This is a genomic window from Vibrio sp. 03_296 (genome assembly GCF_002265885.1).
This window is the reverse complement of record NZ_NPKW01000052.1, coordinates 1-57,671: the sequence shown is the minus strand read 5'-3', so window position 1 is coordinate 57,671 and position 57,671 is coordinate 1. Positions and strand designations below refer to the sequence as shown.

The 57,671-nt window shown below is 46.8% G+C and carries 51 protein-coding genes and 1 pseudogene (1 of these 52 running past the window's edge); 11 read left to right on the top strand and 41 right to left on the bottom strand.

Annotated elements, in window-relative coordinates; genetic code table 11:
• Positions 1 to 567 carry the end of an alpha-glucosidase gene (gene ygjK / locus CIK04_RS05205; RefSeq protein ID WP_097352116.1) on the top strand. Its footprint begins 1,797 nt before the window's first position, so the window shows 567 of its 2,364 coding nt (coding positions 1,798-2,364); the start codon falls outside the window, past its left edge; the stop codon is at positions 565 to 567.
• A gap of 145 nt (positions 568 to 712) precedes the next feature.
• Positions 713 to 2,104 carry an O-antigen ligase gene (locus CIK04_RS05200; protein WP_097352115.1) on the top strand — a complete coding sequence of 464 codons (1,392 nt, stop codon included), beginning with the start codon at positions 713 to 715 and terminating at the stop codon, positions 2,102 to 2,104.
• Here CIK04_RS05200 and CIK04_RS05195 read toward each other — a convergent pair.
• The gene (locus CIK04_RS05195) at positions 2,101 to 3,006 is read right to left on the bottom strand and encodes a LysR family transcriptional regulator (RefSeq protein ID WP_038941358.1); all 906 of its coding nucleotides are present in this window, start codon (positions 3,004 to 3,006) and stop codon (positions 2,101 to 2,103) included. The genes CIK04_RS05200 and CIK04_RS05195 overlap by 4 nt on opposite strands.
• A 101-nt stretch (positions 3,007 to 3,107) precedes the next feature.
• Here CIK04_RS05195 and chrA point away from each other — a divergent pair, with 101 nt between their 5' ends.
• Positions 3,108 to 4,250 (top strand): chromate efflux transporter, encoded by a 1,143-nt coding sequence (chrA, locus tag CIK04_RS05190; protein WP_128824597.1) that lies wholly within the window; start codon positions 3,108 to 3,110, stop codon positions 4,248 to 4,250.
• 174 nt (positions 4,251 to 4,424) lie between these two features.
• On the opposite strand, the gene CIK04_RS05185 is transcribed toward chrA, so the two are convergent.
• Genes CIK04_RS05185 through CIK04_RS05115 form a run of 15 tightly spaced genes read right to left on the bottom strand, consistent with a single transcriptional unit; the run spans position 4,425 to position 17,109 of the window.
• Complete coding sequence (locus tag CIK04_RS05185; protein WP_038964315.1) at positions 4,425 to 5,465, bottom strand: lipopolysaccharide assembly protein LapB; 1,041 nt, start codon at positions 5,463 to 5,465, stop codon at positions 4,425 to 4,427.
• A 10-nt stretch (positions 5,466 to 5,475) separates the two neighbouring features.
• A complete protein-coding gene (locus CIK04_RS05180; RefSeq protein WP_026050222.1) occupies positions 5,476 to 6,420 on the bottom strand; it encodes a type II secretion system F family protein in 945 nt (314 codons plus the stop codon).
• Between the two features lies 1 nt (position 6,421).
• Positions 6,422 to 7,387: a type II secretion system F family protein gene (locus CIK04_RS05175; RefSeq protein WP_017789957.1), complete on the bottom strand. Its 966-nt coding sequence runs from the start codon at positions 7,385 to 7,387 to the stop codon at positions 6,422 to 6,424.
• A 12-nt stretch (positions 7,388 to 7,399) separates the two neighbouring features.
• Positions 7,400 to 8,887, bottom strand: coding sequence for a CpaF family protein (locus CIK04_RS05170; RefSeq protein WP_039536234.1), 1,488 nt, complete (start codon positions 8,885 to 8,887; stop codon positions 7,400 to 7,402).
• 35 nt (positions 8,888 to 8,922) lie between these two features.
• Positions 8,923 to 10,173, bottom strand: coding sequence for a Flp pilus assembly protein, ATPase CpaE (locus CIK04_RS05165; protein WP_011151040.1), 1,251 nt, complete (start codon positions 10,171 to 10,173; stop codon positions 8,923 to 8,925).
• Positions 10,151 to 10,666 carry a TadE family protein gene (locus tag CIK04_RS05160; RefSeq protein WP_045627760.1) on the bottom strand — a complete coding sequence of 172 codons (516 nt, stop codon included), beginning with the start codon at positions 10,664 to 10,666 and terminating at the stop codon, positions 10,151 to 10,153. The genes CIK04_RS05165 and CIK04_RS05160 overlap by 23 nt, the downstream gene beginning before the upstream one ends.
• Positions 10,666 to 11,118, bottom strand: coding sequence for a TadE/TadG family type IV pilus assembly protein (locus tag CIK04_RS05155; RefSeq protein WP_017789954.1), 453 nt, complete (start codon positions 11,116 to 11,118; stop codon positions 10,666 to 10,668). Before CIK04_RS05155 ends, CIK04_RS05160 begins: the two co-directional genes overlap by 1 nt.
• Positions 11,105 to 12,325 carry a pilus assembly protein TadG-related protein gene (locus CIK04_RS05150; RefSeq protein WP_097352114.1) on the bottom strand — a complete coding sequence of 407 codons (1,221 nt, stop codon included), beginning with the start codon at positions 12,323 to 12,325 and terminating at the stop codon, positions 11,105 to 11,107. Before CIK04_RS05150 ends, CIK04_RS05155 begins: the two co-directional genes overlap by 14 nt.
• Before the next feature lie 19 nt (positions 12,326 to 12,344).
• Positions 12,345 to 12,599, bottom strand: coding sequence for a hypothetical protein (locus tag CIK04_RS05145; protein ID WP_039536222.1), 255 nt, complete (start codon positions 12,597 to 12,599; stop codon positions 12,345 to 12,347).
• Positions 12,600 to 12,609: 10 nt separating this feature from the next.
• Complete coding sequence (locus tag CIK04_RS05140; RefSeq protein ID WP_011079661.1) at positions 12,610 to 14,076, bottom strand: type II and III secretion system protein family protein; 1,467 nt, start codon at positions 14,074 to 14,076, stop codon at positions 12,610 to 12,612.
• Between the two features lie 10 nt (positions 14,077 to 14,086).
• Positions 14,087 to 14,833, bottom strand: coding sequence for a Flp pilus assembly protein CpaB (cpaB, locus tag CIK04_RS05135; protein WP_011151046.1), 747 nt, complete (start codon positions 14,831 to 14,833; stop codon positions 14,087 to 14,089).
• Positions 14,830 to 16,176 (bottom strand): ATPase AAA, encoded by a 1,347-nt coding sequence (locus tag CIK04_RS05130; RefSeq protein ID WP_039545663.1) that lies wholly within the window; start codon positions 16,174 to 16,176, stop codon positions 14,830 to 14,832. Before CIK04_RS05130 ends, cpaB begins: the two co-directional genes overlap by 4 nt.
• 27 nt (positions 16,177 to 16,203) lie before the next feature.
• Positions 16,204 to 16,722 carry a prepilin peptidase gene (locus CIK04_RS05125; RefSeq protein WP_097352113.1) on the bottom strand — a complete coding sequence of 173 codons (519 nt, stop codon included), beginning with the start codon at positions 16,720 to 16,722 and terminating at the stop codon, positions 16,204 to 16,206.
• A 34-nt stretch (positions 16,723 to 16,756) separates the two neighbouring features.
• Entirely contained in the window at positions 16,757 to 16,924 is a 168-nt protein-coding gene (locus CIK04_RS05120) for a Flp family type IVb pilin (protein ID WP_011151049.1), read from the bottom strand.
• Between the two features lie 11 nt (positions 16,925 to 16,935).
• The gene (locus CIK04_RS05115) at positions 16,936 to 17,109 is read right to left on the bottom strand and encodes a Flp family type IVb pilin (protein WP_011151050.1); all 174 of its coding nucleotides are present in this window, start codon (positions 17,107 to 17,109) and stop codon (positions 16,936 to 16,938) included.
• A 444-nt stretch (positions 17,110 to 17,553) separates the two neighbouring features.
• Here CIK04_RS05115 and CIK04_RS05110 point away from each other — a divergent pair, with 444 nt between their 5' ends.
• Positions 17,554 to 18,282 carry a helix-turn-helix transcriptional regulator gene (locus CIK04_RS05110; protein WP_038969688.1) on the top strand — a complete coding sequence of 243 codons (729 nt, stop codon included), beginning with the start codon at positions 17,554 to 17,556 and terminating at the stop codon, positions 18,280 to 18,282.
• Positions 18,283 to 18,401: 119 nt separating this feature from the next.
• Positions 18,402 to 20,087, top strand: coding sequence for an AMP-binding protein (locus CIK04_RS05105; protein WP_097352112.1), 1,686 nt, complete (start codon positions 18,402 to 18,404; stop codon positions 20,085 to 20,087).
• 142 nt (positions 20,088 to 20,229) lie between these two features.
• Here CIK04_RS05105 and fusA read toward each other — a convergent pair whose 3' ends face one another.
• The 5 genes from fusA to radA form a co-directional block, all read right to left on the bottom strand.
• Positions 20,230 to 22,317, bottom strand: coding sequence for an elongation factor G (fusA, locus tag CIK04_RS05100; protein ID WP_097352111.1), 2,088 nt, complete (start codon positions 22,315 to 22,317; stop codon positions 20,230 to 20,232).
• A gap of 124 nt (positions 22,318 to 22,441) precedes the next feature.
• Positions 22,442 to 23,365, bottom strand: a complete 924-nt coding sequence (locus CIK04_RS05095) for an HAD family hydrolase (RefSeq protein ID WP_097352110.1) — start codon at positions 23,363 to 23,365, stop codon at positions 22,442 to 22,444.
• The gene (locus CIK04_RS05090) at positions 23,366 to 24,577 is read right to left on the bottom strand and encodes a hypothetical protein (protein WP_045594035.1); all 1,212 of its coding nucleotides are present in this window, start codon (positions 24,575 to 24,577) and stop codon (positions 23,366 to 23,368) included. It abuts the gene before it with no gap.
• Entirely contained in the window at positions 24,567 to 26,102 is a 1,536-nt protein-coding gene (locus CIK04_RS05085) for a diguanylate cyclase (RefSeq protein ID WP_045594033.1), read from the bottom strand. Before CIK04_RS05085 ends, CIK04_RS05090 begins: the two co-directional genes overlap by 11 nt.
• Before the next feature lie 177 nt (positions 26,103 to 26,279).
• Positions 26,280 to 27,659 carry a DNA repair protein RadA gene (gene radA, locus CIK04_RS05080; protein WP_011151055.1) on the bottom strand — a complete coding sequence of 460 codons (1,380 nt, stop codon included), beginning with the start codon at positions 27,657 to 27,659 and terminating at the stop codon, positions 26,280 to 26,282.
• Positions 27,660 to 27,793: 134 nt separating this feature from the next.
• Between radA and CIK04_RS05075 the strand changes: the two genes are divergently transcribed.
• On the top strand, positions 27,794 to 30,142 hold the full coding sequence (locus tag CIK04_RS05075; RefSeq protein WP_097352109.1) for a PilZ domain-containing protein: 2,349 nt from the start codon (positions 27,794 to 27,796) through the stop codon (positions 30,140 to 30,142).
• A 92-nt stretch (positions 30,143 to 30,234) separates the two neighbouring features.
• On the opposite strand, the gene serB is transcribed toward CIK04_RS05075, so the two are convergent.
• On the bottom strand, positions 30,235 to 31,215 hold the full coding sequence (serB, locus tag CIK04_RS05070) for a phosphoserine phosphatase (RefSeq protein WP_039536194.1): 981 nt from the start codon (positions 31,213 to 31,215) through the stop codon (positions 30,235 to 30,237).
• A 106-nt stretch (positions 31,216 to 31,321) separates the two neighbouring features.
• Between serB and CIK04_RS05065 the strand changes: the two genes are divergently transcribed.
• Positions 31,322 to 31,933, top strand: coding sequence for a YtjB family periplasmic protein (locus tag CIK04_RS05065; RefSeq protein WP_011079646.1), 612 nt, complete (start codon positions 31,322 to 31,324; stop codon positions 31,931 to 31,933).
• An 88-nt stretch (positions 31,934 to 32,021) separates the two neighbouring features.
• Here CIK04_RS05065 and deoD read toward each other — a convergent pair whose 3' ends face one another.
• The 9 genes from deoD to CIK04_RS05025 form a co-directional block, all read right to left on the bottom strand.
• Positions 32,022 to 32,741 (bottom strand): purine-nucleoside phosphorylase, encoded by a 720-nt coding sequence (gene deoD / locus CIK04_RS05060; RefSeq protein WP_011079645.1) that lies wholly within the window; start codon positions 32,739 to 32,741, stop codon positions 32,022 to 32,024.
• 80 nt (positions 32,742 to 32,821) lie between these two features.
• Complete coding sequence (locus tag CIK04_RS05055) at positions 32,822 to 34,042, bottom strand: phosphopentomutase (RefSeq protein ID WP_097352108.1); 1,221 nt, start codon at positions 34,040 to 34,042, stop codon at positions 32,822 to 32,824.
• A 54-nt stretch (positions 34,043 to 34,096) separates the two neighbouring features.
• The gene (deoA, locus tag CIK04_RS05050; RefSeq protein ID WP_097352107.1) at positions 34,097 to 35,425 is read right to left on the bottom strand and encodes a thymidine phosphorylase; all 1,329 of its coding nucleotides are present in this window, start codon (positions 35,423 to 35,425) and stop codon (positions 34,097 to 34,099) included.
• Between the two features lie 88 nt (positions 35,426 to 35,513).
• Positions 35,514 to 36,290: a deoxyribose-phosphate aldolase gene (gene deoC / locus CIK04_RS05045; RefSeq protein ID WP_011151059.1), complete on the bottom strand. Its 777-nt coding sequence runs from the start codon at positions 36,288 to 36,290 to the stop codon at positions 35,514 to 35,516.
• 558 nt (positions 36,291 to 36,848) lie between these two features.
• The gene (locus tag CIK04_RS05040) at positions 36,849 to 38,111 is read right to left on the bottom strand and encodes a NupC/NupG family nucleoside CNT transporter (protein WP_097352106.1); all 1,263 of its coding nucleotides are present in this window, start codon (positions 38,109 to 38,111) and stop codon (positions 36,849 to 36,851) included.
• A gap of 205 nt (positions 38,112 to 38,316) precedes the next feature.
• On the bottom strand, positions 38,317 to 39,114 hold the full coding sequence (locus CIK04_RS05035; RefSeq protein WP_176463286.1) for a TatD family hydrolase: 798 nt from the start codon (positions 39,112 to 39,114) through the stop codon (positions 38,317 to 38,319).
• Positions 39,101 to 39,238, bottom strand: coding sequence for a DUF5363 family protein (locus tag CIK04_RS32695; RefSeq protein WP_157839697.1), 138 nt, complete (start codon positions 39,236 to 39,238; stop codon positions 39,101 to 39,103). Before CIK04_RS32695 ends, CIK04_RS05035 begins: the two co-directional genes overlap by 14 nt.
• Before the next feature lie 130 nt (positions 39,239 to 39,368).
• Complete coding sequence (gene prfC / locus CIK04_RS05030) at positions 39,369 to 40,958, bottom strand: peptide chain release factor 3 (RefSeq protein ID WP_017419803.1); 1,590 nt, start codon at positions 40,956 to 40,958, stop codon at positions 39,369 to 39,371.
• Between the two features lie 132 nt (positions 40,959 to 41,090).
• Positions 41,091 to 42,179 (bottom strand): GGDEF domain-containing protein, encoded by a 1,089-nt coding sequence (locus CIK04_RS05025; protein WP_097352104.1) that lies wholly within the window; start codon positions 42,177 to 42,179, stop codon positions 41,091 to 41,093.
• Positions 42,180 to 42,465: 286 nt separating this feature from the next.
• Here CIK04_RS05025 and CIK04_RS05020 point away from each other — a divergent pair, with 286 nt between their 5' ends.
• A complete protein-coding gene (locus CIK04_RS05020; protein ID WP_097352103.1) occupies positions 42,466 to 44,529 on the top strand; it encodes a bifunctional diguanylate cyclase/phosphodiesterase in 2,064 nt (687 codons plus the stop codon).
• Here the strand turns inward: CIK04_RS05020 and rimI are convergent.
• From rimI to CIK04_RS05000, 4 genes are all read right to left on the bottom strand, one after another.
• The gene (gene rimI / locus CIK04_RS05015) at positions 44,501 to 44,953 is read right to left on the bottom strand and encodes a ribosomal protein S18-alanine N-acetyltransferase (protein ID WP_011079636.1); all 453 of its coding nucleotides are present in this window, start codon (positions 44,951 to 44,953) and stop codon (positions 44,501 to 44,503) included. The genes CIK04_RS05020 and rimI overlap by 29 nt on opposite strands.
• Positions 44,954 to 44,959: 6 nt before the next feature.
• Positions 44,960 to 45,361 (bottom strand): DNA polymerase III subunit psi, encoded by a 402-nt coding sequence (locus CIK04_RS05010; RefSeq protein WP_045613988.1) that lies wholly within the window; start codon positions 45,359 to 45,361, stop codon positions 44,960 to 44,962.
• A 141-nt stretch (positions 45,362 to 45,502) separates the two neighbouring features.
• Complete coding sequence (locus CIK04_RS05005; protein WP_011079634.1) at positions 45,503 to 46,006, bottom strand: GNAT family N-acetyltransferase; 504 nt, start codon at positions 46,004 to 46,006, stop codon at positions 45,503 to 45,505.
• Positions 45,990 to 46,517, bottom strand: coding sequence for an SCP2 domain-containing protein (locus CIK04_RS05000; RefSeq protein ID WP_011079633.1), 528 nt, complete (start codon positions 46,515 to 46,517; stop codon positions 45,990 to 45,992). Before CIK04_RS05000 ends, CIK04_RS05005 begins: the two co-directional genes overlap by 17 nt.
• Positions 46,518 to 46,784: 267 nt before the next feature.
• Here CIK04_RS05000 and CIK04_RS04995 point away from each other — a divergent pair, with 267 nt between their 5' ends.
• The 3 genes from CIK04_RS04995 (at position 46,785) to CIK04_RS04985 (ending at position 50,860) form a co-directional block, all read left to right on the top strand.
• The gene (locus CIK04_RS04995) at positions 46,785 to 48,824 is read left to right on the top strand and encodes a bifunctional diguanylate cyclase/phosphodiesterase (RefSeq protein ID WP_011151066.1); all 2,040 of its coding nucleotides are present in this window, start codon (positions 46,785 to 46,787) and stop codon (positions 48,822 to 48,824) included.
• 126 nt (positions 48,825 to 48,950) lie between these two features.
• Positions 48,951 to 49,964: a peptidase U32 family protein gene (locus CIK04_RS04990; RefSeq protein WP_011151067.1), complete on the top strand. Its 1,014-nt coding sequence runs from the start codon at positions 48,951 to 48,953 to the stop codon at positions 49,962 to 49,964.
• Positions 49,955 to 50,860: a U32 family peptidase gene (locus CIK04_RS04985; RefSeq protein ID WP_017789933.1), complete on the top strand. Its 906-nt coding sequence runs from the start codon at positions 49,955 to 49,957 to the stop codon at positions 50,858 to 50,860. Before CIK04_RS04990 ends, CIK04_RS04985 begins: the two co-directional genes overlap by 10 nt.
• A gap of 90 nt (positions 50,861 to 50,950) precedes the next feature.
• Here CIK04_RS04985 and CIK04_RS04980 read toward each other — a convergent pair whose 3' ends face one another.
• The 6 genes and pseudogenes from CIK04_RS04980 to CIK04_RS33170 all read right to left on the bottom strand — a co-directional run.
• Positions 50,951 to 52,282, bottom strand: coding sequence for an MATE family efflux transporter (locus tag CIK04_RS04980; protein ID WP_128824596.1), 1,332 nt, complete (start codon positions 52,280 to 52,282; stop codon positions 50,951 to 50,953).
• 30 nt (positions 52,283 to 52,312) lie between these two features.
• The gene (locus CIK04_RS04975) at positions 52,313 to 52,726 is read right to left on the bottom strand and encodes a MarR family winged helix-turn-helix transcriptional regulator (protein WP_038969157.1); all 414 of its coding nucleotides are present in this window, start codon (positions 52,724 to 52,726) and stop codon (positions 52,313 to 52,315) included.
• A 180-nt stretch (positions 52,727 to 52,906) separates the two neighbouring features.
• Positions 52,907 to 53,815: a lipoprotein NlpI gene (gene nlpI / locus CIK04_RS04970; RefSeq protein ID WP_017419795.1), complete on the bottom strand. Its 909-nt coding sequence runs from the start codon at positions 53,813 to 53,815 to the stop codon at positions 52,907 to 52,909.
• A 120-nt stretch (positions 53,816 to 53,935) separates the two neighbouring features.
• On the bottom strand, positions 53,936 to 56,062 hold the full coding sequence (pnp, locus tag CIK04_RS04965; protein ID WP_011079626.1) for a polyribonucleotide nucleotidyltransferase: 2,127 nt from the start codon (positions 56,060 to 56,062) through the stop codon (positions 53,936 to 53,938).
• Positions 56,063 to 56,602: 540 nt separating this feature from the next.
• Positions 56,603 to 57,343: a hypothetical protein gene (locus CIK04_RS04960; RefSeq protein WP_097352101.1), complete on the bottom strand. Its 741-nt coding sequence runs from the start codon at positions 57,341 to 57,343 to the stop codon at positions 56,603 to 56,605.
• 94 nt (positions 57,344 to 57,437) lie between these two features.
• Positions 57,438 to 57,671: pseudogene (locus CIK04_RS33170) on the bottom strand (hypothetical protein); the annotation flags it as partial.

Sequence of the window (57,671 nt, the reverse complement as noted above, 5' to 3'; positions counted from 1 at the left end):
AAGCCAGAGCAAGCAAAAACGTTTCGCGCTAAAGCAGACAAGCTCGCTGCCTACATCAACACTTGTATGTTTGATGAGAGCACGGGATTCTTTTACGACATTCGCATTGAAGACCAACCGCTGGCTAACGGCTGTGCGGGCAAACCCATTATCGAGCGTGGCAAAGGGCCGGAAGGTTGGTCCCCCCTCTTTAATGGCGCAGCAACCCAAACGCACGCCGATGCGGTGGTGAAAGTGATGAAAGATCCGCAAGAGTTCAACAGCTATGTGCCATTAGGCACGGCAGCACTTTCCAGCCCGGCATTTGGCCCAGACATATACTGGCGTGGACGCGTTTGGGTCGACCAATTCTACTTTGGCTTAAAAGGCATGGAACGATACGGCTATCGCCAAGATGCGGTGGAGATGGCCAGCGCCTTCTTCAACCATGCTGACGGCTTAGTGCAAGACGGCCCAATTCGTGAGAACTACAACCCACTCACGGGAGAACAACAAGGCGCACCAAACTTCTCTTGGAGTGCGGCGCACTTATACATGCTGTACAACGATTTCTTTACTGCTGAATAAGCCTTACTGCTCAGTTAAAACCAACCAGCGACAATGCCCTTGATTGCCAAAATTAAGGGCGTTTTTGTATAAAAAACCAAGCAAAACCAGTCACTAAGACTAGACTCTAAATATCGCTGACCGTTTTAAAGGGCTCTATGAAGTGATGCCACCTTCGCCATTTTACACGCGCGCCTTATTGACACTGATCCTGTTAGGATTGGTGGTGTTTAGTTTTAATCCATTTCTCGATCGCAACGATCTGCTGCCACTTTACGACAGCAAACGCCTGTTTGTGCTGTTTCTGTTGCAAATCACCGCGCTCATCGTGCTGTTCTCCACTCAACAGCGGCAGCGTATCATCGATCATTGGTGCTCTCTCACGCTCCTCCACCGAGGTTTACTGAGCCTTTTTATTGCTTCGAGCTTACTGGCTACGTGGCTTGCTCGCTATCCACTGGCCGCTGTTTTGCAATGGTTTTATTTGGCAGGATTGGTTTTGATGCTGTTTGTACTGCGTGATGTGGTGAAGAAGCAGCAAGCCCGATGGTTTGAATACACTCTTTGGCTCAGTGCGTTTCTGTTTTTGAGCATTGCGCTGGCGTTTTGGATCCGCATTGTGCACCAGTTGAACGTCAACAACTTCACCCTGTTTGGCTTTGCCAACCCTCGTTTTCTCAACCAGATCCATATTTGGCTCATCTTCCCTGTCGTTTATCTTGCCGCTCTAGCGATGAAACGCGGCAAACCTGGCGTTATGCCAAGAGCGATCCTCGCGATCGATTTCGCCATTTGTTTTGCCACCGATGCGCGAGGACCACTGGTGGCCATATTGGGTGGATTCACGCTGCTGATGTTTTGCGCCAGAGATCTGCGCTCTATTTGGTGGAAACTGTTGTGGCAAAGCGCTGTGGCCGGTGCACTGGTGAAACTCGCGCTGCTTTCCCCACTTCCCAGCATGATTTTTGGTGGGCCGATTGAGTGGCTCAACATTCGAACAGAGAGCTCCGGACGCTTGGCGCTGTGGCGACACTCTTGGCAAATCTTCACCTTTACCGGATTGGGCGGGGATGCGTTTGTCTGCGAAGAGGTCAACCACGGCCGGCCACACAACTCTCTTCTCAACGTGTTGGTGCATTGGGGCGTGGTGGCCGCTCTGTGCTACCTAGCGTTGATCGTCTCACTGTTGCGCCTCACCATCAGGCAGCGTTCGTTACGCACTAAGTTGCTTGGCGTCAGCCTGCTCTGCGGCATCGCGTACAGCTTGGTGTCTGGGGTGCTCGATTCACCTTTAAGTCAACTGATGGCGGTTGTCGCCTGCGCACTGTTTTGGTCACGTTGCTCGCTTGCGTCTGCCTCATTACCATTGCCAGCCAACAAACCTGGCCCATGGTGGGCGCACAGCGTGATACTGATTGTCGCTATCGGTTGTAGTGTGTCGGTCGGTTATCGCACCTTGGAGCGATTGGACAATTATCCGGTCTACCGCAGCGAGGTGATCATCAAAACGCAATTCTGGTTGGGGTATAACTGTTTAGCGAAACCTTGGCAACCTTAATGGATTTGCTGGCGAATCACCTCACGTAACCACATGCCCTTTTCGCTGTTGCCAGTGGCGCTATGCCACACCAACGAGATATCAAAATCCGCCACCTCAATCGGCGGTTCAAACGAGGTTAGACGATCATCAAAACCTTGTGCCAGCGCCATTCTCTCCGGCACGATGGCAATCAAAGCACGATGAGATAACAGGCTGCGGATGGTAAGAAAGTTGCGCGAGGCCACCGTCACTCGGCGGCTTAAACCTTGGCTGGCGAGCAGCTTATCCACTTGAGTGGAGAGCTGACCATCTGGGCTCACTAACGCCTGCTCAATAGCGGCAAACTGTTCGATGTTCATCCGCGTCACATCCACTTGCTGGGGATCGCACAAACACACGTGCTTTTCGGTGTATAAGCGTTGCGCCTCAAATGGTTCTTCCAGTACAGGCATCGAGCCAATCACCACATCCAGCTTTTCCTGTTCAATCAAACTGACGTAGTTATTGCGATTGACATTGATAAAGCTGACCTGCGCTTTAGGGGCTTGCTGGCGAATCGCATCATACAGCTTAGGGGCGAAAATAAACTCTGCGTAGTCCGTCATCCCAATGCGGCACACGCCGTCAAACGCCTGAGGTGAAAAGGGCTGCTTTGCCAACAACTCGCCCGAAATCACGCTTAGCAGTTGATGAATCTGTGGCGCAACCTGATGCGCTCGCTCACTGGGCTCCATCTTGTGGCCCTTACGGACAAACAGCACATCATCAAACAAACCGCGCAGACGATTGAGACTGTGGCTCATCGCCGATTGGCTGACAAAGCTTTTTTCCGCCGCCACGCTGACACTGCGATAACGGTATAGATAAGAGAACACCACCAGCAAATTGAGGTCGATATTCTTCCAATTAATCTCGTCCACACTTCATCCCATACGATTCATATAAATCATGAACACTATCAATTTGAATCATTATAGGTTCTTTCGTAGAGTGAGCTCACCTTTTTGTTGAGATGTACAACATGCTGCAAATTTTTAAGACTTTTTTCTGGCTCGGCTGGATCAGCTTTGGCGGTCCTGCTGCGCACATTGGCTATTTCCGCCACACCTTTGTTGAAAAATTGAAATGGATTAGCGACGAAGAATACGCTCAGTTGGTTGCTCTAAGCCAGTTTCTGCCGGGCCCAGGCTCAAGCCAAGTCGGCTTTGGTTTAGGCTACAAAAAAGGCGGTCTGCCCGGCGCTTGCGCGGCATTCTTAGGCTTTACCCTACCTTCAGTGGTGATCATGTTGCTACTGGCGCTGGTGAGTAGCCAAGTGACCGACACCGCACTGTTTCAAAATGTCGTACACGGCTTAAAACTGCTCGCCGTGGTGGTCGTGGCCGATGCCGCTTGGGGCATGTACAAAAACTTTTGTAAAACACCGCTGACCGTTGGCATCAGCGTTGCCACTGCTGTCGCCTTGTTGGTGTTCTCAGGCATCGCCACACAAATGGTCGTGCTGATCATAGCGGCGCTGATTGGAGTGATTGCGCTCAAAGGTGAAAACACAGCCACTGAGCACAGCTTTAAACCATCACTAACCCCACTACTGACCTTTGCTGCCCTGTTGCTGCTGTTACCGCTACTCGCCACTGCTCAGCCGTTGGTTCAACTGTTCAACGAGTTCTACCAAGCGGGCAGCTTGGTGTTTGGCGGCGGGCATGTGGTGCTGCCGTTGCTGCAAAACATCGTGGGAGAGCAAATCAGCCAAGATGCGTTTCTAACTGGTTACGCTGCTGCCCAAGCAGTTCCAGGGCCGATGTTTACCTTCGCCACTTATATTGGTTATGTACTGCATCCAAGTTCGCCCATTCTTGGCGCAGTTGTCGCCACTTTGGCGGTGTTTTTGCCTGGATTCTTGTTGATGCTTGGCGTGCTGAAAAACTGGCAGCTGCTAGCCGCCAATCCTCGCGTTTCGGGAGCGTTGCAAGGCGTGAATGCCTCGGTGGTTGGCTTGCTGGTTGCCGCGTTGTATCAACCAGTGTTTACCAGCGCCGTGAGCAGCGGGCTGGATGTGGGTTTGATTCTGATTGGTTTCTATCTGCAAAAGCAGATCAAAGTGCCAATCTTGGCTCTGGTGCTGTTTTTCATGCTCTCAGGAGCCACGCTGGGCATGCTGTAATTGCTGCATGCACCACTTCGAATGCCACGTTTTTAGAGACTACTGTTTCTAAATGCTACTGTTTCTAAATACTGCTGTTTCTCGGTACAAGCATTCTAGATAAAACAAAGCGAGCCTGAGCTCGCTTTGTTGCTTGACGATGACCATTATGGCACGAAATCTCAACGCTTCTTGCTAAGGTTTCACCATGGTCGTCGAGACCTCACCTTGCGTTTTTTCTTGCTCTTCACGAACCATCGCCAGAGCACGCTCTAAGTTTTCATTCGCCAACTTGTAATAGGACGGTTTTTTATCAATCGCTTGTTGCAAGTAGGGAATCGCTTTGTCCGGCTTGCCTTGCAGAATCAAAAAATAACCAACATTATTCAGCGCTTCTGGAGCCCCCATGCTGCGCATGAAAATGTTGATCGCTTTCTTCACTTCGTTCTTGCCAAGATAGATCAGAGCTAAGTTGTTTTGCCCTTTTTGGTTATTGGGATCTTTTTCCAGCGCCGCTAAGGTGTAGCGCTCTGCTTTGCCATACTCGCCACTCATGTAATAGGAATAACCGAGATTCATCATCCCTTTCATCGAGTTGGGTTTGATCTCTAGCGCTTTGAGATAATAGGCTTCTGCGAGCTTGTGTTGTGAATCAACGTCGGAGAGCACGCCAAGCCCCATGTAAGCCATGGCGGGCGAGGCTTTGTCCACCTTCAATTGATTGATGTCTTGCACCATGATCAAACCACCCGCCAAAGTCTTGCTGTTTTTCAAGCGTACTTGGTCAGCATTCAAGGCTCGTAAGAAATAGCTTTTTCCTTCATCCACTCGCCCCTGTTTGCTGTAAATTGCCCCCAATTGCTCCAGCGCTTTCACATTGTCTGGGTTGTATTCCACCGCCATGGTGTAGGCTTTTTCCGCCAAGGCGATATTGCCGCGCGATTCATGAATACGGCCGATGTTGTACAAGGTTTTGTCTTGATATTGTGCATCGGGAAACGACAGCGCTCGAATGTATTCATACAGCGCTAAGTCGTTATTATTGTTGCGCAGAGCCACATCACCTCGTGTGATCGCCTCTTTTTCAGACACTGGCATCACGTCAGAGCTCAACGTATCAATCGGTCGGCCATCGTACAAACTGAGATCATACTGTGGGCCTTGCGGCTCCTGGCTCGCACAACCATAAAGTGTTATGGCCACCAGCAAACCCAATAGCGTTTTTGTCATTTTCATTCCTTCCCCCTTACCCCAGCGCATCCGATAGCGATAGCAACGCAGGCCCAACGGCGACAATAAAGAAACAAGGCCATATAAATAACAGTAGTGGAAAAATCATTTTTGTCGGGATTTTTGCTGCAATTTCTTCCACTTCCTGATTGCGTTTATCGCGAAAATCTTCTGTGTAATCACGCAATGTTTGCGACAAACTGCCACCAATTTTGGAGGCATGAGAGAGCATATTAACCAAGCCGTTGATCTCCGACAGACCCGTTCGCGTTACCAACTCTTCAAACGCCGTCGACATCTCAACCCCGGCTTTGATTTTGGCGCAAACCGTATCTAACTCATCGGCAAACTCCGGATGAGAAATGGCCAGCTCATCGGCCACCTTTCTCAGCGCAGCGTTAAAACCCAAACCAGATTCTGTACACACCACCAATAAATCCAGCGCATCTGGCACACCAGCCCGGATCATGCGTTGACGCTTTTTCACAAAATGATTCAAACCGATGTTGGGGATGTATAAGCCCCCCGCAACGGCAACCACCATCACCAACGTACTGTTATCCATATCTGGCAATAAAAAGAACACCGCCGCTGCACCGCCAAAACCCAGCACCGCAAAAAAGGTTTTGATTGCATAGAACACCGTCAACGCGTCACGGTTGTGAAAACCCGCATGCATTAACTGACTACGAATGCTCTCCCTCTCTTTCGAATCCTTGCCGACCACGATCGGCGCTAACGACTCCAACGTGTTTTCCACTTTGCGGCTTTTTTTCTTCAGCGCCTTACCCGACACTTCTTTGTGGATCTGTTCTAGTTTTTTCTTCACTGGCGCTCGGTTGCCAGAAAAGACCACAGCAACCGTGACCACCAACAAGCTGGTGGAGATCAGAATCAGTGCCAACAACACCCACTGTTCGTTCAACTGGATATCCCCAAAAGAAGCCAATAACTCGTCCATATCACACCTCGAAGTTGATGATATTGCGAATCCAAATAGCGCCAAAGAACAGGCTCACGATCCCCATGGTGACCAGCTCCATTCCCCGTTCATCTTGGTACAAAGGCTTCACGTATTCGGGGTTAATGAACATCAACCCCACAAACAGTACGAAGGGAGAGAGCACCAAAATCCATGCGGAAAGGCGACTTTCCGCGGAGATGGTTTTAATTTTTCGCGTCAATTTGAAGCGTTGACGCAGCACTTTCCCCACTTTTTCTAGGTTTTCAGAGAGATTACCACCCGTCTCTTTTTGCAATAACACCGCACTGGAAAACGCCAGCATCGATACGGTCGGCGTGCGTTCTGCCATCTGCATAATGGCCAAACGCATGTCGTAGCCGTAATTAAGCAGGTTGAAGGTGTTTTTGAACTCAATGCCGATCGGCGGGGCCATCTCGTTGCCCACTTCATTGAACGCTTGAGTCACAGGCTGACCGGCTTGCAACATACGGCGAATAATATCGAGCGCATCAGGCAATTGTTCTTCAAAACGATTGAGGCGATCGGTAATGCGTTTTTGCAGGAAGAATTGCAAGGCAAACCAAATTGCAGAGCCGCCCGCAACGGCGATATACCAAGGTTGAGCCAGAATCACCATAGTGACAATGGTGGTCAAACTGATGATTAAACAGACCATTAATGTATGCGCCAAAGACCAGTCGAGCCCTGAGAGTTCGATCGATTTTTTCAGCGAAGCAAAGGCCGCCACTTTGACCAAACTGCGATCTAACGGAGATAAGCTTTTTAAGTAATGCTCTTGGAGTAAAGAACGCGCCTCTTCATCCAAGTTCATCTGCGTCTCTTTCAAACGCTGAGAGAGCTCTTTATGTTTTGCCTTGCTGCCTGCCGCTGGCAGGATCAGGGCTTGCGAAATAAAGACAACAGCAAAAAAGAGCAGGACGAAGAAATAGGTAATGTCATCCATGCTTGCCTCCCGCTATGAAAAGCTTTCGTTAAACAGTTCGAAGGGCAAATCTAATCCACGCTTCGTTAATTGATCATGACACGCGGGCACCACTCCCGTTGCGGTGTAAAAACCAAGGATATTGCCATCGGCATCGAGCCCTTGACGTTTAAAGTGGAAAATCTCTGACATGGTGATGATTTCCCCCTCCATGCCGTTGATCTCTTGAATACTCACCATGCGGCGCTTACCGTCTTCTTGGCGCTCCATTTGCACCACTAAGTGAATCGCAGAGGCGATCTGCGCACGCAAGTTTTTGGTCGAGATATTCCAGCCTGCCATGGCAAACATGTTTTCCACCCGGCTCAACGCATCGCGCGGGGTATTGGCGTGGATGGTCGCCAGAGAGCCATCGTGACCGGTGTTCATCGCCGCTAACATATCCACCGCTTCGGCGCCACGCACCTCCCCCAGCACAATGCGATCGGGGCGCATCCGCAGCGCATTTTTCACCAAATCGCGCTGAGTAATTTCGCCTTTGCCTTCCAAGTTGGGCGGGCGCGTTTCCAATCTCACCACGTGCGGTTGTTGCAGTTGCAGCTCTGCCGAGTCTTCAATGGTGATAATGCGATCATCAGAAGGGATAAAACCGGAGAAGATATTGAGGGTGGTGGTTTTCCCAGAGCCCGTACCACCCGCAATCAGAATGTTCAGCTCCCCTGTTACCGCCGCTTCGACAAACTTAGCCATTTGTGGCGATAACGAGTTGTAGCCGAGCATGTTGTCCATGGTGAGCTTGTCAACCGCAAAACGACGAATCGACACCGAGGCTCCGTCGAGGGCCAAGGGTGGGATGATGGCATTGACTCGCGAACCATCCAGCAAACGCGCATCCACCATTGGCGAGGCTTCATCAATACGACGTCCTACCTGGCTAACAATGCGGTCGATGATGTTGCGTAAGTGGCGGTCATCCAAAAAGGTATAAGGGGTCTTTTCCAACTTACCGCGACGTTCCACAAAGATGTTTTTCGGACCATTGACCAAGATATCCGACACGGTTTTGTCATGCAGTAATGGCTCTAGTGGCCCCAGACCAAACACTTCATCTTCAATCTGCTTGATCACCCGCTTACGCCCTTCTGAGCTCATTGGGTGAGTTTGGTCTTCCGCCATGAGCTGGACGATGGCATCGTGCAAATCTTTCTTCGCGCGCTCTTTTTCCAAACTCGACAGCAAACCCAAATCCAATGTTTCCAACAAGCGTTGATGATAGTAGTGCTTAATCGCCAACTCTTGTTCGAGTTGTTTACGTGCCTCTTCAACCGCTTTGTCTTTCGCCTGACGCTCCAGCAGTTTTTTATCTTGTTGCATCGGCTCGATTCTGTTTGAGTCTATTGGCTGCACATTGGACTCAATGTCAGAAATAACCTCATCACTGATCGTTGAACTGGGTTGCGCTTCTAATGCCGCTGCTTTTTCCTGAAACTCTGGGTTGATATTTTTTCTTTTAAAAAACATAACCTTGTCCTTTCGTTTCTAAATTTTCGCACTCTCTAAGAAAATATTTTCTTGAGCCAACTTTTTTTCTCTTCCTCAGGTTTCGCGATGTGATGAGAAAACTCGACAATGGAACGGGTAATCGCACTGTTTTTTTTGTTCTCAACAAAAGGTCGCCCTAAATTGGCACTTTCAATCGCAACACGGTAATCATTCGGGATCATGAAAACCGGAATGCCTGTGATGGTGTGCTCAATGTCTTTTAATTTGATTGATGCTCGTTTCTCGTATCGATTAACAATCAACTCAATCTGCTCTCGGGTAACGCCATACTCAAAGGTCAACATGCGCAGAATGCGCGAGGTGTTCTTAATCGCGGCAAGGTTTTGCTGCGTAATCAAGAAAACCTTAGTCGCGGGCGCGACCACGGCCGAGAAAATACGATCCACCCCGCGGGACAGATCGATAATGACGTAAGGATAAATTTCGCGAAGAACAGGCAGTAAACGGCCAATTTCCTTCGCTTTATCAAAATCTTCTGCGGTGTTTTCGTGAAAAAAGCCCAACACATGCAAACCACTCTCCATCTTGGTCACCATGGCGGTGAGCGAATCGTGGTCAAGATCCTTAGAGTGCTCGATGACGTCCGTTAAGCTGTACTGCGGTGAAATGTTGAGGTATTCAGAGATGACGCCAAACGGAATGTCCACATCCAGCAGAAGTACTTTCCCCGGATGAGAACCGGCTATTTCTAAGGCGGTATTCAAGGCCAGTGTCGAGGCACCACAACCGCCTTTGGTGTTAATAAATAAGTGCAGTTCTCCAAGCTCTCGGCTGGAAAACTTCTCATCGGAAACATTTTTGAGTAAGTGGAAAAAGTCCCCCACTAAGGCTTTATCAGAAACAAAGTCTGCCGCCCCCAGACGCAAAGCAATTTTCAATGCGCCGTTGTCACTTTCGTCACCAAACACAATCAACGAGGCTTCGAAATCATCGCTGGGTGCTTCATATTCTTGCAACGACAGTACTTTTTGTGCCCAATTTGGCCCAGTTTCAACAAAAATAAGATCGGGTGGCGTCACGTGCGTCAGCCCAGAGACATTGAAGTTGTGCATTGAAATCAGATCAAAACTGAGGTTTTTGCACAACTTGAGTTGTGCCCCCATATGAAGCTGAAATCGGTCGCTACTGTACAACACCCAGATATGTAAACTGGTCTTTAAGCGAGCAAAACTTTCATCATTGTTCCTATTTAGCTTCACAGCTTCTCCCATATACCGTCCCCTAGCAGTCAGTTGTGGAACCATCCGAATCGTTTTTAGTTGGTCTCACCACCCCTAAACTCTCGACAGGTAGCGTGGTTTCAAATTGCGGAATGGTCACTAAGCCGTTGTTTCCTAAAAAATTAAGAACTGAAACAAATTGAAATTGATAGTTACTCACTCTAGCTCTAACGTATTTTATGGTTATAAAAACATCATTGTCGGTTACGTCCCCGCTGACCACATCGCCATTGGCATCGAGATACTCGATCACCAAATGCTGATCGCTGAAATTACCGGGCAAACTGCTATCAATGACGGCGTCTTTGATGTTTTGGTGCGCGCTCGAGGTGACATAGCAAACTGTCGCTAAGCGCGCCGCTTTACGTGTCGCCTCATTAATCATCTGCATCGAAAACATGTAGTAACCAACAGAGAAGATTGACAGCAGTATCAACATCAACACGGTTGAGACAATGGTCAGTTCAATCACGGCCAGCCCTTGGCTATTTCTTCTCTTCCCTTCCTTAACTCGCATCACAAGCCGCTCCTCATCACAGAAGACGCTGTGAAAGTGATGCCTAATTCCGTATTGGTGTACGGAATTTTGCTAAACGATGGGACGTAAGTGTAAGACGCCGTCACCGTGACATAACCGCTATTGTGGGTAACGGTAATATCGTCTGCGGTTAAGTTGTCTAAAATGGTGTAGCTGCCGCCCGAGACTTGGCCGTGTAACACCATGTTTTTAATGTCTGCTTCGTTGGCAATTTGGTCATAGCTAATGGTTCCATAGACATCATTGACGGCAAAACGAGCACCATTTTGTACTCCTTTGGCGAGGGTGTTGTACTGGGTAAACATATGCCCGACTTCCACCACGCCCACTAGAATCAACAAAATCACTGGCAGAGTGGCGACCATTTCGACCGCGGCAAACCCACGCACTTTTTGGCTGTTCATCTCTCTTTTCATCTCACGAATCTCCATTGTTTGGATCTTCATAAATGACGATCTTATAAGCGCCTTGGTTTCCCGGTGTGTTACCAATTGAACCGTTTTCCACCACACAAGAATCAACAAACTCACCAAACACGACTTGTCCGATACCTGAGTTGTTCGTTGGGACACGTTGTAAGAGGAAGAAGCAGCCAACTTCCACCACGGTATAGGTCGTGGTCCCACCACTCGAACCTGAGCAATCCACCATAGGAATCGGTAACACACGTCGCCAAGGCTGCCCCCCAGACTCGCAATCACCAGAGCTACTATCGGCAATACAAGCTTCGGTCTTTGCTTTGTATTCCGCATACGTGAGATCACCGGCGTAGTCGTAAACGACATTGCCATCGCTATCGAGCGTCGCTGGTGTGTCTGGGAGGTCAGTGATGTAATCTGGCGGGTAGTCACTACTGGATACACCGCCTTGATAGATGCCAAGGCGAGTATTCGCACCCTGCCCTACAGGACCTGCTGCGACCCCTGTCTGGGTATTTATGCTGCCACCAATTTGCACAGTACCATCGTAACCACCTCCTAACGCTTCGCGCACCGTGTCGGCACCCGAGCCAAAATCAAGTAGATGGTAGTTCCCCGCCCCCATGCTGGATAAGCTGGAATCGCCTACTTTCAGGACATACACCTCACCGGCGTTGTAACCGTAGATACCACCAGTTTCATCACCTTTGCACACTCCTATTGGCACGACATTGCTGATGGTATTGATGTCGGAGCTTGGGCCAGCCACTGCTGAGGCCGATACTTCTTTACTCATGCCCAACGCTTGCATAAAAAATTCGCTCAAACTGAGGTCATCAACCGACACGCGCACATAAATATCGCCCGTATCGTCAAAGCTGCTGTCAGGAAAAGTAAGAGGATCGTTGGAATAATCAATACTGAAGGTAGCCGAATCGATATCCAGCTCACTGTTGCCAGAGGCGCTATGCATGGAGGTAAGTGTTGTTTTGGCAGCAGACGTTGCCGTTGTGGTGTTATGGGTAGCATCGGCAACCATGGCGGCTGCTAAGGCCGCCGCATCGACGGCATTTTGCAACTTGGTGCGATTCACCACTTGATGAGTAACATCAATGGCCAAGGCCGCCATGATGACAAAACTCAACATGGCCACCGTCACCAAGACCAGCACTAAGCCTTGTTGCTTATGTTTTCCCTTGCAGTGTCTGGTCATGTCCATAATGCATCCTTAACGGCCGTTATTTAAAACCGTTGATAACTTGGCTACTACTGCTCGACATGCTTTCAGTTTTCTTACCGAGGTAAAGCTGATAAGCGCTGTCCATTTTATCGCCACTGCCGTAAGGAATAAGGTCCAGGTTTTCCTGGGTTGCGTCTGGATTATAGGTTTGCTCTGCTTTAAGTTTAGCCACATGTTGGCCCAAAGGCGCATCATTTGCGCAGCCACTTAAAAAAGAGATAGCCATAAAAAGTAGTGCAAAATAGGTTTTCATCTCTCTCTCCTTACAGGCTGTGGCCAAATTCGCCTTCAGTGCCACCCTGCCCATTTTGTAGAAACTCGGGCTCAGGTTGCGCAGCCGCATTCGCGTTAGTTGGCGATTCTGCGATATAAGCGCCGACACCAAGTAAGTAATATTTCAGGTCGCTCGGCTCGACAAAGGCATCGGTCGGCAGAGTAATTTTGCTACGGTCGATTGGCTTCGCGAGCCTTGGCGTCACCAAAATCACCAGCTCGGTTTCACCGGAAATATAATCTTGGCTACTAAAGAGTTGCCCCAACACTGGAATATCTCCAAAGCCGGGCATTTTGCTACTGACATCGCGTACATTTTCACTCAAGAGACCAGCAATACCGATGGTTTGGCCATCCGCAAGCTCTAAGGTTGAAGACGCTGAGCGACGTGTGATGGGGGGAATAAAATAGCTGGCATTGGTGCCACCTGGGCTCAAGGTCAGCGTATTGGAAGCCGCGATTTCACTCACGTCCACCGCCAAGTTCAGATTGATACGTTTGTCACTCAAGATGGTCGGAACAAACTTCAATCCCACCCCATACTCTTTGTATTCAATGGTGACGCCATCGCTGTCAGGTACAGGGATCGGGAACTCACCACCAGCAAGAAACTCCGCTTTTGCGCCACTTAACGCCGTCAAATTTGGTTCTGCCAATACTTTGGCCACGCCATTTTCTTTGGCAATGTCTAATGCAAAAGTAAACAGGGTGTCGCCATCTATGAAGGTGCTCAGTAGTCCGGTGCTGTCGATCCCTGGCACGTTAAAGATAGGACCAACACCACCACCAATGTCATCAATGATGCCGCCAGCGGAAGTTGCACCCCATGAGAAGCTGCCGTTGTTTTCGAAAAAATGGAAGTTAGAGTCAAAACGTCTGACCAAGCTGCGCTGCACTTCTGCAACAGTCACTTCTAGCATTACCTGCTGGGCACCGCCGATCGTCATTAAGTTGATCACACCACTTTTTTCCACCTGACTGTTTAACGAGGCAGTGGCTTCATCCGCTTGTTGCCCCGCCGCGTAGGTTTCTGCCACGCGCAGAGCGATGTTCATTTTTTCTTGAGTGCTGACCATGCCACTCAAAATTAAGCGATTTTGCGCACTGTGGACTTGAATCGGCTCCTCTGGCAAAAACTCATAAAGCTTTTGCTTGAGGCTATTGAGATCGTGTGTGACTTCAATATTGATCGATTCAATTAAGTTCCCGCGGCTGTCCCATGCCATTAGGTTCGTTGAGCCTAACTTACGGCCAATCAAGAACAGTTCATCGGATTTCAACATCACAATGTCTAACACTTCAGGATCGCCAAGCGAGACGCGTTTTGCTTTACCTGACAACGCAACAAACGTCGATTTGTGATGCGGTACCGTGACCACTTTCCCCGTTTGTGTCGCTCCGTAAGCGGTAAAGACACTCAGCACGCCTAACGTAAAGACTAAAATCAAAATTTTCATGCGTCACACCTTATTCTTTTACCTGAATCTTCGATGACTCCGTCCCTTTGATTATGGTGACACTAGGGGCGACATAACGACGAACCACTTTTTCCTCAGGCTCGTGTGGATTACGCAAGGTAAGTTGGATCTCACCTTTGCTCTTGGCACTCAACAGTTTTTCCGCCTGATCCGGTGTGACTTCCAACGTCACCGCTCGAACGATAATAGGCTTGTTCTCTTTGGTTCTGGCCGTTTGGTCCACTGCTAATACCTTGATGTCTTTCAGCACGGTTTTAGTGCTCGCCGAGCCTTTGCTATAAGAAACCGTATTGAGTACATCAACACGGTTTCCCGGCAGCAAGAAACCCGCCACGCCAATCACATCATTCACGCGAATGGTAATGGCTCGTTTGTTCTCTGGAATTAACGCAGCAAGCGTCGAGCCCTCACCAGGCACGGTTAAACGTTGCTCTATGATGATTTCACCAGGGTAAATCGCTCCTGCAACGATTTGCCCCACCAGCTCTTTAGGGTCGGTATATTGCGAGAGCTCACGCCACGACTTTTCCAACAGTTTCGTCGTGAGATGTTGTGGCTCAATCACACTACCAGCCGGAATTTCTATGGCCGCAATCACCACAGGTTCTCGCTCAACCACTTCGACATCTTGTTGAGGCGTCAGCTGCTTATCCATCCACTGCTTGGCAAAAAATACGGCCGCCAAACCAAATAAAATTGAGAGTAAAAACAGTAAAATAATTTGGCTACGACTCATCGTGCACCTCCGCCTTTACCATCCGCGGTAAAGTAAACTTCCCAAGCCCTTTCTAGTACTTGCCGAGTGATGACGGGCTCTGACTCTTCAAAAGCAACAATATCGCGGCTGATACCTGCAATGTCTTTTGGCAAACAAGGATAATAGCCAACACTATGTTGCTCATGCAGTTCGGTTAATCGGTCAAACAACCCCGGCTCAAGTGATAGCGATTTTCCGCGCGCCATGATTTGCCATAGCTCTTGGTACTCATCTTTCATAAGCGGCTGGAACTGGATCTTGTAACCTAAACGGCGCAAGAACGCGGGGTCACTGATTTTTTCTGGATCTAAGTTGGTTGAAAACGCCAACGTGAGAATAAAAGGAATGGTGATTTGTTGGCCATTCGGCAAAGAGAGGTAATCATAGAAATACTCCATCGGCACAATCCAGCGGTTGAGCAGTGTCGCCACCGGCATGGGTTGACGGCCCAAGTCATCGATAATGAAGATGCCATTATTGGCCATCATTTGCAGTGGTGCCATCCAGACTCGATTGTGTTGAGAGTGGTTCACTTCCAGCATTTCCATGGTGAGCTCCCCGCCCACCTGAATACTGGGTCGCTCACACAGCGCCCAGCGCTTATCAAATTGGTCTTTGAAAACAATGGATTGCTGCGCGTCTTCTTCTTCCACCTTTTTGTGATGCTGCGGGGTAAACACCTTGATAATGTTACCTGCGGCATAGACGGAGTAAGGAATAAACACGGATGTATTCAAAGAGTTAAGCAACCGAGTGGCCACAAAAGTTTTTCCTGTACCAGCATCACCATAGAGGAGCAATGCTCGACCTGAATTAATGGCAGGGCCTAATACCGCGACCATACGATGCGCACCAAGCACATCTTTAAACGCGTATTCCACATCGGCTCGATTGACGATTTTTGCCCGGACATCTTGCGCTTTAACCATCTCAGAGTATTCCACCACCGAAACAGGACACGGGCCTAAGTACGCATCTTTAATAAACGCATCGTCCGCTTCTTCCATACCCGATTCCGATAGAGCATAAAGAATTCTCGTGCCTTGGTTAGCCTCTCCAAATGCTGCGGGATCCGATTGAAACACTTCAACAAGGGATTTTTTTCGTAAAACAGCCAGCACTTCATCGACAATGTGACTGTTGAGCCCCATCAAACGCGTCAACGTCAGTAGGTCCGATTTGGGGTATGCCGCCAACTGCTTGATCAGCAAATTCTCAACCACGACAGGTGGAATTTTCAATTGATTTAATGAGGTCGGCACCTTCGGTGGAGCGGCTTGAGGCGTCAGTTTATCTCTGTGTTTCGCTGTGGGTTCTGCCATGAAAGCCCCCTACTTATTATGTTCATACTAAAAGTAATGAAACAGCGCTAACCCAATTACAACGGCGGGTGCAAACGGCATGGTGAGTTTTCCTTGGATAGCAACTTCTGATGGATAAACAGAAAGTAAAGGAACCTTACCTGACATTGCTTGAAACGAATATCGACCAACCAATTTCTGCAAAGAATCAGGATATCGGGCGTAGTGAAGCATCATGAAAAACAGCGCAACGAGCCCGGCTGAAAGTGTAATCCAGTAGGCAACTTCGCCCATGGCATCCCAGCCGATCACCATACCCACTACGCCAAGAAGCTTTACATCACCCGGCGACATCGCCTTAAGAAAAAAAAGGACCAAGCCACTGCCAAAATAGATTGCACCTGCACCTATCGCTAAAAACAGCTGACTGGAATCCCCCTTGAGCCCCCAATGTAAGCAAGCAAGAAGAGTCAGGGGCAAAAGCCATGCATTTGGTATTCGGTTATCTCTGGCATCGTAAACGGCAACCACCAGCAAACAAAACCATATCAAACTGTTTATAACCACCTGCCTCTCCTTCCATAGAGTGGAACGTCAGCGACTAGCTAAGAGCACCATCGATCTTGTTATTTAGCTTAGTGTCGTATCCGGAAAAGAGAGTCCCTATGGCTAACACCAATAGCGCCGCTCCGACGACGTATTCCACAACACTTAATCCTTCTTCATCGAGAAGAAAATCGACGCTAGCTTTCATATGTCTAAGCAACATCTTAAGCCTCTCTATGAACCGCTACCTACAGCTCCATCCAGTTTGCTCTGAAGGTTATCACCTAAATTGTTAAACACTAGCCCGAGTGCAACAACCAGTAGCGCGGCACCCACAACGTATTCAACAACCGACAAACCTTCTTCATCTTGCATAAACGCTTTCGCTTTGTGTAATAGATTGCTCATTGTGTCTCTCCTTCCATAAGCAACGAACTTGCCCTTTAAAGTTAGAGGTCGCTAAATAAAGACGTTAGGACTTTTTTGTCTTTTACTAGTACTTTTTTACGACTTTCATCAAGAAACTCATTGTTTATTGATTCGCAAAAAGAAATACCTGAGTTGCCACTACTTAGAAAAAGTTAATAAAAGCGCATGAAAACAATTGTAATTACCTGGCATTTCTATCCAGCTATCTTTCTCAATTAAAAAAAATAAAATCGATCACTTTTTTTATTGGCACTTTTTTGTGGCAGCACTAACCTTTTTGTATGAGAGCAGAATATGCAGAAGCACCACCAAGGTGACCACACTGAGGCACAAAGAGATGATTTGAGACAACACACTCTTCGCCCTTTGAAAGGCAAACAATAGCTGCTTGATATTCATATTTCAGTTTGAGGGGGAATCAGCATGGAAGTGAGACGTACCGCTCATTGGCTGGGAAGCTCAGTCCGCCTGCTTGAGAAAACCGAAAAAGATCTTATTCTCAATACGTTTACTCTGATTGAACATGACACCGACGTCTCTATTCTCAGTGAACCGAGTACCCAGTTTGCCTTTTTTTTCATCCATTCAGAAGAGCAGTACCCGCTACTTCTGACGGCGCTAAAACTCAGTATCAATCTGAATAAGAAGTTAATTTTAATCCACTCTCGGCCTATTGAGTTGGGCTCTTACTATCACTCTGCCGTTTTCGACCATCTCAATCTTTCTTTACAAAACACCCAAGAATGGTTGAAACAGCTTATCTCAAGAATGAATCTACGATGGTATGTTGAGCTCGGTGGCAACACTTCTACACAAGCAGCCGCTCCTATGATTAGCCAAGCGTTACAATCTCTGCTAAATCATATCGACAACAACATCAGCAATGTCATTCGTGAAGAAGATGCCGCCTCGTTTTGCCACTACTCTGTTACCTATTTTTCTAAAGTGTTTCACAAAGAGATTGGACTCAGCTTCCGAGATTACTTGTCCAACAAACGCATCAATCTTGCCAAACAACTGTTGCTCGAAGATCGCCATGCGAAAATCGCCTTTATCGCGTATCAATGTGGTTATCGAGACGTGTCGTATTTTTCGCGCATATTCAAAAAGAAAACCGGGGTAAGTCCAGGGAAATATCGACTTTCTAACTAGCTCAAATTCTTGTCTCACATCCGTTTTTTTTTATTTCTGATGAGCATAAAGCATGCTATGGTTAACAATAAATTAACATAACAATAATACTTGTTTTGCCAATAACATGGAGTTAGAGAATGATTCAACCTAACGAGTTAAGCAAACCGCAACTTGCTCTCCCTACCCCAAGCGATATGATCCTGAAATGGGCAAAGGAACGCCCACATGAGGTATATCTAAAACAGATCATCAACCGACAGTTTGTTGAATTCACCTATTCAGAAGTAGCCGACAAAGCCCTTCGCTTAGTCACCGCACTCAAAGCACTGGGAGCGGAACCTGGCGATAGAATCGCGCTGATCTCTAAAAACTGCGCGGAGTGGTTTATTTGTGACTTAGCCATGATGCTAGGTGACTATGTGAGCGTACCGATTTTCCCAACCGCCGGAGCGGATACGATTGAATATTGCATCACGCACAGTGAAAGTAAAATCCTCATTGCAGGTAAACTTGATGATGCCGCTGCGACTCAGAAAGTGATAGATGATCTAGTGGACGTGAAAAGCATTGCTCTTCCATACGATAGCGCCCCACATTGCCAATACCAATTTACCACGCTCATTTTGCAATCGGAGCCGAGCAGCGACAGACCACAGCACGACGACGATAAATTGATGTCACTGGTTTACACCTCGGGAACATCCGGTCTACCGAAAGGAGCAATGCTCACGTACGGCGCGTTTTCATGGTCTGTTCAGCAGTTAATTAACCATATTGGCATTCAACCCAACGATCGATTGTTCTCCTATTTGCCACTGGCGCATATCACAGAACGCGTCTATATCTTCGGTTCTTCCATTATGGGAGGGGTACCTACTGCCTTCCCTGAATCTTTGGATACCTTTATCGAAGACGTAAAAATGCAGCGTCCAACGCTGTTTATTTCTGTGCCACGCTTGTGGACCTTATTCCAGCAACGCATTCAAGACAAACTGCCCCAAAAACGCCTCAACTTCCTACTTAAAATCCCATTTGTCAGTGGTTTGATTAAGAAGAAGCTGGCCGATGGCCTTGGTTTGGATCAAGCCCGAGTGCTAGGTTGTGGCTCCGCTCCAGTTTCTCCTGCCTTGCTCGCGTGGTATCACAGTGTTGGCTTGAATATTACCGAAGCTTGGGGGATGACAGAATCGTTCGCTTATAGCACCTTAAACTACCCCTTTAGAGCCGACAAAATAGGCTCGGTTGGCAACGCAGGGCCCGGTATTGAGCTCAAAATCGCCGCTGATGATGAGATCATGGTTCGTGGCAAGGGGCTGTTTTCTGGATACTACAAAAACGACATTGCCACTCAAGAAGCTTTTGATAAAGAAGGCTGGCTACACACTGGCGATATTGGTCGACTGGATGCCGAAGGGTATCTCACCATTCAAGGTCGTAAGAAAGACACCTTTAAAACGGCCAAAGGCAAGTTTGTTTCACCTGTCCCTATTGAGAACAAACTCTTTGAATACAGCCGAGTAGAAATGATGTGTTTGATTGGCCTCGGCTTGCCAGCGCCAATCTTATTGGTGGTTCCGCACAACTTCCCGAACTTCGATCGCGATCGCTATGAACGCACGACAAAACGTGTGATAGCCAAAATGAACGCAGAACTCGAATCGCACGAGCAGATCAAAGGGGTGTTGATGATTAAAGACCCTTGGAGTATCGACAATGGCATCCTAACGCCAACGTTAAAAATCAAACGACACGTCTTGGAACAGAAATACCACGAAGTGGGGCAAAATTGGCCAAAAGATAAGCTCGTGGTGTGGGAAGAGTAATTTTGATGTGACTCGGTCATTCCGACTCACCACCTGATAGCATCAGCTTTAAAGGCTCGTCATAAAACCTTTTTACGATTCTCAGACAATAAAAAACCCGCAGCAAGCTGCGGGTTTTATTGTTATTGAGTTAACTTAAGAATTACTTCTTAGCGTTACGCTCTTTAACTTCAGCAATTACTTGCTCTGCTACGTTGCTTGGACAAGCTGAGTAGTGAGAGAACTCCATAGAGAACTGACCACGACCAGAAGTCATTGTACGTAGAGTACCGATGTAGCCGAACATTTCAGAAAGTGGTACGTCTGCTTTAACGCGAACGCCAGTTGCACCCATTTCTTGGTTCTTGATCATGCCGCGACGACGGTTCAAGTCACCGATTACGTCACCAACGTGGTCTTCTGGAGTGAACACGTCAACTTTCATGATTGGCTCAAGAAGCTGAGGACCTGCTTTAGGCATTGATTGACGGAATGCGCCTTTCGCTGCGATTTCAAATGCGATTGCAGATGAGTCAACTGCGTGGAAACCACCGTCGAATAGCTCAACTTCAACGTCTAGCGTTGGGAAGCCAGCTAGAACACCGTTCTGCATCATGCCTTGGAAGCCTTTCTCTACTGCAGGCCAGAATTCTTTAGGCACGTTACCACCAACAACTGTTGACTTGAACGTGAAGCCAGAGTTTGGCTCACCTGGTTTGATGCGGTAGTCGATCTTACCGAACTGACCAGAACCACCAGACTGCTTCTTGTGCGTGTAGCTGTCTTCAACTGCTTTAGTGATAGTTTCACGGTAAGCTACCTGTGGAGCACCTACTTCTAGCTCAACGCCGTAAGTACGCTTCAGGATGTCAACTTTGATGTCTAGGTGAAGTTCGCCCATACCTTTAAGGATGGTTTCGCCAGAATCTTCGTCAGTTTCAACTTGGAATGATGGATCTTCTGCAACCATTTTACCGATCGCGATACCCATTTTCTCAGAACCGTTTTTATCTTTAGGCTTAACAGCGATAGAGATTACTGGTTCTGGGAAGATCATTGGCTCAAGAGTACATTCATGCTTAGGATCACATAGAGTGTGACCAGTTTGAACGTTCTTCATACCAACAACAGCGATGATGTCACCCGCTTGAGCTGCTTCAAGTTCGTTACGGTCGTTTGCGTGCATTTCCACCATACGGCCGATACGCTCAGTCTTACCAGTTGCACTGTTAAGAACTGTGTCACCTTTCTTCAGACGACCTGAGTAGATACGGATGAAGGTTAGAGCACCGAAACGGTCGTCCATGATCTTGAACGCTAGCGCTTTTAGAGGCGCGTCAACAGATACTGTTGCAACTTCACCAGTTGGTTCACCCGTTTCTGGGTTAGTCAGTGGTTGAGGCTCAACTTCTGTTGGAGACGGTAGGTAATCGACAACTGCGTCTAGTACAAGTTGCATACCTTTGTTTTTGAATGCAGAACCACAGTACGTTGGGAAGAACGCTAGATCACGAGTACCTTTACGGATACAAGCTTTGATTTGCTCGATAGATGGCTCTTCGCCTTCCATGTAAGCCATCATTAGCTCATCGTCTTGCTCAACAGCAGATTCGATCATCATCTCACGGTATTCTTCAACTTGATCTACCATGTCTGCTGGGATTTCTTTGATTTCGTAGTTTTCTGGAAGACCTGAGTCATCCCATACGAATGCTTGACGAGTCAATACGTCAACTACACCTACGAACTCGTCTTCACGGCCGATAGGTAGAGTCATAACTAGAGGGTTAGCGCCTAGTACTTTCTTCACTTGCTCAACAACGCGGAAGAAGTCTGCACCCATACGGTCTAGTTTGTTTACGAAGATCAGACGAGATACTTCTGATTCGTTCGCGTAACGCCAGTTAGTTTCTGACTGAGGCTCAACGCCGCCAGAACCACAGAATACACCGATACCACCATCAAGAACTTTAAGAGAACGGTAAACTTCAACAGTGAAGTCAACGTGTCCCGGGGTGTCGATTACGTTAAAACGGTGGTCTTTCCAGAAACAAGTAGTCGCAGCAGACTGGATAGTGATACCGCGCTCTGCTTCCTGATCCATGAAGTCCATGGTTGATGCGCCGTCGTGTACTTCGCCTAGACGGTGGATTTTACCAGTAAGCTTCAAGATACGCTCAGTGGTAGTGGTTTTACCCGCGTCAACGTGCGCGAAAATACCAATGTTTCTGTATTTTGATAAATCTGCCATTGTCTTACTCTGTTAATAAGGTATAAAGTGCGCGCAGAGTATATCACAATCTGTCAAGACTGATACCCTTGCGAGCAATTAGGTGAGAAAAATTTTCTTCCACCTCAGTAAAGCCTATCAAGACCTAGATTGCAAAAGGGATTCTCTCTTTTTTTACTGGATTTTCAAACGCAAAAATCTCACACCAGTGGTCTCGAATAGAGACAATCTCCACTCGCTGTAAACGCGTTTTTAGCTCCAGTTTCAATAGGGGGTCAAACGCATATGAATACTCTCGGTTTGAGTCATCATGATGAATGCAGCAAGCGATCGCTCTATCATTCCCTTCCAATACATAGTGAAGCTGCTCCGCATCCCCCAGCGTATTGCCAAATGCCATTAATGGTTTGATAGCAAATTTTGCTTTCAACTGTTTGACCTTTTCCGGCCCAATATTAATAACGAACGAATGCGGTTCATCAAACAAGCCTATTTGGGAACCGATGACATCTTCTTCATTAATAGCTAGCCAAGGCTGACACCAAGCTTGAACAAACGCTGTTGTACTGCCTGAATTAATCACGCAACGAAAGTTATGCCGCCGTAAGTAATCCATTAACGCAAGCATTGGGGTATAAAAGAGTTGTTGATAGCTCACTTGGAATCTTGGATGCCGCGTCTCACTGAGCCATGTTTTCACCTTCTGCTGATAGGCTTCGACGGTGATATCCGAGAAAACTCGACGAAATAAAGAGGCATATTGCTCAGCCAATAATACTGGATTGTCATGTTGACTTGCTGGCTGCACACTATTTATCAGTGCGCGGATGCCGGGGTGATGCTGTTGATGTTGTGGCAGCGTCAGAGCATTGGTTAACTCCGAGCGCCAAAACACCAGTTCATTAATGCCGGGTTTTTCGCACCAAAGCGTGCCATCCAAGTCAAATACAGCGACTCTTTTGTCTTGAGGAACAAAATCAGGCAGGCTTGGATCACACCAACTCTCGACTTGTTGCTGAATACGAGGCCAAACAGAGTCAGGAGTCCAACCATGATTAAACGGATTCATCTAGACCTCCGCTCGACAAGGAGTGTCAAATTGAGCCTTCTGCTCCGAAATCAAATACCAATCAGTCACCTCTCGCAAATCAGTATTAATCCCCATAATTTTTCCGCTCCAAATGAGCACTTGCCAAACAAGAATGCCAAAAGGCACATAGCCCATGTACCCCAACAAAGGCATTTCTGTTGGTAGAGGGAGCCAAGTTAAGTTTACGAAAGGAATGTCATAAACCCAGTAGTTCGGATTGGTGATCAACTGCGTGTCTGGATGAGCACTGCCAAAGTTCCACATCTCCCAGAAGAAGCCATTGATCAATGAAGCCATACCAACCAACGCTGCTGCCGTCCAATTACCCGATGTCAAAATGCCGTGGAAGGGATTCCAAATGCCATATCGCTCGAGTATCCCGGTCATGACTGCCATCGGACCAATCCACACAGCCCAGAACAGCAGTTTCGGAAAGAACACCATGAGAAAGATCGACGCCAACCCACCATAGATAAGCCAATTCGGCTTGAGATGCCAAACAGGCCCAAAACGATAACGCTTTCTGATGGAAGGAAAGGTACAAAGTAAGGTGTACCACTGCATAATAGCGGGCGTCACTGTGGTATAAGAGAAACAAAAGAGTAATAAGATCATCTCTCGGCTCAATGACGTTTTTTCTGCATTTGGGTAGTACCAGTTTTCTAATACAAAATAATCGTAGTACTCAAAATACATCCAACCAAAAAACGACACGCCAGCCATAAAGAGAAGAAGACCCGGTTTGGTTGCGCACAGTGAACGGCCGCCATTAAATCGATAGACGATACCATCCAACAGAATAATAAAGCTCCACCAAAGTGGCGTGAAAGCATAATAAACCCAAGGTAACATCGCCTCACTTCTGCTCCACATTAACCACCAACATAAAACCGTTCCACCAAGCCCGATGTAAAACCACCATGGCAAATTGGCTCTAGTCGGTGAAGGCATCGGTTGTGTGTTGCGTTTGAATCCAACCTTCTCTGGCCAAAACAGTACTAATAAGGCCCAAATCACAGCAACGAGCATCAACAAGAAATAAATCAGGTTAAAACTCGGTTCTTCAACGATAAATTGAGGGGGAAAAACAAGAAAACCAGGGGGAATATGGGTGTCGGGATATTTGAAGAAAGCGGCAGCCAGTGGTACTAACATCGTGGCTAGGACAGGTAAAATCAGTTTAAGTCGCATGTGATTGTTTATTCCTTTTATACAAATACATGTTGTGATCGGCTTCCTCTATCGTTTTGCGATAGTTCTTATGATCTTTAAAATAGGCCACACCAAAGCTCACACCAACAAACAGCGCTACCTCTTCCCGAAGTTGTTTATCAATAAAATGAACCATATCGACCAGCTCTTGTAACTGAGAATTCGGTAAAATAACGCCAAATTCATCGCCAGAGATCCTAAATAACTCGCAGCTAGGAGGAAGCATTTTTCTCATTTTCTCGCTGAAGACCAGCAACAGCTTGTCCCCCATGTCATGACCGTACTGATCGTTACAGATTTTCAAGCCATCTAAGTCGAGATAGATAAACGCTTCATTTTTGTTGGTTTTAGGCAGTCGATTTTCTAAAGCATATCGATTAGGTAGCGCGGTCAGCGTGTCGGTACTTGCCAGCTCTAGCATTTGTTGAGCATGAGCAAGAGCGGCATTGCGCTCCTCTTCCACTCGGGTCATTTGATAAGCAACCACGCAGGAGAGCAACATCACCTCAACCACAACCGCAATAAGGCCGATGTGAGACATATAAATGGTTTGTAATCCAGCGATCTGCTCTTGGGAAATAGCAACCGCCGCCAAGACAAAGAAGCCTAAGTTAGCCAATACATACCAACGAGCAACTTTGCTCCCTTTGAAAATCATGCGAATACCGGCAAACATGCCGAAGGAAATAAACAGACCAACGGCGTGGCGATTAAATTCATTTTGCCAATTCGGTAAGAAGAAAGAGGCACTAAAGAACATCGCAAACAGAACGAGCAACCCACAACCAACGTAGTAAACCATTGGCGTTTCTTTCGATTTCACCTCTAGCAACTGCATGACAAACACCAGGTAAGCCATGTTTGAACATAAGATTGGCCAGCTAGCCCCACCAAACCACTGAATACCTAATAGATGATGAGCAACCAATAACGAAGTGCTGTTAAACAATAAATTGCCGAGAATAAACATCGCATAGCTAAAATCGACCAAGTTTTTGCGCGCAATCGACAAAACCAGATAATAGAAAAACAGCGAAAGGAGAATGCCTATGCCAGTGAGAGTAATCGCATTCCCAATACGAATATCCTCGAGATAAAGGCTCTTTTCCATGACAAAAGTGGTGGGCGGCGCGATATTAAACTGTGAACGTTGTGCCGTGACAAGAGAGTATCGACCGGGTGCCAATTCAACTTCCTGTCCATGACGCAAAAAGAAATGGGCCGATTCAACAGAGTCAATCCCACCTCGAGAAGACGCCACCAACTGGTTATTGGCATCATACAGGTAATGTTGGTAGCGACCGATTAACGTGGAATTTCTGAAATCAATGACATACAAGCCCAGCTTGTTGACATCAAAGTTAAGTAAGCTGACATGATCGCCCCCTGTTAGGCTGAAAGCCTCAACAGGTGTCAATGATTGCGATACCCAAAGTGGTGTAGGCTGGCTGGTATTAAGCGGCCCCTGAAACCACTGGATAGCCTGCAACTCGACGGCAGCCATCTCCTTTGCAGCCGAAACAGTTGAAAAGCACAAACAAAAAAACAGTCCAAGATATCTTAGTAACATTTCTATCCATAAAAACGTCATTCTCCAAATACATTATGCAATATCTCAATAGAACTGACTAATTTCACACGACAAAGAAAGCAACGCAATTCATGCTTCAATTCACAAAAATCATAATTCATCGAAGGCTGATATAGCATCGGCTAATTTTTTAACCCCATGGATCTGCATTCCGGGGATCCCACCTTTGGGCATATTCGCCAACGGTACGATGGCTTTCTTAAAGCCATGCTTGAAAGCTTCGTTTAAACGCTCTTGGCCACTGGGTACAGGGCGAATTTCGCCAGCCAAGCCCACTTCACCAAATATCACCACATCTTTTGGTAAGGCTCTATCTCTAAAACTGGACAATAGCGCCATAATAAGCGCCAGATCCGCACTGGTTTCCGTTACTTTCACGCCACCAACAACGTTGACAAACACGTCTTGGTCCGCCATTTGTAACCCCCCATGCTTATGCAGCACCGCCAGCAGGAGTGACAAACGGTTTTGCTCAAGGCCCACAGCAACGCGTCTTGGGTTGGCGAGTTGTGAGTAATCGACCAGCGCTTGGATCTCCACTAACAAAGGTCGGGTGCCTTCCCAGATCACCATCACAGAACTGCCTGACGTTTCTTCTTCGCCACGAGACAAGAAAATTGCCGAAGGGTTACTCACCTCACGCAATCCCTGCCCTGTCATGGCAAACACCCCAAGCTCATTGACCGCGCCAAAACGGTTTTTATGGCTGCGAAGGGTACGAAAACGGCTATCTGCATCACCATCCAGCAGCACAGAACAGTCAATAATGTGCTCCAACACTTTCGGCCCCGCCAAAGTGCCATCTTTCGTCACGTGGCCAACAATAAATACCGCCACATTGTTTTGCTTCGCGTAACGAGTAAGCGCGGTGGCAGACTCGCGTACTTGCGCCACACTGCCCGGAGAAGATTGAACATCAGAGACATGCATCACCTGAATCGAGTCAATAACCATGATCTTAGGTTGAATTTGCTCAGCCACTTGGCAAATTTTATCGACATTGGTTTCTGACAGCATTTTAAGATGTTCTTTCGGTAGACCCAGTCGAGAAGCACGCATCGCGACTTGTTGCAACGACTCTTCCCCTGTGACATAGAGTGCGTTCATGTTGGCGGAAAGTTGACACATGGTTTGCAACAACAGCGTCGATTTACCCGCACCGGGGTTACCACCAATCAAGATCGCCGCTCCGGGGACAATGCCGCCCCCCAAGACGCGATCAAGCTCTTTGAAGCCACTGGAAAAGCGGGGCACTTCTTGCAAATCAATCTCAGACAGCACCTGAACCTTTGATTCTGTTGCCGAGCCTGCATAACCAGATAAACGCTCGTTTCTCGCAACGCTTGGCGATGCGGCCAATCTCACTTCGGTAATGGTATTCCATGAGCCACAGGCATTACATTGCCCTTGCCAACGCGGAAAATCCGCTCCACAGTCATTACATACATAAGCGCGTTTTGCTTTCGACATGCTGCCTCAAATTCTCAAGCTTGTGACCTAGTTAGACCACTGATCCGTTAAACCTCAAGCAATGTGCTGTTATACTTAAGTTTATTAACACTTTGCCGATACTCTTTTAATAAGCAGCTACTTTAACAGAAAAAATGGAACAAGCTGAAATTCTCTCAATCGCAGAAAGGCTTATCCCGGTTTATCACGCGGAAGACTTTGATTTTGTCCTTGGTCAATTGACCGAAGGCTACCCTCCTTCCGCTAAGTTACTGGTAAAAATGGAATTAAATCGTGTCATGGCGCCTTGCAAAAAGAGCGTAGACTTGCGTGGCCGAGTCCAGGGCGATTGTCGGGAATACGAAATTGACGGTATCAAACATTGGTTTGATGATGTCGCCTTTAATGCTTACTACAAAAACACGCGCAAATTTGGTGGCTATACCGAAGGCGTTTGGGAAGCGTTAATTAACACACGCAACAGTTTCCGTGCCTTAGGCAAAGGCGGTCAACCGGCCAGCAGCCAAGGGCTGAGTGATGCCAGCAGTCCATTTGAGGCCGAGGCGGTCCATCTGGGCTACGATCTCAAACGCCAAGAAAAGCGGCTCAGAGTGCACTCTCAAGTCGACATTACGTTATCAAAGGGGCAATTGCTCCACGGCGTCAGCGTTGATCTTTCTGCTTCTGGTGCAAAGTTCAAAGTACCGAGTGCATTTAACTACAGCCTTGGCGAAGTGATTCAAATTACCTTTAGTGAGCTGGCCAAAACCTCAGAAATTTCTCATATCAACAAGCCGATCGAGTACCGAGTTTTGGCCGTTGAAGACTCATACGAAAACGATGCAGTTAAGTTTCTTCGCTGCCTACGCCTGACAGACACCAATGTTGTCTCAAGAGTGATCGATGAATCTTTAAATAGCTCAGCGAAACGCGCCCGACACGATAACCAAGATAAAATCATTCGAGCAAGAACGCGTGGCTACGAACATATCTATCTAAAACACACTTGCAACTTACCGCTGTTTTTCCAAGGCGATGAGCTCAAGCTCGCCATGCTTACGCCAAACAATATGCCAATTTGGCAATACTGGCATGATGAGCGTAATCAACAGGTCTTTGGTTCACTGTTTAACTCACAGCGAATGTCGATGCTTATGCGACCGGGGCTCAAAGGTGCCAGTAATGTGATTTATGTGTTTACTCACGAACATGAAGGGAAAAACTTTTTCTACTCCATGCTCATGCCCGAGGCCACACGAGAACAAAGACAGCTGTTTTGGCATCTTGGCGCAAAACGCGCCAGTTGGCGGGCGTTCCGTATTTCCATTTTTGAACTCAGTGAAAACGAACGCCAACAACTCGGTAGTTTCTCGCAAGAGTTAGCCGAAGCCTCTTCAGGGTTAACGCATTGTGGAATTTTGCAAGAAATTGCGGACAACTCGAATGGCGCAGACTATCTCTTTACTGAAAAGCCTCGACTGCCATCGAGCACTTTAAATACTTTTCGCCATACACGGAAAATCATCGGCTCCCCAAAAGGGATTTTCTTTGATGCTCAGTCTCGTCGAAAAGAGCCTCGCTACCGTTTTCAATCACCGCTTACACTGACCAAAACAGACGGCTTGACAATGAAAGGTAAGACGATCGACCTCTCCAAGCGAGGGTTGAGTCTCACCTTGGACGCGCCACTTGAGTTGGTGTCGTCTGAAGAGATCGAGATCAACCTACACGAATTGCAGCTCTACGATAAAAAGCTGCCATTGGACAAAATTCCTTATCGTGTGGTTCGCGTCAGCCCAGACAACAAGCAAGTGCAACTGGTGATTGATGAAAACAGCCAAACGATGAAAACCATTGCGTTTTTCAATAGCATCATCGAACACAACCAAGATAAGCTCAAACCACAGAACGAGATCCTGCCGAGTAATGAGCTGCTCGAATCGTTGCACGGCATTTTGCTGTCCAAAATGGTCAGCACGCCAGTGTTCATCAGTAAGATGCCATCAGGCTACAGGACTAAAGCCATCGGTGTTAACTTCCCACTGGAAAAGCACTTAATGGTATTGGCAAAGCTAGGGCACAAAGAGAATTTTTCTTTAGAACCCATCTATAAAGGCCGTTCAAATACCTTAATCGCCAATCCGACGAAACGCATTGAAGGGGCAGAGCCACACCACCACGACATTTACATTGCAGTGGCAAAATTTGGCGACAAAATCAAAGCCGTACAAACAAAGCTGACGAATGAGTTTGACAGCGTCAAAGAACGCATCCTATTCATTAAAAAAGCACAGATGTCGGGCGAGTTTTATGTGCTGAGGCTGTCCACCTCACCGATTTTCAGCCCGATGACTTCCCTGTTACAAAAAGATCTGAATGAACTTTCTCAACTCAGCATGCATCAGGCCAGCAAACTGGAAAAGGAACTGGCAACATTGGTTGGCTATTGTGAAATAGAGGAAGTGACAGAAGAGATTTTAGTACGACTTGAACTGACAAATTAAGCGGCTCAGTGGCGCTTGTTTGAAACGATTTTTCTTTCGAAACAAATATGGGCAGAACGATTCTGCCCATATTTGTGTTTAACATTTTTCAGTTACGGCTTGCTTTGCCAACTGATTTTTTGTTGCTTGGCGAGAATACCGGAAAGAATACACAAAATTCCGCCAAGCCCAGCAAAACGCACTGCCGTTTGTGCTTGCTGCTCGACTTTCGGTTTGGCGTGATAAGCGATACCCAGCCCGGCCGCATTCATCATCACCAAGTCATTCGCCCCATCACCGACAGCAATGGTGTTGTGCATCTCCACCTCAAACTGCTCCGCCAACTCGATTAAAATATCCGCTTTGGTTTGCGCAGAGACCACTTCACCCAAAACGTTTCCAGTCAGCTTACCTTGCACAATTTCCAACTGATTCGATTGTGCATGATCCAGTTGTAATGTCTCTTTCAAATAGTCTGAGAAATAGGTAAAGCCACCTGACGCAATGGCGGTTTTCCAACCAAAGCCTTTTAAGGTGTGAATTAATGCCACCAAATCCGGCATAAAAGGCAGTGTCTGACGAACACTGTCGAGAATGGACTCGTCCGCGCCTGCTAATTTGCCGACTCGCTGACGCAGACTCTGCTCAAAATCGAGCTCACCTTGCATCGCGCGTTCTGTCACTTCGGCCACCTCTTCACCGACGCCCGCCAGTTTGGCGATCTCATCAATACACTCAATTTGTATTGCTGTGGAATCCATGTCTAACACAATTAGCCCAGGTTTAGAGAGGTCGGGCACATCGGTCAAGCAAGCGTAATCAAGTTGGAGCGCTTGAAGAATCTTTTCATGCTCTGGAGTCAGTTCTCCTGCCATGAGCGCCACTTCGTAATAGCCAACTTTCCAAGTATCAATAATCGGGTTATAGCCCCCCGTAAAAAAATCGATATCCTCAAAGTGTCCGGGCGCTAAATACTCGGCATAAACAATCCAGTTAGCTTTACTTTTGTCCCATTGCGTGGCAAAACGAGTTTCTGGCAAACGAGTTAACAGTTGTGTGTGCCTTCTAAATGGCAAGGTTTTTAACGCTTCCATGGTATTAATCCTTTATGAACCTTCACAAACGTTACCCTATTGCAATTTAAAAAGGCAAGCCCCAAACTTGTATTTATTCAGATATTAAAAGAGTTCATGTCGCGATATGAAAGAGTCTCTGTTTTCACTGCGAAATGCCCTAAGAGTCATCGCTTTACTGCTGCTAGGTGTCATGTTTTTTGTCACCATTAAAAACAGTGTAGTGATCAGTAAAGGCAACGAAAAAATTCAAGCACAGCAGTTGGAAACCTTAACCAAAGTGCTCAGCTCTCAAGCGGCGCTATCTGCCAGCGAAATGATTGTGCAAAAAGACCAAGAGAAGCTGCTCAAGCTAACGAATCAACTGGCCAAAGAACGTTTGGTTTTTGATGCGACAGTTTATGATTCAGAAGGTGTGCGTTTAGCGTCCAGTGACAAAGCACTCACTGCGAGAGAAGTCCTGGGGTTAGACACCCCTCTTGCCACTGCAGGCATTGGGCGCCAACAGCTCGTTGAACCCGTTTTTGCCGATAACAGCATTGTGGGTTTCATTCGGATCACGTTTGAAACCGGTAAAGTCACGGCATTTTCTGACCATCACTACCGCAAAATTGACCGTTATATGTTTTTGATGATTTTGATGAGTTTTGTCAGTGGTATGCTGTTTATTCTGATTTTACGTAAAAAACCGCAAACTAAAGTCGAAAACTTACTGCTCAGTCATAAAGAACCGTCTTAATGGACCAAAGTTTTTATAGACCAAAGCCTCATAAAAAAGCCTGCACAATGGGTGCAGGCTTTCTTTTTACATCTTTTCTTGAAGCGAATTATTCTGCATCACCAAGCAATACAGAATCCAACGCAACAATCATCATGTCGTTAAAAGTATTCTGACGCTCTTCTGATGTGGTTTGCTCGCCTGTCTTGATGTGGTCAGAAACCGTACAAATTGTCAGTGCTTTTGCGCCATATTCCGCAGCAACCCCGTAGATGCCCGCAGCTTCCATTTCTACGCCGACAATGCCGTATTTGTCCATCACGTCGAACATTTCTGGATCTGGCGTGTAGAACAGCTCTGCTGAGAACAGGTTGCCCACTTTCACATCGATACCGCGAGCTTTCGCCGCTTCTTCTGCTGCTTTGACCATTTTGTAGTCTGCAATCGCCGCAAAGTCATGACCTTTGAAACGGATGCGGTTTACTTTGGAATCGGTACATGCACCCATGCCGATCACAACATCGCGTACTTTGATATCCGTGCTTACAGCACCACAGCTACCCACACGGATGATCTTCTTCACACCGTAGTCTTTGATAAGCTCAGTGGCGTAAATTGAGCACGATGGGATACCCATGCCATGACCCATTACCGATACTTTACGACCTTTGTAAGTACCAGTGAAACCATACATATTACGTACATCACAAACCTGAACCACGTCTTCCAGGAAGGTTTCTGCAATGTATTTTGCACGCAGTGGGTCACCCGGCATCAGTACGACATCTGCAAAATCACCCATTTCAGCATTAATATGTGGAGTTGCCATGTTTTCGTTTCCTTGTATTTCAATCACAAAAGAATAGAGAGGCATGCTCTCTATTCGATAAGTTCAATTATAGTTCTGGATTACAAAAAGTTTTTGCCGTAATCCATTGGCGATGTGCCAAAGTAGCTTGCCAGAGTTTGACCGATATCAGCGAACGTTTCACGGCGGCCAAGTGAACCAGCTGGGACTTTTTGACCGTAGACTAGCACAGGGATATGCTCGCGAGTGTGGTCAGTACCTGGCCACGTTGGGTCACAACCGTGGTCAGCCGTCAGGATCAGGATGTCATCTTCTTGCATCAGTTCCATCACTTCGTGGATACGACCATCGAAGTACTCCAGTGCCGCTGCGTAACCCGCAACATCACGACGGTGGCCGTAAGCAGAGTCAAAATCAACAAAGTTGGTGAACACGATGGTGTTGTCACCCGCTTGTTTAATTTGCTCAAGTGTCGCTTCAAACAGTGCAGGAATGCCTGTTGCTTTCACTTTCTTGGTGATACCGCAGTTTGCGTAGATATCCGCAATCTTACCAATAGACACCACTTGGCCTTGTTTTTCCTCAGCCAACTTCTGCAGAACGGTCGCTGATGGTGGCTCAACAGAAAGATCACGACGGTTACCGGTACGCTCAAACTGACCTTTACCCGGGCCAATGAACGGACGCGCAATAACACGACCAATGTTGTAGTCTGCGAGTTCTTCACGAGCGATTTGGCAAAGTTCAAGTAGGCGATCTAGACCAAATGTCTCTTCGTGACATGCGATTTGGAATACAGAATCCGCAGAGGTGTAGAAAATTGGCTGACCAGTCTTCATGTGCTCTTCGCCTAGGTCATCTAGAACTTGCGTACCAGAGGCGTGGCAGTTACCTAGAAATCCATCAATACCTGCACGAGCAAGAATGCGATCCGTTAACTCTTTCGGGAAGCTGTTGGCTTTGTCAGTGAAGTAACCCCATTCAAACAAAACAGGGACGCCAGCAATTTCCCAGTGGCCAGACGGGGTGTCTTTACCAGAAGAAAGCTCCGCGGCATGGCCGTAGGCACCGATGATTTCTGCGTCCGCATCTAAACCCGGCGCAAAACGACCCGTTGACTCTTTGTGCGCCATCGCCAGACCGAGTTTGGACAGATTTGGCAGACGAAGAGCCCCTTGGCGTTGATCATTGCTTGCCAAACCCTGCTCACATTGGTCAGCAATATGGCCTAGGGTATCTGAACCGACATCACCAAACTCTTTCGCATCTGCGGTTGCACCAATACCAAAGGAGTCTAGTACTAAAATAAATGCTCTTTTCATTGCTTCTTCCTCAGACCTATTACCGCCCCATGACAGTAATAGGCCCAATAGTCATTAAATATCTTCTTGGCGAATTTGACGATATACGTCTGGCGTTGGTGTGTACTCACCACCCACCTTAATCGCGGCTTGCAGTGCATTCGCAGCTTCTTGCCACTGTGCTTCATTACGAGCGTGAATCATCGCCAATGGTTTTTCGCTGTTTGCGATTTCACCCAAACGGATAAACTGATCAAAACCTACCGCGTAATCGATGCTGTCTGTCGCAACGCGGCGTCCGCCGCCCATCGCCACCACAGCCATACCAATAGCGCGAGTATCCATTGCAGACACCACACCGGTCTCTTTGGCGTAAACAGGCTTAATGATTTCAGCTTTATCGAGGTAGTTGTCGTAGTTGTCCATAAAGTCAACCGGACCACCCAAACCAGCCACCATTTTACCAAAGCATTCGGCCGCTTTACCGTTATCCAGCACTTCCATCAATTTCGCACGTGCATCTTCAGTATTCTCAGCCAATTTACCAAGTACCAACATTTCTGCACATGACGCCATGGTGACTTCAAGCAAACGAGGGTTACGATATTCACCTTTGAGGAAACGAACCGCTTCACGAACTTCAACGGCGTTACCCGCAGAAGAAGCCAATACTTGGTTCATGTCGGTCAAAATCGCCGTCGTCTTAGTGCCCGCACCATTCGCCACCGCCACAATGGATTTCGCCAATTCTTCTGAAGCTTCGTAAGTCGGCATAAAGGCGCCCGAACCGACTTTCACATCCATCACTAAAGATTCAAGACCTGCCGCCAACTTCTTAGACAGAATAGAAGCGGTGATCAGTGAGATGTTGTCCACCGTCGCCGTAATATCACGAGTGGCATAAACTCGTTTGTCTGCTGGTGCAAGATCGCCCGTTTGGCCGATGATCGCTACACCTGCTTCTTTGGTCACTTGACCGAATACGTCGTTACTTGGTGTGATGTTGTAGCCAGGAATCGCTTCCAGTTTGTCTAACGTACCGCCAGTATGGCCCAAGCCACGACCCGAGATCATCGGCACGAAACCACCACATGCTGCCACCATAGGGCCAAGCATTAGAGAGGTCACATCGCCCACACCGCCGGTTGAGTGTTTATCAACGATTGGGCCACCAAAGTTCATGTGGCTCCAATCAATCACCATGCCAGAATCTCGCATTGCACACGTTAGGGCAATACGTTCAGGCATCGTCATTTCATTGAAAAAGATGGTCATCGCGAACGCGGCAATCTGACCTTCAGAGACCGTATTGTTCGCCACACCTTGGATAAAAAAGTTAATTTCGTCAGCAGTCAGCGCTTCGCCGTCGCGTTTTTTACGAATAATTTCTTGAGGTAAATACATTAGAGCCTCCCAAGCCCAATGGGCCATGGTAAAAGTAGGATAAGAAGGTAACGTGGTGCTTTCACACCACGTTCAGACGTTATTAGAATTAGTACGCTGCAGGATCAGCGACTTGGTCTGTTACTTCTAATGTATTTAGTAGGTTGGTTAGCAAGCTAGACGCACCAAAACGGTAGTGCATATTATCCGCCCACTCAGAACCTAGGATGTCATCTGCCATTGCTAGGTAAGCCGCTGCGTCTTCCGCAGTGCGTACACCACCAGCAGGTTTAAAGCCAACTTTCTCAGCCACACCCATGTCACGAATCACTTCAAGCATCATGCGTGCGTATTCTGGCGTTGCGTTAACTGGCACTTTACCTGTTGATGTTTTGATAAAGTCTGCACCCGCTTCAATACAGATTTGCGATGCTTTCTTGATCAACGCTTCTTCTTTCAGTTCGCCGGTTTCGATGATGACTTTCAAAAGAATGTCGCCACATGCTTCTTTACATTGCTTAACCAATTCGAAGCCCACTTTCTCATCACCAGCCATCAATGCGCGGTATGGGAAAACCACGTCAACTTCATCGGCACCGTAAGCGACCGCTGCTTTGGTTTCAGCGACTGCGATTTCGATGTCGTCATTGCCGTGTGGGAAGTTCGTTACCGTTGCAATGCGAACTTCTGGTGTACCTTGCTCACGAAGTGTCTTCTTAGCAATAGGAATAAAGCGAGGGTAAATACAAATCGCTGCCGTGTTACCTACAGGCGTTTTGGCGTCGTGACAAAGTGCGATCACTTTTGCATCAGTGTCGTCGTCATTTAGCGTTGTTAGGTCCATAAGTTTCAGTGCACGTAGCGCTGCTGCTTTCAAATCGCTCATTTCTATCTCCGATCAATATTCAAAAATTTCACTACTCAGCCCCTTTTTCTGTTCACATCACAACGATAAAACAGCAAAAAAGGTCTTTGCTAAACAGTCATTGATGAACGGACTTGGTTCCTTGAAGACTCGGTAATCATTACAACTACCAATTGCTATCCCTGTCACCGCACAGTACCAATTTGGCCTATGGCACAACAATCTATGATTGCGGTGTCTTGCATATCAGAAGTTAAGCAAGGCATCCTACCTTGTTATTCAACTCTGTTATGTTTGGGCATTTCATTGCCCTTACAAACTCATCTATTCAGCAGGTGATTGGCTCAGCAAGCCTAATCCCTCTGGTCTTATTACTACATTATAGATATTCATCGCAAAACTGTAGTGCCAAATAGAGCGCAAACGGTTTGTATCTCAAAAAAACTCAGCCTCTCGCACAAGTGAACGTTTGCTCAATGCATCACCTTCACTGGCGCTAAAAACTGAAAACGCCCCGCAGCAATCTCTTGCTACGGGGCGGATTTAAACGGCGTCTATAATTGCTTTCTCTTAACTAAATTAGAAAGACAGGAAGAAGCCAGCAATGGTCGCTGCCATTAGGTTAGATAGCGTACCCGCTGCAACCGCTTTAACACCCATACGAGCGATGTCGTGACGACGAGCAGGAGCAAGGCTACCTAGACCACCAAGTAGAATCGCGATAGAAGAAAGGTTTGCGAAACCACATAGAGCGAAGGCGATGATTGCTTGAGTCTTCTCAGACATTACTTGACCTGTTGCTGGGACAACTTGTGCTGCATCACCAACGTAAGGTACGAAGTTTAGGTAAGCTACGAATTCGTTTACAACCAGTTTTTGACCGATGAAAGAACCCGCAAATGTTGCTTCAGCCCATGGAACACCGATTAGGAATGCTAGCGGCGAGAACAACCAACCTAGAATAAGTTCTAGAGTTAGGTTTTCCATGCCAAACCAACCACCAACGCCACCTAGGATGCCGTTAACTAGTGCGATTAGACCAACGAATGCGAGTAGCATTGCACCAACGTTTAGTGCTAGTTGTAGACCAACTGATGCACCGCCTGCTGCTGCGTCGATAACGTTAGCTGGCTTGTCGTCACCACCATCAATGTTGTCTTCCAAGCTTTCATTTGGAGTATCAACTTCTGGTTTGATGATTTTAGCGAACAGTAGACCACCAGGAGCTGCCATGAATGATGCTGCTACAAGGTACTCTAGAGGTACACCCATAGATGCGTAACCTGCTAATACACCACCAGCAACAGACGCTAGACCACCACACATTACTGCAAATAGCTCAGATTGAGTCATTTTTGGTACAAACGGACGAACCACTAGTGGTGCTTCAGTTTGACCTACGAAGATGTTAGCTGCTGCAGACATTGACTCGGCACGAGACGTACCTAGCGCTTTCTGAAGACCGCCACCTAGGATCTTGATAACCCACTGCATCACACCAATGTAGTAAAGTACAGAGATAAGTGCTGAGAAGAAAATCAGTGTTGGTAGTACTTGGAAAGCAAAGATGAAGCCGATACCGTCAACTGAGAAGTTAACTAGGCTGCCGAACAAGAAACCAGTACCGTCTTTACCGTAGTCGATCACGTTTTGAACACCAGCAGAGAAACCCGCTAGTAGATCACGACCCCATGGAACGTAAAGAACGAAACCACCGATGATGAATTGGATAGCAAAAGCGCCAGCCACAGTTCTAAGATTGATAGCTTTACGGTTATCTGACAGTAGTAATGCAATTCCTAGCAATACTGCCATACCGACTAGGCTCATAAACAGGCTCATAGTTTATGACTTCCTTATTAAGTTATTTATTGGCGTGTTACAAAATGGAGCTATTAAGCGGGGGCCATTATACTCATGCCCCAATAATTAAAGTAATGCCACCTTCACACTTTCCCATAAGATTCATCGCTAATTCACCTCCATTTGTGAGTAAACTCACAATAACATACAGAACGGAACTCTCTTTAAACAAGTTTTTTAGATTTCATTCACAGATAGAGAACAGAGAATTGCTATTTTTCCAGATTTGAGAGGCAATCGTTTGCTTTGTTTGATTATGCAACACACTCAACTCATTTAGTGGGTGAATAATCTGAGCAGGTGTATTGAGCTTTCCTTGAAAGCCAAATATCGGCATATCTGGCGCATCGGTTTCAAGCAGCAGTTTTTCTAAAGGGAGTCGACTGATCGCTTGGCGCGTTTTGTTCGCTCTGGGGTAGGTAATGGTTCCGCCGACCCCAAGATAAAAACCCAAACGTATCCACTCCATTCCCTGTTCATAGCTACCAGAAAACGCATGGATAACGCCGCCTTTTGGCAGCCGAGCCGCTTTGACTAATTGAATAAGTCGATTGTGACATCGTCGATTGTGTAAAATAACCGGCAGTTGATACTGCTTGGCCAAATCGAGCTGGTAGTTCAACGCCTGCTCTTGCAATGCAGCGTCTTGTTCAACCCCATCATCCAAACCGCATTCCCCAATGGCTACGCAGCGCGTGTCACGCTCGTCCAACAAAGCCACGAGCGCACTTTGTTTTTGCTGATAATCCGACGTCAGAAAATAGGGATGAAAGCCCAACGCGTAAAAGATTTCTGGCTGAGCCTCCTCAGAGAGCATTGCAGACCATTGCGCCAGTGTTTTTACTTTTTGCCAGTTATCGGGACCAACGGATGGCAGTAACAAACGTTCCACACCAGCCTCTAGCCCTCTTTGAAAATGCTGCGAGCGCGCTGGTTCAAAAACGTCAAAATCGAGGTGGCAATGCGTATCAAACAGTTTCATCGCTTTTCTTTTCTCGCGCCGGATCTTTTTTGTATGGTACACAACTGCGCTTTTGTTCAGGTGTTAATCCCATCTCTTTGCACCAGTCATCATAACGTTTTAACCACTTTCGCCACCATTGCATGTGCACTTCCTTATTGTGATGATTGCCCTTTCATTATCATCTTTTACCGCAGATAAAAAAGAGCCCTAAGCGACAAACTTAGGGCTCTTAGCAAACAGGTTATGCGAACCAAACGCACACATTCGCGTGATTAGTGTTCACGAGTCGCTCGGAATTCCACTTCAGGGAAACGCTCTTTCGCAAGATTGAGGTTTACCATGGTTGGCGCAATGTACGTTAAGTTATCGCCACCATCCAGTGCTAGGTTAGTTTGGTTCTTACGTTGGAACTCATCTAGCTTCTTCGCATCACCACACTCAACCCAACGCGCTGTCGCTACGTTCACACTCTCGTAAATCGCTTCAACGTTATATTCAGACTTCAAACGCGCCACAACAACATCAAACTGAAGCACACCGACCGCGCCCACGATCAAGTCGTTGTTCTGCAGAGGACGAAATACCTGTACTGCACCTTCTTCTGAAAGCTGAACAAGACCTTTTAACAGTTGTTTTTGCTTCAGCGGATCGCGCAGGCGAATACGACGGAATAGCTCAGGCGCAAAGTTTGGAATACCAGAGAACTTCAGCGATTCACCTTGTGTAAAGGTGTCACCAATTTGAATGGTGCCATGGTTATGCAAACCAATGATGTCACCGGCATACGCAGCTTCCGCGCGAGAACGATCGCCCGCCATGAAGGTCACGGCATCAGAAATGTTCACTTGTTTACCCAAGCGAACGTGATTCATCTTCATGCCTTGAGTATACGTGCCCGACACAATACGCATAAACGCGATACGGTCGCGGTGCTTAGGATCCATATTCGCCTGAATCTTAAAGACGAAACCGCTGAACTTGTCTTCAGTGGCTTCCACTTCACGTTCATTGGCTTGGCGCGGTAGCGGCGCTGGCGCCCAGTCCGTCAAACCATCAAGCATGTGGTCAACACCAAAGTTACCTAATGCTGTACCAAAGAATACCGGAGTCAATTCACCCTTTAGGAACATCTCTTGATCAAACTCGTGAGACGCACCAAGAACCAGTTCCAGTTCTTCACGCAGTTGCTCAGCGAGATCTGCACCAATCTCAGCATCCAAATCCGGGTTATCAAGACCTTTAATGATACGCTGCTCTTGAATTGTGTGCCCCTGCCCCGTTGAGTACAAAATGGTCTCATCACGATGGATGTGATAAACGCCTTTGAACTCTTTACCACAGCCAATTGGCCAAGAAACCGGCGCACAAGCAATATTCAGCTCGCTCTCGACTTCATCAAGCAGTTCCATCGGATCGCGAATATCACGGTCCAATTTGTTCATGAAGGTCACGATCGGCGTATCACGCAGACGGGTAACTTCCATAAGCTTGCGAGTACGATCCTCAACACCTTTCGCGGCGTCGATCACCATCAAACACGAGTCAACCGCCGTTAGTGTGCGGTAAGTATCTTCCGAGAAGTCTTCGTGCCCCGGAGTATCGAGTAGGTTCACTAAGCAATCGTTGTACGGGAACTGCATCACCGATGTTGTCACCGAGATACCACGTTCTTTTTCCATTTCCATCCAGTCAGACTTAGCGTGCTGGCTAGAACCACGACCTTTTACTGTGCCTGCGGTTTGAATCGCACGTCCGAAAAGCAGGACTTTTTCTGTGATAGTTGTTTTACCCGCATCTGGGTGCGAGATGATCGCGAACGTTCTACGTTTAGACACTTCGCTTAAAAAAGGAGCATTTGACATGAAACTGGTCTTCTGTGTTTTATCTGAGCCGGAAATCGGTGCACGTCATGTGAGGTGACTAACCAGATTCCTGAGTAGATTCAATTTTGCGCGGTATTCTCGCTTATTCTCGACCAATCGGCAACTTTGATCCTAACGACTGACATGATCGCCCGTTGTCGTTTGCCTAAACGGGGGCCAATCAGTCTCCTCTTTTGCGTGACGATGCAGGCTGTGCGGCTCAGAGAGTGTCACCCTATCCCGGCCATTCTCTTTGCTCTGATACAGCGCAATATCAGCTCGCTTCAACCACGACTCAACATCATCCCCCTCCAGACATTCCGCAATACCTGCACTCAGCGTCACACTGGCGTGCTTTGGATAGGCTTGCTTACGTACTCTTTGGCAAAGATGGCTGACAATCAACAATGCTGACGAGGCCGAAGTGTTTTCAAACAGCAGCAGAAATTCATCGCCTCCTAAGCGAAACAGCAGATCCACTTCCCGCGTATTGTGCTGAATCGTCTCGACAACTAAATTGATTACCTCATCACCAACATCATGACCATAACGGTCATTGACCTGCTTAAACAAATCAATATCGATGATTGCAATGGATGAAGCGGTGTATCGCTTGTGGCCATCAAGTGCTCGCTGCAAAAACAGATCCAATTGATGTCGATTCAGTGCCCCTGTCATGACATCGCGTGTCGAGAGATAACGCAGCTTGCTCTGTAGCCGAACAATCAACCACACAGCAAAATGGGCAATGACAGCGCAAAACGCCAAGGCGATAGCAAAACGATACATAATCTCGAGGTCTTGCTTCATCGCCGCAGCCCAAGTGCAGCCAATAATCATCAGCACATTAGTCACAATGGCATCATGGTGAGGAATGATAAACACCAAAGCGATGATGATCGGAAACACCCAATAGGTCGCCAATGTACCAAAAATGGCCACACTGCAAACAATGGAAGCCAACAAAAAGCCAAGTGGGATACGGTGGCCAATCACACTTCGTTTTAAGCAACAAACCCCGACGACTTCGATAACAAAACCGATCTCAAAGGCCACCATCAGCAGCGCAAGATACCAATGACCAAGGTAGAAATTCTTTATCGCGAGAGGAATAAAGGTCAGTAGCGTTAACACCACCACTAATTGAAGTACTTTTTGTGCGCTGTTTGGATCCAGCAAAGCGTTGGAGGCGTTGAAAGGTTTTTCGTTCAAGTTCATCATGGTTCACCATCCTACATCCCCACTACTTACGTTGTAATGCACTCGAATTCCTTTCAAGATTTCACATTACGTATCAATAAATATTTACTCGAGTATCATTAAGCATACAAAGTGATCCCGTTTCCTCGTCGAAAAAGCCGAGATGTTTGCATTCTGTCTCAATGATAATACAGCACACTCGACACAAACTTAGAGAAACAGCACTGATTCTTAATTTCAGGTTGAGAATTAACCAAACGGTAAATATCGTCTATAACTAAAAGAGTAATTCACTGCGGTCATCAGTATGCTTAGAAACAAAAAAGTGCATTCATTAGCTTTCAAGCAAGCCAGAACCGTTTTTCTGGTTTCCGTTGTCTTGGGACTGTGTTTCAGCTTGTACCACATTTTGGCTGACCTGCACCAAGAGCAACGCCGTATTGAAGAGCACTACCAGTTTAAGCTTCTGCAAAACTATTCCAATGCCAGTCAAGCGGCATATCATCTGAACCATCTGCTCGCCGAGCAGGTTGCCTCGACCCTAATGATGGACAATGCCATCTACCGAGTAAAAATTGTCGACGATTTTGGTGATGTGCTGACCCAAAAGCATCGTGAAATTGATTCTCAGAGCCTGACGACTCAGTTGTTGTCTAAAATATTGACTCCCGCTCAGCCGTTTTACAAAACAGAGCTGCATCAACCCAACGCCAATGCAATTGTTGGTGAGTTAAGTTTCTCTGTTGATGGCTCTAGCATCGCCGATGCTTTTATTAAGAAATCGACTCGAATTGTCTTGTTCGATCTGTTTCGCAATATATTACTGACTTCTATCTTGTTGTTTTTCTTTTACTTTAAGTTATCAAAGCCAATTATTACGCTGATTAATTGGGTGAATTCGCTGCAAAATCGAAAAAACGCCTTGGAACTGCCCCCCGGTAACAACAATGACGAACTGGGTCGCCTCGCGCTTTCATTTCACAATCTCTGGCAAGCGCGCGCGGCAGCAGAAAGCCAACTCAACCAATTGGCTTACTTCGATACCTTGACAGGCTTAGCCAACCGCAGCTTGCTGCTCAAAAGCCTCAATGAAACTCTTAAAGAATCACAAAGCGAGCAATATCCAGGAGTGCTGTTTTATCTCGACCTCGACCGTTTCAAAACCATTAACGACTCCCTAGGGCATACCATTGGCGACAACTTAATGCGCACCATTGCGAAACGTCTAGAAGCATGGCTACACCCCGGAGAAATAGCCGCGCGCATCGGTGGGGATGAGTTCGCCATTTTGATCCCGAAACTCAGTAAGGAAGATGCCGCCAACAAAGCAAAGCAGTTACTAACCTTAATCTCAAACCCTTATTCCATTGACGATCACCAACTGTATTGCACGGTCAGTATCGGTATTTCCACGTTTGCCGACAAAGGCATCTCGAGCATTGATGTGCTTCGTCAGGCCGATACGGCGCTCTATCGCGCCAAAGTCGCCGGACGCAATAAATACATGTTTTATGAGCCAGAAATGCAGGCGCAAGTGGAGTCTTTTTTGGAGATAGAGAAAGGCCTGCATGAAGCACTGCACAAAGGGCAACTTGAGCTTTACTACCAACCTCAGGTCAACGCGCAGCAACAAATCATCGGAGTGGAAGCCCTCATCCGTTGGAACCATCCAGAAAAAGGCGTGCTTCCTCCCGGAGTCTTTATGCCCATAGCAGAGGAAACGGGGCAAATTCTGCAAATTGGTGATTGGATTATTGAGCAAGCGTGTTTTCAATACGCTCAGTGGAAAAAAGAACAAGTTTTGCCTGAAACGTTCCATCGACTTGCCATCAACATCAGCCCATTGCAGTTCTCTAAAAATGCCTTTGTCGAACACATCACTCATGCATTGAAACAAGCCAATATCACGGGTGAGCATATTGAATTGGAGATCACTGAGAGCTTGCTATTGGAAAACGTCGAAAGCGCGATCAATAAAATGGCAGAGCTGAAAGAACTGGATCTCAAAATCTCGATCGATGATTTTGGCACCGGTTATTCCTCACTCCGCTATCTCAAACATCTGGCAGTGGATGTACTGAAAATTGACCGCTCCTTTGTCACTCAGTTGCATCTTGATCAAAGCGATCAAGCCATTGTTTCAACCATCATTATGATTGCTGAGCGCTTGAGTTTAGAAGTCATCGCCGAAGGGGTAGAAACAGAAGAAGAGTTCAACACGCTGGTCGAACTCGGTTGTGAACAATTCCAGGGGTATCTCTTTGGCAAACCGCTCCCTGTGGAGATGATCACGCAGAAATTACGTGAAAGTCGTCAGCACCAAGGCAGTCATGCAAGCAAAGTTAAAAGCAACCAAATAAGTAACTCATAATGATCGCGTCTTCCTTCCCTGACTGAGTAGGATAGTAATTGCGGCGACGATCCACTTCGTTAAACCCCATCTCTTGATAGAGATGAATGGCGTTCACATTGCTCTCACGCACTTCTAGCCACGCACTTTCCGCGTTTGCCGCTTCACCTTCATCAATAAATGCGTCTAACAACTGGCGGCCATAGCCTTTGCCTTGTTGTTTGGGGCAAACTGCGATGTTAAGTAAGGTGAGTTCGCCAACGATATTTTGCGCATAGAAATAGCCGACGACTTCGCCATCCACCAGCAATACACGATGCATCGCACCGCGACTGGAGAGATCCTTCACCAGGCTCTCTGCCCAGGGGTGCGAATGTGCACGACCTTCAATATGGTAAACAGCCTCAAGGTGCTCCTGAGACATAGGGACGATCATACAACTCATATTGGATTACTCATAAGAACGGATCTGTTGCCACAGCGCACGACGATGCTCATTATGACCATCAATTTGAGCCAACTCTGGCGATTGGAGCACTTTGGTTACCATAGGAAGAGGTTGAACAGGACAGCCCGCAAACCAAACCCATTGCAGAGAGTGCGGTTCGAGCGCGCTTAATTGCTCTGGGGTAATGTGCCTTGCTTGAGACAATTCCAGTTGCAGGCTTTTGAGCACTTTTTCAAAAAATAGTGCCGTTTGCGAAATGGGGCAACTCGGTGCGATCAACAGTAACTGGCACTCTTCAGGCAGGGAGAAGGTTGGCATTTCATAGCCCATCATCCGTTCTGGATGATGCAATTGCCAAAGCGAAATGCCCATTTCCTGTAAATACAACTTTTCGTTTTCAGTCATCGTTTCGTTACTCAAAGATACCGCGGCATACTAACAAAAAAGCCCAGGAAAGTAATAACGAGATTGAGGAAATCACCTCAACTTAGGATAACGTACCTAAGTTAAGGGTCATTCATTGAATCAGCAACTAAGCCGATTTCATCAAAGAGCAGCGAACTCTGGCGCGTATTCCACTCGCCCTTGCTTGGCATCAAACTCACCCGCCGCCATGGCAAAGGCTTGAAACGCACCTTCTGGCACTGGCCATTGGCACTCAAAGCCCATCTCGCTGGCGGCAGTAAAACCAAAACGCTGATAGTACTGAGGATCACCCAAGACAAAACACGCTGGATAGCCAAACTCTAACAGCGAAGTTAATCCTTCTTTGACTAACGATGCGGCGATGCCTTGCTTTTGGTATTCCGCTTTGACCGCTAGTGGCGCAAGCCCCTGCCAGCCATTTTCTTCGCCATTCAACGTCATCGGCGTAAACATGACATGGCCAACCACTTCCCCTTCGTCGGTACAAGCCACCAACGACAGCGTCAGACGACCATTCTCTCTTAGTGTCATGACCAAGTTGGCTTCCGCGTCTGTTGGAAATACCTGTTTTAGCAGACTATCGATAACCAATATATCTGCCGGTGCTTCAGTTCGAATAAGCATTTGTTACCCCAATTTGTGTTTGAGGCGATTGTACTCCTTTATGAACAAAATCTGCTAACTGATTTAGAGCCAACTGCATGGCTTTTGGCAATTGCTCCAAATCAACGCTGTCCATTAGGTTTTTAACCTCTAGGCCAAGCTCGGTATCGCCTTCAATCGTCAAACGACGTTGGAAAAATAGCGTATCAGGATCTTCTTTTCTGCCAGCAATCAGCACTAAGTCATTTAAATTGCCTGAGAAGCACACATCTTCCGAAACGGGCTGTTCGGCAATAACAAGTTGATCATTTTGATAACTTATGAACCAATGCAGCTTGAGATCTTTCACCTCTACCTTCAACCACTTATCTTCCAAAAATTCAAAATCGCCATCTTCTAAAGCCTCTTTGAAGACCAGTTTGAGCCCTTCAAGCAAGACTTTTTTATGTACAATTTGAGGCAATAACTGGACTGGAGATCGCAAAATTGATGCGGCATTTTGAACTAGTTGACTGCGAATCTTGTTTATCACGCTTATTTTCCGTTACTTTGTCATAAATGCGACTATCTTAGTTGATAGCATGTGATGAATTACTGTTGTGCGTCAAAAAACAATTTCATATCGCGTTGTTTAAAATAATAACAATCAGCGACGTTTTTTTGACCTTGAATGAAATATTGTCACACTTGTACTGATAAAGCCTTTAATAACGCTATTATCACAGTTATAGTGATTGCGTTTCAGCGATTTCATGACATGGACGATTAATTACGCTCTCTGGAGACGGGTAGTACTTTGATGCCTTCCAAGCAAATGCACCATTGGTTTAATAAACTGACTTCTAATAGCCCTTTTTTCTTCGCTATTCTTGATAAGCAACATAACTATTGCTTGGTGAATGAACGTTATTGCGACGTTGCGGGGTTAGCTCAGGAAGAGCTAATAGGGATGAATGATGCGCAAATTTTAGGTGACAACTTTTACCAAAAGCTAAAGCCTTACTACGACCGAGCTCTGCTCGGTGAAAGTATTGAGGCCGAAATCACCCTAGATGAAACCGATCTTGAAACCAGTTTGCATTTTAGTTTGTCCCCAGTGGAAGGCGGTGAACAGATTTCTCACCTCCTTTTTCAAGCGATTGATACCTCTGAAAAACACATTCTCGTCAAATCCCTAGAAGAGTCAGAAACCAAGTTTTCTCGTTTAACGCAGTTGCTGCCCGATGGTTTACTACTGGTAGAAGAAGACACCATTCTCTCTGCAAACCCCGCTGCAGCTAGGCTGCTTGGTTTCAACTCGCAGCATGACTTGCTTGGTGAAGAGCTCAGTCGATTATTTATGGATGAGAAGAGCAAGATGGTGTTTAGCCATAAACTCTGCTCATTGCTTTCCGAAAAAGCGTTTGTCTGTATGACCAGTGCACGCTGTGGCTTTGAGCGCCGCGTTCAGTTGCATGCAGATTTCACCACCGTACTAGGCAACCAATCTCAAATCATCTTGATCCAAGATGCTGATGAAACGCCAAAACATCTTTCGGTGAAAAACAGCGATGATATTCATATCGATTCCCTGACGAAGCTCTACAACCGCTTCGGTTTTACCAAACGTCTGGAGCAGTTGATTAAGAGCCAAACCCCCTTGTTGTTGTTTTATCTCGATATCGATAACTTCAAAAATATCAATGACTCACTAGGCCACCACATCGGTGACAAAGTGATTCTTGAAGTGGCAGCTCGTCTGAAACGCCTGTTGCCACAACACTCGGTGATTGGCCATCTTGGCGGTGATGAATTTGGCGTGATCTTGCCAGAGCCAGAAAACAACCGCATGGCCGAGTTGCTCTCTGAGCGCATCATCTCCTTAATTAATCAGCCATTTGATTTACACCATTTCAGCAAGCGCCTTGCCTGTTCTATCGGCAGTGTTCGTTATCCTGAAGATGGCCAAGATGCACGCGTACTGTTGCAAAATGCCGATACCGCGATGTACGAAGCCAAAGATCGTGGCCGTAACCGACTCATCAAGTTTAACGACCAGATGAACAAAGAAGCGCGTATGCGCCTCTGGTTGGAGATCGAACTGCAAAAAGCGCTACAGCAAAATGGCCTTGAAGTATGGTATCAGCCAAAAGTTAATGCGCGTGACTTCAGCATTAATGGCGCCGAAGCGTTAGTACGCTGGAAGCACCCTGTCGAAGGATACATTAGCCCTGCTGCCTTCATTCCTGTCGCTGAAAAAGCAGGTCTGATTGAGCACTTAGGTCGTGTGGTCATGCGTGATGTCTTCAACACGGTCAAACGCTGGAAACTCCAGGGAATTCTGCCGGGTCGCGTTGCGATTAACTTATCGCCAGAACAATTTGGCAACCCTCAGTTGATCGACTTCATGGAAAAACTCCTGCGAACCACAGAGTTAGACCCAAACTGCATCACCTTCGAGCTGACCGAAAGTGCGGTAATGAGTGACAGTGACCACACCATTCAGATGCTCAACGCGATTAAGAAACTGGGCTTCTCACTCTCCATCGATGACTTTGGGACCGGTTATTCCTCACTGGCATATTTAGCGCGCTTTCCGATTGATGAGCTGAAGATCGACCGCGCGTTTATCAACGACATTGACGTTTTACCAAAGCAGGTCACGGTGATTGAAAACATCATTAATCTCGGCAAATCTCTCAATCTCACCGTGGTGGCCGAAGGGGTAGAAACTCATCAGCAAGCGGCACTCCTGTCGAATTTGCGCTGCCACTCGATTCAGGGGTTCCATTTCCATCGCCCTCAGCCTAAACATGAAATAGAAGAACTGTTTGCACAAAATCGTCGCCATAAAAACTGACCTTCTCCCCTCTCCAAAAGAGGTAAATCTCAATTTATTGCGTCAAACCTAACTTACATCAATTCTGCTATTCATATTCCTTCATAAAATGCCCACACCCTTTTCGTCTCAATTTGTAGTGAGCATATGGAACTCCTTTGTCCAGCAGGTAATCTTCCTGCTCTAAAAACCGCCATCGACTGCGGTGCCGATGCGGTGTATATCGGCTTTAAAGATGATACAAATGCCCGTCATTTCGCTGGACTGAACTTCAGCGGGAAAAAACTCGAGAAAGCGGTTCAATACGTCCACGATCACCAGAAAAAAATTCACGTCGCCTTGAACACATTTGCGCATCCCGATGGCTTTGAGCGTTGGACAAATGCGGTCGATATGGCGGCGGCATTGGGTATCGATGCTCTGATCGTTGCCGACATCGCAGTGTTAGAATATGCCGCACGAAAATACCCGCACCTTGAACTGCATTTATCGGTTCAAGCCTCGGCAACCAATGTTGCTGCCGTCGAGTTTTATCAGCAGAATTTCAATGTTAAACGCGTTGTACTGCCTCGCGTGCTGTCGATTCATCAAGTGAAGCAACTGTCACGCAATATCCCACAAGGGGTCGAGTTGGAGGTATTTGCCTTTGGTAGCTTGTGCATCATGTCAGAAGGCCGCTGCTACTTGTCTTCCTATTTAACGGGAGAGTCTCCCAATACCGTCGGTGCTTGCTCACCCGCCAAATATGTGCGCTGGCAAGAAACTCCAACGGGGTTAGAGTCACGTCTCAACAACATTTTAATCGACAAGTATGGCCATGGTGAAAACGCAGGCTATCCGACGCTATGTAAAGGCCGCTTTGATGCCCACATAGAGGGGGAATCCAAACGCTACCACGCACTAGAAGAGCCAACCAGCCTCAACACGCTGTCGTTGCTGCCTGAACTGTTTGCCGCGAATGTCGCCTCGGTAAAAATCGAAGGCCGTCAGCGTAGCCCCGCCTATGTAGAACAAGTGACCCGAACTTGGCGAGCGGCGATTGATCGTTACCAAGCGAATCCGCAAGCCTACCAAGTGGAAGAGGCTTGGAATGCCGCACTGGCGAACGTCTCAGAAGGGACACAAACCACGCTCGGTGCTTATCATCGTCAATGGCAATAAGGATTCAAGGAAACAAGATGAAATACTCACTCGGTCCGCTACTTTACTTCTGGCCCAAACAGAACGTTGAAGACTTTTACCATCAAGCGAAAAACAGCTCTGCCGACATCATCTATTTGGGGGAATCGGTCTGCTCTAAACGCCGTGAAATGAAACCTGCGCACTGGTTTGAGTTAGCGAAAGAGCTTTCCGCTGCAGGCAAACAAGTTGTACTTTCTACCATGGCACTGCTCGAAGCCCCAAGCGAAGTCAACGTGATGAAAAAGTACATCGACAACGGTGACTTTGCCATTGAAGCGAACGACGTATCCGCTATTCAGCTGGCGTTTGAAAAGCGTGTTCCCTTTGTTGTTGGCCCAGCAGTCAATACATACAATGCGCACACGCTCAAATTGTTTCTTAAACAAGGGATGATTCGTTGGTGCATGCCTGTCGAGTTGTCTCGAGAATGGTTGCAAAATGTATTGACCCAATGCGATGAAGTGGGCATTCGCAACCAGTTTGAAGTAGAAGTCTTTAGCCATGGCTATCTGCCACTCGCGTATTCCGCGCGCTGCTTTACCGCCCGCGCAGAAAACAAAGCCAAAGACGACTGTGAAACCTGCTGCATCAAATACCCAACGGGCATTCAAGTGCACAGCCAAGAAGGCCAAGCGGTATTCAATCTCAATGGCATCCAGACGCAATCCGGTTACTGCTACAACCTGATTAATGATCTCCCTGCCATGCAAGGATTGGTGGATGTGGTGCGTGTCAGCCCATTGGGGCTAGAAACATTTACGACCGTAGATCAATTTCGCGCCAACGAACAAGGTGCACAGCCGCGCCAAATCGAAGATCGTCAATGCAATGGCTACTGGCACCAAATTGCAGGCCTAGAGGTGAAAAATCTCTAGGTTTATCCCGCTCCAACAACAAAGAGGGCTTGCGCCCTCTTTGCTATCTTATCGCTCTATTTCCCTACTCTTCCATGTTCTTCCATATACCTACGCTTCAACCCACTGATTTTTAGGCATTCGTTTGATATCGCGCCATAGCATAACCGCCACCACTAAGGTCAGTGCAATATTTGACAATGGGAAAGCCAGCCAAACCCCAGTAATACCGAGCAATTTAGGCATAATGAAGAGAAACGGCAGTTGCACCATCATGTTGCCAATACTGACGAACAACGCCTTTCCACCACGGTTCACCGATTGATAGTAGGCCGCTGTCACCACCAGAAAGCCATCTAAAAACATGGCAAACATATGGAGTCGTATTCCCGTAATGGTGTGCTGAGTCAGTTCAGCGTCGTTCGCATTAAACACCGCCACCACTTGCTCAGGGAATAGATTCAATAAACCAATAAACACCATGCCCGTCAGCACCGCAGAGCTCATCGCAATTTTGAGTAACTTTTTGATATGGTCACTGTGCCCAGCCCCATGATAGAAACTCGCCAACGGCTGCATACCATTGGCAATCCCTTCTGCAATCAAATAATAGACAACGATGATGTAACCAAGAATCGCATAAGCCCCCACCAACACAGGGCTACCATAGCTCAGCAACAAACTATTGTGCAGCGCCACCATCATGGAGCCATAGGCGTACATAAAGAAGCTCGATGTCCCGATAGCGAAAATTTGTGGCAACAAACGCCATTGAAACGAGAAGTTGCTCTTCGACAAACGCAGTTTGGCTTTGCGTGAAAAAAAGTAACTGAGCCCTACCAGTAGCACTACCATTTGAGCCAATGCTGTGGCGATTGCTGCTCCCGTTAACTGCCACTGCAATAGGCCGATAAATAGGTAATCGAGAACGATATTGGTGATCGCTCCCAACACCATCAGCATCGTTGCCAAATTGGGGCTGCCATCATTGCGCAGCAAAATCGGCATGGCGATCGAGCCCAAGGTGAACAAGCAAGAAAACACCAATACGTCGAGATATTGTAAGCCAAGCTGGAACACCTCACCTTCCGCGCCTTGCAAACGCAGAAAGTCATCCGCAAAACACCCGAGCAAAATCGACACCACTGGGCTCATCAACAGCAACAACACCAGGCCCGTCGACAACACGGCTTGCGCTTTTTGCGGTTGCTTCTCACCAAGTCGGATAGAAGCCAGCGCGCCAGTTCCTACTCCCACCATTAAACCGATACCCAAAATGGAGCCAATCAGTGGCCATGCCACATTAATCCCTGCAAGCCCTGCTGCACCAACATAATGGCCAATAAAAATACCATCCACCACTTGATATAAGCCGTTCACAAGCATGGCGGCAATAGTGGGTATGGTATAGCGCCAAAATTGGCGATAAATAGACGTATTCATCAATGAAAGCTCGACATCGATTCTAAGAAACTAAAACGTAAGTGCTTTACTGAGCAATGAGACGAGCTGTTGCTGCTCTTCATCACTCAACTGCCCTGCGACTTGCTCAGCCAATATGCGGTAAACCATCGCTTCCTGTGCTAAATAGTGCATCGCTTTCTCTGTCAGCGCCACACGCTTCACTCTTGCATCATGCAGACAATGAGCTCGGCTCACCAATCCTTTTCGCTCTAAACGCGTCACCATATTGGTCGCAGAAGGTTTAGACACTTCCATTTCCAACGCAAGATCCGTGATACGTATCGGTTCTTGCGCATTTTGAATCACTTTCAGGTAGTCATATTCACTAAAACTCAACTGCAAGATAGGATCGTCTTTGCTGTGCTTTCGCCACACTTTTGCCGCAAAGCGCTCCATTTTTTCGAGATGGGTGCTGAGGCTCATTATTCAACCATTAAAATAGTTAGCAAGGCTAACTATTTTAATCTTGTTATTGAAATTAGCAATCCACTAAAACAAACCGAGTACACTTTTATTCACCGTGAATAGGCTGGAAAGGAAAGAAACCCTCGATCATCATCGATGTCGAGGGTTTCTATTGTTCGGGATGACGCTCTTGCTGGTCTAAGGTGTAGTTTTCGCCTGAGCTTTTGCAAGACGTTCTGACTGAAGCTGCTGATAGATATTGCCAAGCTCTAAAAATGCGTAGCGATGCTCAACGTACTCATAAACATTGAAAGAGATCGCTAACTTATACAAAGAGATCGCATTGGCAAAGTCACCTTTCTGCTGGTAGCGCTTGGCAAGATAGAAATAGACTTCGGTTAAACGCTGCGCCAGTAGCACGTTTTCACGAGATGCATCAATGATCGCTTTGAACGCTTGCTCCTCAGACACTTGCTCGCCCATTAACGCAACCAACACCCATCCCCACTCTTCACTGCGCTGTTGATAGCGAGTCAGTAAATCCGCCTTGGCTTGAACAGGATCGAGATCCGATTCAATGATGTAGAGCCAAAGCACGCGAAACGGATCTTGCGGATCATCTTGATAATGCTTCTGCATCTCTTCTTTCGCCAGATCCAAACGGCCGCCGTAATAAAGTGCGATAGCACGATTACGCTCTGCATAACTATTACTTGGGTCGAGCTCTAACGTTGAGTCGAATGCTTCGTAAGCGGCATCATATTCACCCACTTGTGTGAAATAGACGCCCAATAAATTAAAAATATCTGGCTGTGCAGGATTTAACTGCAGAGACTGATTAAAATCGAGTCTGGCTAAATCACGCAAACCGACACTGTCATAGTAGTTACCACGTTCGTAATGCATTTTCGCACGAACTTCATCGCTGAGATCAGTGCGTTGCAGCAATTGTGACAAACGCGCAATTTGCACCTCTTGCTGAACACTCGCCTGCAATGGCACTGCCATTGGCGGATACACCCACTGACTCTTGTTGCCACTGGTGGTTGATGCACAGCCTGTTGTCGCTAACGCGATGCACAGACTAACGGTTTGAAACCATTTCACTAAAAGGCACTCCTGTGAAGACTGCGAAAATAAAAAGGGGAGCTCAATGCTCCCCTTTATAACATGCTTTCAGGCTTTTAAGCGAGAAAAGCCCTAGACAAGTATGTGTCAACGTGAAGATTACTCTTCTTCTGCCGCTGGCGCTTCTGCTTCAACTGGCTTTTCTACCGCTTCTTTCATACTTAGACGAACGCGGCCTTGGCGGTCGATTTCAAGCACTTTAACTTGAACTTCTTGGCCTTCAGTTAGGTAGTCAGACACTTTCTCTACACGCTTGTCAGCGATTTGAGAAATGTGAACAAGACCATCTTTACCAGGAAGAATCGTTACGAACGCACCAAAATCTGCTAGGCGAGCAACTTTACCCGTGTAGATTACGCCCACTTCCACTTCAGCGGTGATCTCTTGAATACGACGAATCGCTTCTTTTGCCGCTGCACCTTCGGTTGCTGCAATCTTGATGGTACCGTCGTCTTCGATTTCGATGGTTGTGCCTGTCTCTTCAGTTAGAGCACGGATCACTGCACCGCCTTTACCGATAACGTCTTTGATCTTGTCTGCGCTGATCTTCATCGTGTGGATGCGAGGAGCGAACTCAGAGATATCGTCACGAGCACCAGAGATAGCTTGATCCATTACAGATAGGATGTGCTTACGCGCGCCTTGAGCTTGGTTAAGCGCAATTTGCATGATCTCTTTCGTGATACCTTCGATCTTGATGTCCATTTGAAGTGCAGTGATACCAGTAGAAGTACCTGCAACTTTAAAGTCCATGTCACCTAGGTGGTCTTCGTCACCAAGGATATCTGAAAGAACAACAAAATCGTCGCCTTCTTTAACCAGCCCCATTGCGATACCAGCAACAGAAGCCTTGATTGGCACACCAGCGTCCATAAGCGCTAGAGAAGTACCACATACAGAAGCCATTGAAGATGAACCGTTAGATTCTGTGATTTCTGAAACAACACGTACTGTGTATGGGAACTCATCAATTGATGGCATTACTGCAGCAATACCACGCTTCGCAAGTTTACCGTGACCGATTTCACGACGCTTCGGAGAACCTACAAAACCCGTTTCGCCTACACAGTATGGAGGGAAGTTGTAGTGTAGTAGGAAGTAATCTTTCTTCTCACCCGTTAGCTCGTCGATGATTTGCGCATCACGTTGAGTACCTAGCGTCGCCGTTACGAGCGCCTGAGTCTCACCACGAGTGAATAGTGAAGAACCGTGAGTACGTGGAAGAACGCCAGTACGTACATCTAGTGCACGAACCATGTCTTTTTCACGGCCATCGATACGTGGGTTGCCAGCAATGATGCTACGACGCACAACAGTCTTCTCAAGATCGTGGAAGATAGTGTGAATTTCTTTTGCATCTGCTTCTGGATCTTCAGCAAGGATAACTGCATTAACTTCTGCCGCAATCTCATGGATACGGTCGTAACGAGCCATCTTTTCAGTAATTTTGTAAGCTTCAACAAGTTTCGCTTCTGCTAGATCAGCCACTTTCTCGTTAAGAGCTGTGTTCGCTTCAGGAGCAACCCAGTTCCAAGATGGCGTCGCAACTTCTGCTGCGAATTCGTTGATTGCTTTGATCACTGCTTGTTGTTGGTCGTGACCAAATACCACTGCAGATAGCATTTCTTCTTCAGTAAGGTTGTCAGCTTCTGACTCAACCATTAGCACTGCAGATTCAGTACCCGCAACAACAAGATCTAGACGAGATGCGTTTAGTTCAGTGTTGCTTGGGTTTAGTACGAGTTGACCGTCAATGTGACCAACACGTGCCGCGCCGATAGGACCGTTAAATGGGATACCAGAGATAGCAAGCGCTGCAGATGTACCAATCATTGTTGGGATATCTGGCTGTACGTCTGGGTTAACAGACACTACCGTTGCGATAACTTGTACTTCGTTATTAAAACCCTCAGGGAATAGAGGACGAATTGGGCGGTCGATTAGACGAGCAGTCAGCGTTTCACCTTCAGAAGGACGGCCTTCACGCTTGAAGAAACCACCTGGGATTTTACCTGCAGCGTAAGTACGCTCTTGGTAGTTTACGGTTAGAGGGAAGAAGTCCTGACCTGGAACTGCTTCTTTCTTACCGACAACAGAAACAAATACTGCAGTGTCATCCATAGTAACCATAACAGCAGCGGTTGCTTGACGTGCGATAACGCCAGTTTCTAGAGTAACCGTGTGGTTACCGTACTGGAACGTTTTAACAACTGGTTTTTCGAACATTGTTATTCCTTGTTGCCGAAAATAAATTCGGACGTTGGTATTAGGTCTCAAAACATTGCATATCGCGACTAGTGCAAAGAGCCTGACAGCAAGCTATTTGGAATAGTCGCGACCTATTGGTCGACAGACTGACGGCAATGCATTGAGGTGTAAATGCTCAACAACGAAGGTTGAGACGCGGGGTAGTATAAACCACTTCATACCTACACGCTATTCGGTAGGTCAAGATTGTCGGACATCATTGAGAGAACTAGCAAAGTAGGAGACTAAAAAACGGACAACTTGCCAACTAGATGATGGGCCAGGCGTCAAAGATACATAATTTCATGAGTCATCAATATTCGGATATCGACGTAACTTCGGCTTCAGGCACAGAAGTGTCACCAACGATAACAACACATCAGCTTTGGATATCTCTTCATTCTTATAATCAATCTATCGCTTAATGGCCCGCTCATTCAATGAGTAAAAATCCATCTCATCCATGTCCATAAAAAACTCAAAAGCCTATCGCAAATGTAGAACATAGAAACATATCGTTTAATTTAAATATTCAAGTTTAAGTTCTTTAAAGCTATTGACTTCTTTTATATCAATCACGTCAAACTCTTTTTTAAGATAATAAAACAACTTATAAAGATCAGATTTGTCTATATGTATACCCGGAGGTGATGTCATCTCCCATGCTCCGATCTCCTGCATTTCCAACTCAAACCTAGGGTTTAATGCAACCTGCTGGCGACTATGTTGATACCGAACACGAAAGCTACTCGGAATAATATACTCCTCGTATTCTGTCCTTTTTCTATGATTAGACATGGCTCTCGCGTGAAGTAACCCCGCACCCGCACCAACTAATGCAAGTGGTCCTAAAAATATAACCGCAACAACACTGATAAAAGCCGCTAATTTACCACCTGCACGAGAAAACTTGTAAAAGTTCTCATGTACATTCTCTTCTATCGCATATCGAATTCCGACTTTAGTGAGTTCGTAACAATACGTTTTAGGTTGAAACTCAGTAAACCTCAAATAGAGGCCAAGTAAAACCATAACTACAGTAATACCAAACCAAACTACAAAATCTTCAATAGTTGGTGGCACTAATAAGGCAACGATTAGCGAAGGTATGATCATCATACCAAAAACTAGAACTTCCTCACCAAACAATCTCTTAGGCGTACAAACCCAAGAAAATAATATATCTTCTGTAGAGAGCCTTTCTTTTTTATAAGCAATCTCTTGCTTTATCGCCTGCTCATCTAATGAGTAAAAACTCATCTCATCTCATCCATATCCATATCCATATCCATATCCATATCCATATCCATATCCATAAAAACTTAAACCCACTTAGAAATGTAAAATATATCTTTTAATTTAAATATTCAAGTTTAAGTTCTTTAAAGCTATTGGCTTCTTTTATATCAATCACGTCAAACTCCTTTTTAAGATAATAAAACAACTTATAAAGATCAGATTTRTCTATATGTATACCCGGAGGTGATGTCATCTCCCATGCTCCGATCTCCTGCATTTCCAACTCAAACCTAGGGTTTAATGCAACCTGCTGGCGACTATGTTGATACCGAACACGAAAGCTACTCGG

Excerpts from the sequence above, each read along its gene's own strand:
- CIK04_RS05085 (WP_045594033.1), bottom strand. The coding sequence starts at position 26,102 with ATGGCTGCCGTCGAGTTGCAGGCTATCCAGTGGTTTCAGGGGCCGCTT.
- CIK04_RS05185 (WP_038964315.1), bottom strand. The coding sequence starts at position 5,465 with ATGAAAATGACAAAAACGCTATTGGGTTTGCTGGTGGCCATAACACTT.
- CIK04_RS05075 (WP_097352109.1), top strand. The coding sequence starts at position 27,794 with ATGGAACAAGCTGAAATTCTCTCAATCGCAGAAAGGCTTATCCCGGTT.
- CIK04_RS05005 (WP_011079634.1), bottom strand. The coding sequence starts at position 46,006 with ATGCTTATTCGAACTGAAGCACCGGCAGATATATTGGTTATCGATAGT.
- fusA (WP_097352111.1), bottom strand. The coding sequence starts at position 22,317 with ATGGCAGATTTATCAAAATACAGAAACATTGGTATTTTCGCGCACGTT.
- CIK04_RS05105 (WP_097352112.1), top strand. The coding sequence starts at position 18,402 with ATGATTCAACCTAACGAGTTAAGCAAACCGCAACTTGCTCTCCCTACC.
- deoC (WP_011151059.1), bottom strand. The coding sequence starts at position 36,290 with ATGAGCGATTTGAAAGCAGCAGCGCTACGTGCACTGAAACTTATGGAC.
- rimI (WP_011079636.1), bottom strand. The coding sequence starts at position 44,953 with ATGAGTTGTATGATCGTCCCTATGTCTCAGGAGCACCTTGAGGCTGTT.
- CIK04_RS04995 (WP_011151066.1), top strand. The coding sequence starts at position 46,785 with ATGCCTTCCAAGCAAATGCACCATTGGTTTAATAAACTGACTTCTAAT.
- CIK04_RS05040 (WP_097352106.1), bottom strand. The coding sequence starts at position 38,111 with ATGAGCCTGTTTATGAGCCTAGTCGGTATGGCAGTATTGCTAGGAATT.
- CIK04_RS04980 (WP_128824596.1), bottom strand. The coding sequence starts at position 52,282 with ATGAATACGTCTATTTATCGCCAATTTTGGCGCTATACCATACCCACT.
- CIK04_RS04975 (WP_038969157.1), bottom strand. The coding sequence starts at position 52,726 with ATGAGCCTCAGCACCCATCTCGAAAAAATGGAGCGCTTTGCGGCAAAA.
- pnp (WP_011079626.1), bottom strand. The coding sequence starts at position 56,062 with ATGTTCGAAAAACCAGTTGTTAAAACGTTCCAGTACGGTAACCACACG.
- CIK04_RS05065 (WP_011079646.1), top strand. The coding sequence starts at position 31,322 with ATGAAAGAGTCTCTGTTTTCACTGCGAAATGCCCTAAGAGTCATCGCT.
- prfC (WP_017419803.1), bottom strand. The coding sequence starts at position 40,958 with ATGTCAAATGCTCCTTTTTTAAGCGAAGTGTCTAAACGTAGAACGTTC.
- CIK04_RS05170 (WP_039536234.1), bottom strand. The coding sequence starts at position 8,887 with ATGTTTTTTAAAAGAAAAAATATCAACCCAGAGTTTCAGGAAAAAGCA.
- CIK04_RS05055 (WP_097352108.1), bottom strand. The coding sequence starts at position 34,042 with ATGAAAAGAGCATTTATTTTAGTACTAGACTCCTTTGGTATTGGTGCA.
- CIK04_RS05150 (WP_097352114.1), bottom strand. The coding sequence starts at position 12,325 with ATGGACATGACCAGACACTGCAAGGGAAAACATAAGCAACAAGGCTTA.
- CIK04_RS05090 (WP_045594035.1), bottom strand. The coding sequence starts at position 24,577 with ATGCGACTTAAACTGATTTTACCTGTCCTAGCCACGATGTTAGTACCA.
- CIK04_RS05180 (WP_026050222.1), bottom strand. The coding sequence starts at position 6,420 with ATGGACGAGTTATTGGCTTCTTTTGGGGATATCCAGTTGAACGAACAG.
- CIK04_RS05145 (WP_039536222.1), bottom strand. The coding sequence starts at position 12,599 with ATGAAAACCTATTTTGCACTACTTTTTATGGCTATCTCTTTTTTAAGT.
- CIK04_RS05010 (WP_045613988.1), bottom strand. The coding sequence starts at position 45,361 with ATGACTGAAAACGAAAAGTTGTATTTACAGGAAATGGGCATTTCGCTT.
- CIK04_RS05110 (WP_038969688.1), top strand. The coding sequence starts at position 17,554 with ATGGAAGTGAGACGTACCGCTCATTGGCTGGGAAGCTCAGTCCGCCTG.
- CIK04_RS05025 (WP_097352104.1), bottom strand. The coding sequence starts at position 42,179 with ATGATGAACTTGAACGAAAAACCTTTCAACGCCTCCAACGCTTTGCTG.
- serB (WP_039536194.1), bottom strand. The coding sequence starts at position 31,215 with ATGGAAGCGTTAAAAACCTTGCCATTTAGAAGGCACACACAACTGTTA.
- CIK04_RS05160 (WP_045627760.1), bottom strand. The coding sequence starts at position 10,666 with ATGCGAGTTAAGGAAGGGAAGAGAAGAAATAGCCAAGGGCTGGCCGTG.
- CIK04_RS05165 (WP_011151040.1), bottom strand. The coding sequence starts at position 10,173 with ATGGTTCCACAACTGACTGCTAGGGGACGGTATATGGGAGAAGCTGTG.
- CIK04_RS05130 (WP_039545663.1), bottom strand. The coding sequence starts at position 16,176 with ATGGCAGAACCCACAGCGAAACACAGAGATAAACTGACGCCTCAAGCC.
- CIK04_RS05115 (WP_011151050.1), bottom strand. The coding sequence starts at position 17,109 with ATGAGCAATCTATTACACAAAGCGAAAGCGTTTATGCAAGATGAAGAA.
- CIK04_RS05200 (WP_097352115.1), top strand. The coding sequence starts at position 713 with ATGCCACCTTCGCCATTTTACACGCGCGCCTTATTGACACTGATCCTG.
- CIK04_RS05120 (WP_011151049.1), bottom strand. The coding sequence starts at position 16,924 with ATGTTGCTTAGACATATGAAAGCTAGCGTCGATTTTCTTCTCGATGAA.
- cpaB (WP_011151046.1), bottom strand. The coding sequence starts at position 14,833 with ATGAGTCGTAGCCAAATTATTTTACTGTTTTTACTCTCAATTTTATTT.
- CIK04_RS32695 (WP_157839697.1), bottom strand. The coding sequence starts at position 39,238 with ATGCAATGGTGGCGAAAGTGGTTAAAACGTTATGATGACTGGTGCAAA.
- CIK04_RS05020 (WP_097352103.1), top strand. The coding sequence starts at position 42,466 with ATGCTTAGAAACAAAAAAGTGCATTCATTAGCTTTCAAGCAAGCCAGA.
- CIK04_RS05175 (WP_017789957.1), bottom strand. The coding sequence starts at position 7,387 with ATGGATGACATTACCTATTTCTTCGTCCTGCTCTTTTTTGCTGTTGTC.
- CIK04_RS05155 (WP_017789954.1), bottom strand. The coding sequence starts at position 11,118 with ATGGAGATTCGTGAGATGAAAAGAGAGATGAACAGCCAAAAAGTGCGT.
- deoA (WP_097352107.1), bottom strand. The coding sequence starts at position 35,425 with ATGTATTTACCTCAAGAAATTATTCGTAAAAAACGCGACGGCGAAGCG.
- CIK04_RS04990 (WP_011151067.1), top strand. The coding sequence starts at position 48,951 with ATGGAACTCCTTTGTCCAGCAGGTAATCTTCCTGCTCTAAAAACCGCC.
- radA (WP_011151055.1), bottom strand. The coding sequence starts at position 27,659 with ATGTCGAAAGCAAAACGCGCTTATGTATGTAATGACTGTGGAGCGGAT.
- CIK04_RS04960 (WP_097352101.1), bottom strand. The coding sequence starts at position 57,343 with ATGAGTTTTTACTCATTAGATGAGCAGGCGATAAAGCAAGAGATTGCT.
- CIK04_RS05095 (WP_097352110.1), bottom strand. The coding sequence starts at position 23,365 with ATGAATCCGTTTAATCATGGTTGGACTCCTGACTCTGTTTGGCCTCGT.
- CIK04_RS04985 (WP_017789933.1), top strand. The coding sequence starts at position 49,955 with ATGGCAATAAGGATTCAAGGAAACAAGATGAAATACTCACTCGGTCCG.
- CIK04_RS05035 (WP_176463286.1), bottom strand. The coding sequence starts at position 39,114 with ATGAAACTGTTTGATACGCATTGCCACCTCGATTTTGACGTTTTTGAA.
- chrA (WP_128824597.1), top strand. The coding sequence starts at position 3,108 with ATGCTGCAAATTTTTAAGACTTTTTTCTGGCTCGGCTGGATCAGCTTT.
- deoD (WP_011079645.1), bottom strand. The coding sequence starts at position 32,741 with ATGGCAACTCCACATATTAATGCTGAAATGGGTGATTTTGCAGATGTC.
- CIK04_RS05140 (WP_011079661.1), bottom strand. The coding sequence starts at position 14,076 with ATGAAAATTTTGATTTTAGTCTTTACGTTAGGCGTGCTGAGTGTCTTT.